Raw genomic sequence first — 57671 nt, forward strand, 5'->3', positions numbered from 1 at the left:
TCCTTTAACTCTGGTTGGGGTTTTGGGGCAAATAAGCCCTCATCCACCCCTAACTGGGGTAATACCTTAATCGCCTTAGTATAGCCGTGATCTCGCAGGATATCCGCCCCATCTTGATTCCCCACAATTGCCCCATCCGTGTTGCTGAGATTATACTTTTCCAGTAACGAAACGGGGAATTTATTGGTATAGGGTAAATTCCACCAAGTAAAGAAACAATTTTTCGCCTTCAGCCCCAACACCTTATTCAGGGTAATCAATTCAGCATAACCGATAGATTTTGTCCCTTGTTCCACTTGAATAATTTGGGGTTTAAATGATTTGAGAATCCCGACAATTTCCGGCTTAAAGCTCAAAATCCCCTGATTATTTGCGCTAAAATTCCCCACCGGAACAAGTTTAAAATTGCCTTCTGTTTTGGCTTCCGGTTCAATAATTTTATTCTGCACTCCACCCGGTCGCCAACGCTTCGGCACAATGACCATCACCTCTAGACTGGGGTCTAAACTAGCCAAAACTCGTAATTTTTCACAGTTTAAATCAACAATGTAGGTATGACTTGCAACTAAAATTCTCATCGCCAAAAGGGGTAAAATTCCAGAAAAAATAACTCAAAAATGCTCCGACTGTGAGCTAACCAAAAAGCACCCTTTAATCTGTTAGGAGGACATAGGGATTCATTTACTGACCAATCACTTCAGGATTAAGCGGTGTTTCCTTGGGGGGAGAAATTACCCAAGGGTCTTGGCGGGAGTAAATTTGTCCCTTGTCCCAAATCGACTTAATGCGAGTTTTAACCGCATCCAAAAAACCGAGAGTGTAAAAAATCCCTCGACTAACAATTTTTAGCGGTGAACCACTTTTATTACAGGGGGGATTTCCTAAGACATGACAATCAAATAATTTGGCATATAACCGCAATTGTTGCCCGAGGGTTAAATTCTTTTGTGCCATCAAAAAGTGATTGTGGTAGAATGTGATTTGATATTTTAGCGATCGCGTGGCAATATCATGACAGCCTCCCGTTTCCTCCCCCAAATGGACTAAATGCGCCTCCGGGTCGTACCAAATCTGATAGCCTGTTCTGCGTAAACGGAGACAAAAATCCGACTCTTCCCGCACCGCAGACCCGCGAAAACGCTCATCAAACCATACCCCATGCTGGGTGAAAATCTCCCGACGATAGGACATATTGCATCCCCGCGCCGAAATCACCCGTTGCGCCTTCGTCGTGTGGACTAAATCAATGTGATACCAAGCAATACCGGGGTCCATCGCTTCCGGGGGTAAATCTTCAATGGTCAACTCCCCCCCAGAATCCCCCAACTTCATGCGGTCAAACACCCGCCCCGCCACAGCCCCCACTTCCGGCCTTGTATAATTGCGCACATGGGCTGTTAAATAGCCCTTTTCCATGCGGATATCATCATCAATAAATACCACAATCTCCCCCGTGCAGCGTCTGACGGCATAATTGCGCGCCCCCGGCAAACTCGCCCAAGTCAGACGAAACCATTGGATTTTCCCCCCATCGGCCCAGGATTGGAGGAAATCCTGCACCTCTGGGGTATGGGTTGGGGTTTGGTCTACCACCAAGATTTCAAAATTTGGATAATCTTGTTGCAGAACATCCTGTAGGGTGTCAATTAACGGGGTTTCCCGGTTATAAGTTGGGATGACAACTGAAACTTTAGGAGAGTTCATAGGAATTTGATCTGGTTTCTTAACCAAGATTCTAACCTAATGAAGAGCCAGACATACAAACTTAATAAAATTATCGTAACAACGAGGGTTAAACTTAAACCCCCTAGGGTTGTTAAATTAATCTGACTGCGCCAAAAGCGAAACCAAACAAAAAATAAGGGTTGATGGATTAGATAAATTTGATAAGACTGTTGACCTAAGATAGAGAAAAGTTTCATAACTGGATTCATCAATGGCTTTTGTCCCAAGGTTTTACATAACCAATAACTACCTAAGAAGAAAAAGGGGCTAAATGTGATATTAAAACCCAACATATAGAAAACTTCCCTACCTAGGGCAGCTTGCCATCCATAAAGGGTAATTCCTACACCCAATAGAATAAGAGTTAAACACCAATCCATCGCCCTAAATTTTTGTTGCCGACTATAGATAAATCCCCAATATATTCCTAAGCAAGCCTCGAAGAGATAGCTGCCAATAAAATGGTGTTGCCAGAAAAAACCATGCCAGTAAGACTGAGTTGGCACAATCCACCAACACAAGACTTTTACCACAAGTCCCGCAAGTAGCCCAAACCCTAAAATCCGTTCAAAGCGATATTGAGTAAGTGTAAACAACAGAGGAACAATTAGATAAAATTGAAGAATCACTGAAAAAAACCAAAATCCCGGGTTAATCTGTTGATATAACCTATATCCGGGGAATCCTAGGATAATCCTCAAAAAATCTAAGCCAGATTGTAGTTTTATTTCTCCCCAAATAAAAGTTATGATCAGCGTAACAACAATAGATAGCCAGTAGGTGATATATAAACGGGTTAGTCGTTTTTTTAACCAACTAATCCAGTTTATGTTATCTTTATTAATCATTTTAACTAAGGATAAACTCACATTTACCCCAGCTAAAACAAAAAATAAATCAACGGCCGCAAACCCAATCCTAGCGCCGTTTCTATCGAGCAACGAGACTAAATGGGTTCGTTCAGGATAGTTTTGAAAAAAATGGAATAAGCAAATTCCTAAAATGGCTAATCCTTTTGCTTGGTCAACCCATTCAATTCTCTGGTTAGACTCATGATGTTTGAGCATCTTTCAAAAATCTCTCTTTTTTTCGTTTTTCAGCTTGTAAAAGTAATTCAAGTTCCTGTTCCTGTAATGCTTTTAACCTCGCTCTTTCTTCTTTGTCAATAATGGGAGCTTTGATCACAATTCCTGCAAAAAACCAATAATAAACGCAGACTGGATCTGTATCTAAAGGATACCAGTAGGGAAAGATTGTGATAATTAGTATAAATACCCAAAGACTAGAGCCAAAACTTCGGATAACAGGATCTTTACAGGCTCGATAGGATTTGAATGTGACCCAAGCTAGAGTAAAGAGGAAAAACATATAGGCAAAAAGTCCAATCCAACCCATTTCATAGAGTATTTTAGGATGATAGGTTTCGACTAATTCAGCATGACCAAAAACGCGAGTTGAATTAGTTGCTTTACCCATCCCGCGACCGAGAAAACCTCGCTGTTGCGTAATAGCCCAATGAAATTGTTCTTCAATAAATTCGTGAGGGGGAGAAGCTTCAGCACGGCCTTGAAAGCTTTCAATCCGTTCTTCGACGAGTTCAGGATTCAGTGTTATGGCAATACTTAAAACAATGGCTAACCCGACTCCAATTGGTAAGAATTTTTTAATTTGTGCTACTTGTCCTGTCAAAATTAATAAAATAACGGTAACAACGGGTACTAATGCAAGAGCAATTCTTTGACCAGAAATAACCGAATTAACAAACACTAAAGCCATTGAGAGCAGACCAATTATTTTCCAAATAACTGAGGGATCGGAAAAAGCTGTTGTGAAGGAAATGGCACTATTAGAAATTAAAAACCATGCCCAGTGCCAAGGGGATGGGAGAGTACCGGGTAGGCGAATTTGCGCTTGCTGAGGACTATAAGTTAATGAGCCTCCAATTAAACATTTAGCATCAATACTAGCCTTGAATAAATCTGCGCCTACTGCATTCCGTGTCCCTTCACAAATGCCTAAATAAAGCATCATATATTGCACGACTCCTAAACCACAACAAACAATAGCTAAGATGACATGAAGACGACCAACCCAGAGTAGTTCTTTTTTATTTGTTACTAAATAGTAGGTGCAGAAAATAAGCGGCACATAACCGAGTAAAACTTTAATGCCTAAAATTCCTTGGGCAAAGGGAATCCCATCTCGACAAACCATCCCTTGTCCCCCTCTGGGTAAACTATGACAGGGAGGGCTGAACTGCATAGAACCATTGACTACTAATAAGGTTAAAATAGAACAAACAAACACAAATAATAAAGGTTTAACTAATTCTTTGGAGACAAAAATAGATTTTTTTTCTTTTCTCGATGCCTGAATTAACCCTAATAAAGCAGGCATATAGAAGGCATCTTTGGCTAGTGCAAATATGGCATTTCCTCCCATAATTTGATACTGAACTGTGCCACTAAAGGGGGTATAAATCACAAAAAACCACAGGGCAGCACGGGGATAGACGTAGCAAACATAAAGGGTGGGAATTCCTGCCCCCATCACTAATCCTAGCTTTGGCTCAAGAATAAATGATAAGGGAACGCCAAAAATGATAAAACAAGCTACACTAATGCCAATGGTTTTCATTAGTTTGTCTTTGGCTTGTTTGGCTTTACGTTTTTGGGCGGCTTTTTCTTTGGGATCGAGAATAATTTGACTGGCTGGCTTTTTGCCTTTCTTTTGCTGGGGCTTTTTCTTCTTTTTGGCTTTCTGTTTGGGCATAGTCCAGAAGGAGGGAATAATTCTTTCCCAGTATAGCCTTGTCTTTTTCGGTTGGTGTTTGGTCGTTCACAGTTCGTACATTTGCTGGAGGTAGCGAAACTGACTGAGGGCTTCTGGGGCGTTGTCGGCAAGTTGGGCAAATTCGAGGAAACGGACTAATTCTTTTTTTAGTAGGTTGCGCTCTACTTCCCAGGTGTCTCGTTCGAGTTGGGGGGGGAGTACAATCATGTCGAAGAGGGTGGCTTGTTGTTTGCTGGGGTGAGGCCGTAAAATGCGCCCGCGACGTTGGATGAATTGGCGGGGATTGCCTGTGCTGGCGAGGATGACGGCGTGTTGGATGGCGGGGATGTCTACGCCTTCGTCGAGGCAACGAATGGCGACTAAGCCCTGAAGTTCGCCTTGTTCAAATTGTTGACGGATTTTTTCTCGTTCGGTGAGGGGGGTTTCTGCGGTGTAGGTGTTGACGCGATAGCCGAGTTGGTGGCCGAGGAGACGGGTGACGGCGGCGATTTGACGGCGATCGCATTGAGAAATTCCCTGTACTGAACCATCTCCACAATAAAATAGGGTGTGGCTGGTGTGCAAACGATTGGCCATTAAGGTCTGTAAGGCTTTTAGTTTATTACTGGCGGCCCCAATTAAGCGCGATCGCTGCATCAACAAAGAAGTCAACCGTTGTGAATTGTTCCGAGACTCCCCCTCCCCTAATACCCAGCCAATCCGCTTGGTTAACTTCGCATAGGCCCAAGCCTCCCCTTCCGTCAGTTCCACAAATAGCGGATAGTAATGGTAACGGACTAAAGCCCCCTGTTGAATGGCATCGGCAAGGCTGAATTCCGGCTCAAGAACCCCCCCAAAGTAACTAAAAAGGCATTCTGTCCCAAAATCATCAAAATAGCGTTCTGGCGTGGCAGAGAGGGCAAGGCGTAAACCAATGGTGCGGGGGAGACTGTCCTCAATTTGGGGAGAACCGAGATGATGGGCTTCATCCCCCACGATGAGGGTTTTGGGGGGGAAATACTTGACCTGAGACTGGAATCCGGGGCTGATTAGGGTGGCGTTGGTAGTCAGGAGGGTTAAAAAGGGTTGAGTCCCCACGCGGATATTGTACAGTTGGTTGGCCAGTTGGTTTTGCCACTGATGAACGGTTTCAAAAGCCAGAATCGGCTGTAGGTTGAACTTTTCCCCTTCTTTCGCCCATTGGGTGACGAGGTGACGGTAGGGACAAAGGACGATTAAAACTTGTAGCTGGATTTGTTGATAGAGTTCCGTGGCAATGGCTAAAGCGGTGATGGTTTTGCCGCTTCCGGTGGCCATTTTTAGGGTTCCCCGACCTCGATTCTCAAACCAAGAGGCGATCGCCTGCCGTTGATAATCCCGTAACACCAAATCCCTCGGCATCCGAGGAACCCCCAGCCCCCCCGTCTGTCCCCCCACCTCATAGGCCGCGCTTTTCTCTCTCACCCCCGCCGGAAAACGATACCGTTGGGCAAGGGCTTCCCAATCAATCTCACACAGGAACCCAGAAGACTTTTCTTCCGGGAAGTTGGGTAGAGGGGAGACTCGATAGCTCATGGTGATGAACAGTCAACAAATAGTGATCCATCCCGAGTTTACCTGATTCCTTTTTTGGTGAAATTTACTATAATTAAAGAAACCTTAACATTCATAATTCCCAAACGAGAGCCACCGTGTTTACAACCCTTAGCCCCACCCGTCCAGCCCTGCCTAATGACCTATTCAGTGCCATCAACGACCTGAAACGGGAGTTAAACGCCGTGATCTTGGCGCACTATTACCAAGATGCCGATATTCAAGACATTGCCGATTATTTAGGGGATTCCTTGGGACTCTCCCGACAGGCCGCCCAAACCAATGCGGAGGTTATTGTCTTTGCGGGGGTTCACTTCATGGCAGAAACAGCCAAAATCCTCAATCCCGATAAACTGGTGTTACTCCCTGACCTCAATGCAGGTTGTTCCTTAGCCGATAGTTGCCCCGCGCCAGAATTTGCCCAATTTAAAGCTCAATACCCCGATCATTTAGTGATCTCATATATCAACTGTTCCGCCGAGATTAAAGCCCTCAGTGATATTATTTGCACCAGTTCCAACGCGGTGAAAATTGTCCAGCAAATCCCCCGAGATCAACCCATTATCTTTGCACCAGACCGAAATTTAGGCCGTTATGTGATGGAACAAACGGGGCGGGAGATGGTGCTATGGCAGGGCAGTTGTATTGTCCATGAGACATTTTCCGAGAAAAAAATGGTGCAGTTGAAGATGGAACACCCCCAAGCAGAAATCATTGCGCACCCGGAATGTGAACCGCCGGTCCTGCGCCATGCCGATTATATCGGCTCAACGACGGCACTTTTGAACTATTGCCAAGAGAGTGGAGCAGATACCTTTATTGTGGCCACAGAACCGGGGATTATTCACCAAATGGAGAAACACGCCCCCCAGAAAACCTTTATTCCGGTGCCTGGGATGAATAACTGTGCTTGTAATGAATGCCCCCACATGAGGCTGAATACCCTAGAAAAACTCTATTGGGCGATGAAAAATCGTGAACCGGAGCTTATTTTACCTGAATCTACTCGGGTGGCAGCCTTGCGTCCCATTCAACGAATGTTAGAGATGAGTCAATAGGGGCGTAGTTCACCGCAACCATTGCGGATCTAACCCCGGTGTGAGGCGTTCTGGGGGGATTAATTCGGCACTGTCGGGGTTTTCAATTAAATCCGGGAGGGTGAGCAACCACAAATTCCCCGAGGCAATGGCTCGATCTTGATTTCTCCGGTTTTGCTCTTGGGGCTCCCGTTCTGAGGAAACTTGATCAAACAATAAATTACGACCATCGGGCGAAATACTAATCTTAGCGTTGGGATCATTCGCTAAGGCCACTAAGGGAATATCTGTCGAAGTCTCTAAATCAATCAGGGTGAGAAAAATTTGTTCTTGAGTTTGGTTAGAGTCGAGGGGTTCCGTGCGAATACAATACAAAAGCTCTTGCTGACGCGGTTCAAAGGCACAATCTAAAATCTGGCCGCGGGTGGAGAGAATTTCCTGTTCCGTTTGATTCGGCCCCAAAGCCACCAAAGACTGGGTTAAATCCCGATTATCCCGCACCAACAACAAGCGGGGGGAGGACTCCTGAGAAAACCCCAAAACCCGGATATAGTCCGGGAAAAACCGCCACGCTTCGCCGTCGGGAGTCACGGAAATGAGGTTTACCCCTTGACGTTGTGCGATCGCCACCATGCGACCATCAGGAGACACCCGAAAGGAACTCCCCTGCATCCCCAAAGGTCGGGGATTCTCCCCATCAGGCACCACCCACAACCCCTGATCCGAAGGATTGCGACGATTGATCCGCTCAATCACCATCGTCTCCCCTTGGGTCGCCAGATCAAAGTTAAGATTTTGGTAATCCGCCGCGTCTAAAATACGGGTCAAACGACCGTAGGCTGAAACATTTCCCCCTTCCTGATAATTCAACCCCGTCGTCACTTTATAGACCTGTTGCGCCGCTACCCCTTGATCCGTTGCCCGATCATAGGCGGAAAAAGTGATGAACTTCCCACTGGGGTGGGGGCGAAAATTGGTCACAATCAGATCCGGCGGCGTGAGGATAAACTTGCGCGCTTGGGTCACATTGTAGAGAACTAAGCGCCCCCGTTCATTCCCCTCCACCCCTAAATAAGCAAAGGCTAAATCTCGAGTTCTGACCTGAGCCGTAAAGGATCTTAACTCCTGAGCCGTCCGATTGGGGTCTAGGGGACGCTCCAAGGCCCCGTTAAGCTCGATTTTGTACTCTGTACCGTAGAGAGGGAGATCCGTCAGGGTATAGGCGAATCGGCGCCCCTGATGGCTCATTTTCCCCGGCAACTCCGGGGTAATGGTCAGATTTTTCCGCACTGTTTCCCAGTCCATTGGGCGATTAAAGGTCAATGTAAAGGCCTCATCTTCTAACCCTAGGATGCGATTCTCCCAGCTAAACTCAACCACCCGAGGACTGTTCCGACTCCCCACCACTAAAATCACACCCAACAACACCGTAAACAAACCAATCACCCCCCAGGCCGCTCGGTCAAGGGGAGTTAGAGAACGTTGGGACAAAAAGCCAAGCTTAAACTTCATCGATAGTGGGCGCGCCAAAACTCATACCAATTTAATTGGAGTGGTGTTTAAAAGGGGGATTTTCGGGAGTCGGGAGTCAGGAATCGGTGTAGGGGCGCAATGCTTGCGCCCTAGGGAGTCGGGAGTCGGGAGTCGGGAATCGGGAGTCGGGAGTCGGGAGTCGGGAATCGGGAGTCGGGAGTCGGGAGTCGGGAAACTCTCCCCCCCTGTTCCCTGTTCCCTGTTCCCTGTTCCCTGAAGAGAGGGAATAATTATCAATTCTCCCCTGCTCCCCCTCTCCCCCTGTTCCCCGTTCCCTAGTCCAAAGAGAGAAACCCTGAACCCCTTTAACTCGCCACAGTAACCGGATTTTGACTAGCCGCCGCCGCTTCTTGTTCGGCTCGTAAACGGCTTTCTTCCGCCAAAAATTGCTCCAGTTGAGATTCAATATTGCGTTTCACTTCCTCACGATACTCTAAGAAATGCTCAATTTGCGCGCAAACCCCCAAATAACTAGCCACTCCACCCCGATTGTGAATGAACATCTGCACTAAATACACCCAGAACAGAAAACGGGTTTTACGCACAATCCCTTGTCTCCAACAAAGAATCAACAGGGCATTTAAAGACCGTAAATCCAGAGGTTTTTTCGCTTTAGGTTTCCCCTTCATCTTACGACGACGTTCGGCATGACAAGGCGCGGTGCCTAAAATGCGATAGTGGCGATAGGTTCGATTTAAGAACTGAATGGGATCATACAGTTCCATAAAGCCATTCACATACTCCCGGGCAATTTCTTCCAGAGGACGAGTCGGCACAAAATTCATTAAGGTAGTTTGGTTAATATTCCCTACCGCACTCAATAAACGACCCTCCCGTTCTAAGCGATGCCAGAGTGCTGTATCCGGTAGGGCTTGTAACATACTATAAATCGCCGTGGGAATGGTGGTTTTTTCCACAAAGTCCACAATGCGCTGACCTGCGCCGCTTTTCTCCCCGTCAAAGCCGATAATAAATCCAGCCATGACCCGTAAGCCAGAACTAATGATCTTGTGGACAGACTCACTCAGGGGATCTCGGGTATTCTGAAACTTCTTGGTGACTTCTAAGCTATTCTCATCAGGGGTTTCAATCCCGAGGAACACAGCCCCAAAACCCGCGGCCGTCATCAAGTCCATCAGTTCTTGATCATTGGCTAAATCCACGGAGGCTTCAGTGTCAAAGGAGAAGGGATAACCCCGTTCTTCCATCCAGGGTCCTAATTCCCGTAGTAGACGCTTCACATTGCGCTTGTTGCCAATGAAATTATCATCCACCATGAAAATTCCCCGCCGCCAACCTAATTCATAGAGACGGTCGAGTTCTGCAATTAATTGTTCCGGTTCTTTGGTGCGAGGTTTGCGACCGTATAACACAATGATGTCGCAGAATTCACACTGGAAGGGACAACCGCGAGAGAATTGGATGGCCATTTCTGAATAGGCGTCAAAATCCAAGAGGTCAAAGCGGGGAATGGGGGTCAAGGTCACGGAGGGTTTTTCTGTGGCGCGGAATTTGCCGCTTTCTTCGCCCCGTTCCACGGCTTCGACAAACAGGGGTAGGGTAATTTCACCCTCATCTAGCACTAAATAATCGGCGCCGACGGCTTCGATTTCGTGGGAGAGTGCGGTGGCATAGGGGCCTCCGACGGCTACTTTTTTCCCCCGTCGTTTGGCTTCTTGAACTTGGACGAGGAGATCATCTTTTTGGACAATCATCCCGGATAACAGGACTAATTCCGCCCAATCCCAATCCGCTTCGGTTATTTCTCCTACGTTGCGATCGCGCAAACGAAATTCCCACGTTTGGGGTAAAATCGCCGCCACCGTCGCCAGTCCAAGGGGCGGTAGCATCGCCTTCCGACCCACCAACTCTAGGGTTTTTTCAAAAGACCAGAAACTTTTCGGGAACAGAGGATAAATCAGTAGAACGCGCATAGAACTTCCTTGCCTCACACAGTTATGGGTGATCTTAACGTATTCTTGCCGCTACCTTGATATCTCTATCAATGGATAGATACCCCCCAGTCTCCCTCCGCCCCCGCTCAAAAATTGTTCCCTTCCTCTCTTTATATTTCTGTAACACGATTGTAGTATATTTACTAGGGGACAAAAAAACATCTAAACCCTTTCATGAGGCTTTATCAAGCCGGAACGGAGGCCGATGTCGCCCCTAATTCATCACAGCGCCTTGCTCGACAAAATACTGTCGCATTTCCTCTGTTAGCCCAACGAGGTGGCTAACTTGAGCCGCTTTTAAAATGGCGCTGTGCCATGTAGTGTTACTAATATTCGCTTCGGCTAGATTTGCTTGAGTGAAATTCGCCCCCACCAAATTGGCTAAAGCTAAACTGGCGCGGTGTAAGTCTGCACCTGTTAAGTCACTATCACTCAAATAAGCCCCACTTAAATCCGCCCCGCTTAAATTAGCCCCCCGTAAGTCGGCCTCACTCATGTCAATATCATTTAACTCGGCCCCCCGTAAGTTAATTCCCCTCAATTGCGCCCCACTTAAATCTACGCCATTGAGTTGGGTGGCTAAGAAGTTCCCCCCAGCAAAATCTGTTAGGGGATTGAGTGCCACTAACTCCGCTAATGGCAGAATGTGATCGGTGTTAGCGCTTAAGATGGTTTGGCGGTAATGGTCTAATTTATTTAGGGCTTCGGGGGTGGGGGTATCTGCCCAGTGTTCTGCTAGGAAACGAGCTAGCACCCGCTCTAAAATGGCGTGTTTGTTGGGGCTAATATCGTGTCGCCAGAGGTTTTCCGCATCGGTGAGGGTGATTTGACTGGGGGCGGGGGTAAAACGAAGGGTAAGGGCTGGGATATTGGGAGGAAAATGGCCTAGGGGGTAGGGCTGGCTGGTGCCTTGGAGGATGGCGTAATAGGGTTGACTGGAGCAGATCCACTGAAGGGGAGAACTGTTTTCAACAAAGGTTATGGAGAGGGCAACGGATAGCTTTTCTTCGCCCTGTTGGAGAGCTAGTGGGGAGGGGGCTGGGCTAGGGGGGGTGCGATCGCCTTCTAGAACTACAATCCCGCCTTTAATGCCAAATCTGACCCGACCATTGAGTAACTCTGTCCACTGTTGACCAAAGGTTAGTTTAACTCCTAATTCCCTTTTAGTGGGCGATTCCCCAGTGGTGGCTAGGGGGAGGAGTGCTAAATTAACCGCGTCGGGATAGGGATTGTGGAACTCTAAGGCGGGAAGATTCGACATAGGAATTGCTTCGGATCAAAATGTAGAGCAACGCTGTTACCATAGCATATCCGGGGGAGTGGGGAATAGGGAATAGGCAAGAGTGATTAGTGAGTCAGGAATCGGGATATAGAGGGCATTGATAATAGATGATTGATAATTGATGATTATTGCCGTTTGCCTATTGACGAGCTTTCGCCCTACGTTCGGCTATTTTTTTGTCATACAGAATCCATTCTTTCACGCTCATCCTTTGCACCTGATCCAGTCGATCCATTGCCCATATATTATATTGAAAATCTAGCTCACAGCCTAACCACCTACGCCCTAATTGTTCTGCTGTAACTAACGTTGTGCCAGACCCGGAAAATGGGTCAACTACCGTGTCTCCTGCTTGGGATGAAGCTAGAATAAATTTTCTTAATAAAGCTTCCGGCTTTTGGGTAGGATGAGGGGTTGATTCATTCATCCCATTACAAGTAGTGGGAATTTCAATAACATCTTTAGGTTTTGCTCCTTTCGGATGAGGTTGCCAAACATCTTGACCCTTTTTTTCTTGATGATATTGACTGGTTTTTGCTTGAGGGTGAGAGGGATATTTTAAAGTATGCGTTCCATAGAGGATGCGAATATCATCAATATTTAAACGAACCTTTGGGGTTTTGCGGAAATGCAAGATACTTTCATGGGATCTTCCCCAATCATGACCTAAATTAGCTTTATTTTTATAGTGCCAGACCAGCCATCGGCATGATTTAAAAAATTTCATGCTGGGATGTTTGAGATCCGCTAATATCTCGGAAAAACCACAGACATACAAAGTCCCCTGTTTTTTTAAAATTCGTGCGGCTTGTTCAATCCATTTTAAAGACCAGTCAATATATTGTTCTTGACTGGCAAAATTATCCCAGTGGGCTTTTTTTAGATTGTAGGGAGGATCGGCAAAAATTAAGTCAATGGATTCCGACTCTAGAGAGGATAACCAATCAATAGCATCTCCCTGATAGAGTTTGCCGTGGGGATGATCAAAGTGGAGACGATAGTTTTGAGGACTGGCATGAATAGATAGTCTTTGACCAACTATCTCAGAAGCAATCATGTCCCTCCCTCTAAGCTTATCAGGTCTAACAGGATGGGAATGGTCGCCAGAAGACAAACTGAGCGATCGCGAATCCTTGTTAGAAGGAGTAAGAGAATCCGTCATTTTTGTGGATAATGAGTTAACAATCGCGCCTAGGCGGGTTCGTGACTATTAACGCTATATCTTAACAATTCACAACTAACAATGTCTCAAAATTGGCATCTTGTAAACCAATAATTTCCCCCCCTAAATGTAACACTTGCTCAAGGGCGGCCAAGGCGGTGGCGGTGATTTCTTCCCCCGGCATTAAGAGGGGAATTCCGGGAGGATAACAACAGATGGACTCGCCACAGATGCGGCCAATGGTTTGGGCGATGGGGAGGGCTATTTTGGGACGAAAGAAGGCCTCCCTTGGGGTGAGACGGGGGGGAGGAAGGGGTGAGGGTAAAATCAGGGGAGGGGAGGGGTCTTGGGGGGGGAAGGTGGCGCTTAAATACTCTAGACCGGAGATTAAGGCCTCAATATCTTGGGGGGTGTTGCCGAAGGTGAGGATGAAGGTGAGGGATTTTTCTAGGGGTAATTCTGGGATAACGCCAAGCTGTTGGAGGATTTCGTCGGCTTCAAAGCCAGTGAGGGCGAGGTGTTGGAGGAAGACGGTTAAACGGGTGCGATCGCGCCATTGATAGCCCGGACGTGGCACAGTTGGCCAGTCTACACGATTCAGACTGGGTAACGTGGCAATAGCGGCCTCGGCTTGGGCGGCTAAGGCTAAGGTTTCAGTTAACAACGCTTCCCCCTCGGTAGCCATCTGATAGGTGGCACTCTCTAAGGAGGCCAAGAGTAGGGAATTGGGACTGGTAGACTGAACTAATCTTAGGGCATGATTTAAACGGGCGCGGTCAAGGCGGGGGCCTTGGACATGAACCATGGAGGCCTGACTCAAGGCCCCTAAGACCTTGTGGGTGGATTGCACCGTGAGATCCGCCCCAAGGGATAAGGCGGAGGGGGGTAAGTCGGGATGGAAGGCAAAATGAGCGCCGTGGGCTTCGTCTACCAGGAGGGGAACACCGTAATGATGGGTGATGTTGGCGATCGCTTCCAAATCCCCCCCAATGCCCTGATAGGTCGGATAGACCACCAAAACAGCTTTTATATCGGAATACTCCCCTAACGCCCCCTCCACGGCTTCAGGAGTGACCCCATAGGCAACATCTCGCCCGGGGTCATACTCCGGCTGAATGAACACAGGCATTGCTCCCGAAAGGATTAAACCGTGGAGGGCAGACTGATGCACATTGCGGGGAAGCAGCAGGCGTTCCCCTTCCCCACAAGTGGCTAAAATCGCCGCTAAAATGCCCCCAGTAGACCCATTGACCAAAAAAAACGTTTCCTGTGCGCCAAAGGTCTGGGCGGCTAGGTGTTGGGTTTTGGCGATCGCCCCCGTCGTCCCAAACAAATTCCCCACCTCGGGCAACTCCGGAAAATCCGCCCGTCCCACCTCCTCCCCCAACCACTCCCGCCAAGGCGCACCCATCCCCCGCCCCAATTTATGACCGGGCGCATAAAAGGGCGCGTGGGGATGTTGGCCGAGGTGTTTCAGTTGCCGAATTAGGGGAAAATCCATTTGATTTGGGGCTTGGGGAAAAAGTGTTAATCAGCCTTACGACCTAATAACCAATAGGTAGTCATCATACCCCGACCTTTGACATCAATTTCCCCACGTTCCGCGAACAAATACCGATCTTTTAAACGTTCATAGGTTTCTTTGGTCACTTGAATTTGACCCGGTTGGCCTTGGGATTCCATGCGAGAGGCCACATTAACCGTATCTCCCCATAAATCATAAATAAATTTCTTAATCCCAATCACCCCCGCCACCACAGGCCCCGTATTAATGCCAATTCTGAGACTTAAATGCTCACCATTCTCCAGTTGAAAACTACCGATGGCGTTCTGAATATCCAGCGCAAAATCAACCACAGATTCGGCGTGATCTTCCCGGGGAATGGGTAAACCTCCCACCGCCATATAAGCATCCCCAATGGTTTTAATTTTTTCTAAACCATGCCAGTCAGCTAATTTATCAAACAAAGAGAAGACTTGATTCAGCAAATTAACAATTTCCGTCGCCGACATTTTCGCTGAGAGGGGAGTAAAGCCCACTAAATCTGCAAAAATAATCGTCACAGATTCAAACTGATCCGCAATCGAGCCGGAATCTCGTTTGAGTTTATCGGCGATACGATGGGGCAGAATATTTAATAGTAATCGCTCGGATTGTTGTTGGGCTAAACGCAAGGCCGCCTCAGCCCGTTTGCGCTCGGTCACATCAATCAGGACAGCAAGGGATTGTTTCACCCGTCCACTGGCATGATGTTCAATAATTTCTGACAGTAAAATATCTACAATATCGCCGTTTTTCTTGCGCAGTTGATAGGGGACATCTTTGGCGTTACCTGTTTTTAAAAAACTGGGAATTCCTGCTTCTAGGGCGTAACGGCGGGCGGTGCTGGTCATGAAATCAACAAACATTTTGCCGATGACTTCTTCCCGTTGGTAGCCCATGAAGTCTAACCAATAGTCACTAACACTAATAATGCGTAGATTCGCATCACAGGAATGGAGGAGGGCGGGGGTGTTATTGTAAAGGGTGCGATATTGACTTTCGCTTTCTTGTAAGGCTTCCTCTGCGTCGTGTTTGGCTTGGGAAATGGCAATGAGTTCCCCGACAAATTTGAGTAATTGTTGATCGTCGTCGGTCCAGGTTTTGGGTCGCTGGACATTGGCTAAGGCGACGGCTCCACTCACTCCACCGTAGACCATGGGGACAATGAGAACAGAATTTAAGTCAGCTTGTTCTAAGGCTTGTTGTTCGAGGGCGGCGTTGAGGGGGAGATGATGGCGATCGCCAATGACTAACAAATCTTGATTGATTAGCAGAGATTCTAGCAAAACAAACAATCCGGTTAAACGGAAATCTTCAGCTTCAAAGGGGGTAATGTCCGGGCCGATATATTGGGCAGAAAGGCTGTATTGACTGGTGGTGCCATCGTAGCGGAAGAGCAAACTCCGATCGGCTTGGGTAAAGGTGGCGATCGCATCTAACGTAAATTCAATAGCTACTTTTAACCCTTGGTCAATAAACGCCCGGGCAATATTACTCAATAAATTATCCGTCGCCGCCCGTTGTTGCAGGCGTTCCTCCGCCCGTTTCCGTTCCAACTCCGCCCCAGCACGAGCGGCAAAGATTTCTAAAATTAACTCCTGTTCCCGTTGACGTTGCAGAGGTTTCACGTCCAAAATCGCCAAGTTGCCAATCACTAGCCCTTCCTTGGTTTTTAAGGGAATGCCTAAATAACTCTGAGCTTGCAGATTCACCAAATCCAAATCATTGGGGAATTCTTCCTGTAGATTCTCCGGGTGATAGGCAATATAGCCCTCCATCACTAACTGACAAGGGGTGTCCATTAAGTCATACTCAAAATCTTCGCCAAAATCCTCCCCGAGCCAAAAGGCCAAGGTTTTCCCCCGGGTGCGTTCAGGATTGACCACTTGGGTAATCATGGCATAACGCACCTGCATCAGTTGAGCGAGGGAACGCGCACAGGAGCGGAAAAACTCGTTTCCTGTGGTGACGGCCGTCCCTTGGGCAATCAGTTGTAGGGCTTGTTCTCGTTGTTTCTGAGCGGTAATATCAACGCCAAACGATTGAAACTCAATAAAGTGGCCGTTTTGGTCAAAAATGGGCTGATCCGTCCAGCTAAACCAGTGGGATTGACCGCTTCCCGAACGCATTTGATTGGTGTGGGTATCCGGACCCAGATGAGTTAATAAGGACTCTAAATAGGGGCTAAACTCCTGACGACTGGTTTCGTCAAGGAAGTCCACAAATTTACTGCCAATTAATTGGTCTGGGTCAGCATTTTGATAGTTGGCATAGGATTGATTGACAAAGGTCAGAGTCGTGTCTGGTTTCCAGCGACACACTAGGACATCTTTTTGCGCTTCCACCATCTCCCGATAGCGTTGTTCACTTTGTTGGAGGGCGGCCTCAGTGGCTTTGCGATCGCTCACATCCCGCGCCACTACAATCACAATATCCTCACTCAGGGGAGATATGGTCGCCGACAGCCAGAGGTCTTGAGACAGAGATAAAGATCCCGAGGTCAGGGGCAAGGGGTCTAAAGGGTCATTTTCTGGGTTAGTTTGTTCTAGGTGATACTCAATAGTAGCCGCTTCCTGTTCATCTAACACCCGATGCAGGGTGTCTAGCATTAAATCGGCGATTTCCTTGGGGAAAATATCCCGCACGGTTTTCCCCGGCAACCAATCGGGGGGATGGGTTAAACTTTGGCTTTTCGTCGGTGCAACCTTCAAACAGACCCCTGCCCGGTCATACAATAACACCTGATCCGTCATAGCCGCGAAAATGCCCCGTAACTCGGCTTCGGTTTGTTTTTGTTGAATCACCTGCCCCAACTGGGCGGCCACCCCCTTCACCAACTGACACAAGCGCTCATCCTGTTCTCGCGCTTCCACCATAAAAAAGATCAGGGCCGCTAAGACTTGATTCTGAGAATTCAAAATCGGCACCCCAAAGGCTGCCCTTAAGCCCCCCTCTTTCGCTAGCTCCAAGCGCAAAAAAGTATCATTTTCCAACTGAGAAACATCCGTCACCCATTGGGACTGTTGAGATTGCCAAATCTGCCCCGGAATTTCATCCTCGGGCAATAATAACAGGGCTTGACTATACTCTTGTAACCGTCCTAACGCCGCCCCTAACTCTTCTGGCAAGTGACGACGAACCCAAGTACAGCGACATTCTAAAGCCGTATGATCGGCACTTTCTACCCAAGCTTCCCCATAAATCCAGCCTGTTTTTTCGCACACTTGATTCAGGGCAATTTCTAAGGCTTTCTCAAAGGAAGGTGCATCACTAATGGCTTGACTAATGGTTAATAAGAGCTTAACTTCTTCTTCCGCTTGTTGACGCTGTAACTCCAACTCATGGGACTTGATAATTTTGCCCAAACTTTGCGCCATCAACTCCACAATTTCAATTTCTTGTCGGGAGTAAACGCGCTCCTCGGGGGCAGAAAAGGCGAGGGTGGCATAAATCGCCCCATTGACCCAGATGGGTGTCGCTAAGTAAAAATAGGGGGGGTTTTCCTCGGGATTCTCTCCCTCTGTTGGGTTTTTTTGGCTGGATTGGAGAATGGTGGTTTTTTGGTCAACGACTAAGGCACAGGAGGACTGACTCAGGGAAGATAAAATGGGGTCGGGTGGAAATTCCCCCTCCCGTTCGCGAAGCGTCTCGGAACGAGAATGGTAATGAGAGATCATCTCACAGTTTTGACGACCTACCCGACTAATCACTCCGGTGGTCAGCCCCAGAATATTACAACCTGTGGCTAAATAATCTTGACACAGCACCTCGAAGGATTCATAGCTTTGAGAATTAATCCGTTGCAGTTCTTTTAAGCTTTGACTAAAGCGTTCTAACTCCTGATTTTGGCTCAGAATTTGCTGGGAGAGATGGCGCACCCGTAATTGATTCTCAATCCGGGCGATGACTTCTTCTTGTTGAAATGGCTTAGTGATGTAATCCACTCCCCCAGCCGCAAAGGCTTTCACTTTGTCTAAGCTGTCATTTAAGGCACTGAGGAAAATCACCGGAACATCTTGGGTTTTAGGGTCAGCTTTTAAGCGTTGACAGACCTCATAACCGTCCATCTCCGGCATCATAATATCCAACAAAATCACATCGGGGGGTTTAGCCTGGGCGCCTAAAATAGCGAGTTTTCCGTTAAGTGCGGGACGGACTCGATAACCCGAACGACTTAACATATCAACTAACAGCCGCAAATTAGCCGCCGTGTCGTCAACAACCAGAATATTTCCTTTTGGGGAATCAGTGGAGGAATCTGTCATGTTGGGCTAACTCGCACGTTACTGCTGGCACACTAGGGTTAGGAGATGCACAAAACAGGGCCTGGGTAGATTGTTGTAGGTTTTCATGCCATTGACTACAACTCTGCTAAGACTGAACAAGACAGTATGTTTCTCCGTTCAGGGGGACTGGCAGCATTTCCGTCTCGTTCTCATAGTAACTTACCGTTTCCCTAATTTTGTGGGTGCGTTCGCGAAGCGTCTCGGAACGAGAATCGCCGAATAGTGCCTCCTCCAAGACGAAGGAATCCAGTGGCTAGTCCACCCGTAAACTGTATTCTAGAGGAGGGGGTGGCCAGTCTCTCCCCCAGAGGAACACCATTTCTTAAGCTTTCTGGGGAGGGAATATAAGACAAACTGGTAAAATTTCGGTTTTGCTAAATGCTCTTCCCGTTGAATCAGGAAGCCCCATCCTCGCCAATGGCAGGGTGGGGCAGTTCACGACTAAATTCCTCAAACATTCAAGGAAAATTCTAATATGTCCGCAAAAAAACGGATCGTTTACCAAGAATTTGGTTCTACTCGTGAGAATACGCCGCCAAGCACCCCAAACACAGAACGGCCTGATTTACCAGCCCACCAGCAAACCTTATTCATTCAAGCCTCCCGCAAGGGACGCAAAGGAAAAACGGTGACGGTGATCAGTGGGTTTCGGTGTGAAGCTAACACTCTAGCGGATCTGCTGAAAGAACTCAAGACCCAGTGCGGCACAGGTGGCACGGTGAAGGAGAACACCTTAGAAATCCAAGGGGATCATAAACAGAAACTCCTCGCCTTGTTAACCCAAAAGGGATATCGTGCCAAAATTAGTGGCGGTTAATCGTTATCCCTAAAACCGGGCAGTTTCTCGCTGTTAGAAGTCAAGGGAACAGGGAACGGGAAGGAACAGGGGAAATTCCGGTTTTTGCCCTCCAGTCTATTTAATTTGGTATAAACCGCTAAAAGTCCTAGTAACACTGCTTAGAGGTTTATTCAGCAAACCCCATCTAATTCCCTTTCACTGACTTTCAATTTTGAGAAAAACGCCGTTTGAGAATATAAGGAATTTGTTTGAGGGTTAATTGCAGTAATTTAAAATTGCTTAGGGTTTTGAGTAAGGTTTTTAAAACCCCCTGTTCTTTAAGCGGTTGTATGATACTATAATAATCTTTCTCTTGTTCAACTTCTTTTAAATACTGGTCGATTATTTTTTTTAGGGCAGGATTAGATTGAACTGAATCTTGTTCTAGTAAGTAACGGTTGACGGCACAAAATTGATTTAATATTTTGACTTTGCGGAAGGTTGACGCTGAACCGGGACGTGAGCGGCGATAATAATAGTAAGCTTCTGGAATTATCATAAACCGCGCTCCTTTTAATAAACACAAGGTATAAAGAAGAAAGTCTTCTATCGGGGTTACTGTTGCCTCATAAGCTAAGGAATTTTCTAGCAAAAAAGAGCGTTTTATTAATGGCTTGGTTAGACCTAAATGAGGACTAATTTTGCCGGGTTTTCGATTGAGATCAATAAAGGTTAGGACATCGATCTCTCTGGTTTGACTAAATTCGTCCTTGGCTACGGAAAACAAAGTCGCATTAGGATCATATTTTTCGTCTTGGATAAAATATAAATTATCGGCGACGAGATCCGCGTTTTCTCTTTGGGCAACTTGCCATAATTTCTCAATCCGTTCTGGTGCATACCAGTCATCGGAATCTAAGGGAACAATCCATTCTCCCTGGGCGGCTTGAATCCCTTGGTTTCGACAATATCCTGCCCCTCGGTTGACCTCATTTTTGATTATTTTTAAGCGCGAATCTGGATATTTTTCCACTAAGGTTAATGTTTGGTCGGTTGAAGCATCATTAATCAAGATGATTTCAATATTTTGCTCAGTTTGATTGAGAGCCGATTCTAAACATTGAGTAATATATTGTTCTGTATTATAAGCTGGGATAATAATTGAAACCTTGGGATTCATTATGAATAAAGTTAGATTTTAGTGTTCAAGATGGGGGAATTAAAATTTTTAAATATTCTTGGGTGGCTCTGGTTTGGCTAAATTGTTCTAACCAAGCTGGATCAATGGTCGGACTGTTTTGGCTAAGAGTTTGTAAGATAGCTTGGGCCATTGTTTTACTATCTCCAATGGGTACGAGATCACCATATTCACCTTGGGCGAGAATTTCAGCCGCACCGCTTTTACAGTTGGTGGAAACAACGGGGGTGTTAACAGTCATGGCTTCAATTAGGACAGTCGGTAGACCTTCCCAGCGCGACGATAACACAAAGACGGCGGCGCGTGCCATATAGGGGTAGGGGTTGTCAACATAGCCTAATAGGGCGGCATCTTGGCTTAAATTGAGGTCTTTAATGAGGGTTTCGAGGCGATCGCGCTCAGGTCCCCATCCTAGGATAACTAACCGTGCTGCTTGGGTTTGACGCACTTGAGCAAAGGCTTCAATCAGGGTGGGAAAATCTTTCTGGGTTTCCAGTTTCCCTACCCCTAAAATAACAGGAGGTTCTCCGGGTTGAAACCAAGGATGATCGAGGGGTTCTTGAGCTTTTTGCTGCAATTCTGGGGTGATCACGGGGTTGTAAATGGTTTGGATGCGATCGCCCTTTAAACCTGTATTCTGGGCTAAATCCTCGGCTGCTCCCTTGGACACGGCAACGATACCATCTGCCCAAGGATAAAAATAACGCACAAACCAAGGTAATAAGAACTTTTTAGAGGGGCTTGTATGTTGAATGGCTTGGGAAAAAGTATTATGTTCAGAAACAATAATTTTCGTGGAAATTCCCCCTAAATGTTTCGCCCAGATGGCTATTTCGTTGCTATAGTGGAGGGCGGAAAGCAGGGCTTTGGGTTGTTCGGTTTTGAGATATTTTCTTAAAGTAAAAACAATCTGCCAAGCGGAGGCAGAATCTAAGTTAATCAATCTCAGTTTTGAGGGGATTTTTTCTAAATGGGGTCCCCATGCTTGCCCTAAAACAAGGTCTACGTTTAACCCTTCATCCAGTAAGCCTTGAGCTAGATTCAACATGACTCGTTCTGCTCCCCCTCCCCCCAAATAACGCAAGAATAAGGCGACATCAGGTTGCTCTAACTTCATGGATTATCCCTCCCGCTTCAGACCCTTTTTAGGATTATAGTTTTGATTGGAGGGGAGAGGCAAAAAATCTTAAGTGTCTTCTGATAAAATAGAAGAAACCAAGCGAGATACTCTGATGACATCCCCCCCAGAACGAGCAACACCAGAACGAGAGCCTACTTTGGGCGATGTGCTTGAGCAATTGGCAGCCCTTTCGAGTCAAGTCAATGATCTCTCGACAGATGTTAAGCAGTTTGATCAAAAATTTAGTAATTATCAACAAGCGACCCAGTGGGTGGTTCAATTAGCGTTTACGTTAATTGCTAGTGCGACGATTACTGTTATTTTAACTTCAATTATGCGTTAGCTGGAAAAAGGAACTTGTCCCAAGGTTGCCCGGCTGGGAGGGTGAGAAATTGTACAAAATTTTGTGAACAATCCTGTTAAAAATACTGACCCAAGGGAGAGTTTAAGATAGCGGGGAGGAGTTGATCAGACTGCCACAGCAGGGCTAAACGGGCGAGGTGGTAGCTGAGAAGGAAAAGACCTAACAGGGGAAAAAGGAGGCGTTTATGACGCTGCAAGGGGCCGCTGAGTGAGATTTTGAGGGGGTGTCCTGTAATGAGTTCGGCGCTGAAGTAGAGCAAGGCTAGGACGAGAAAAAGGAAGAGGAAAACCCCTAGAATGTGGTAGGAGAGGGATTGGGAAAGGTGGCCTTGGGCGATCGCCATTAAAGAACGAGTGAGGCCACATCCGGGGCAGGGGATGCCTGTGAACTCCCGTAGAGGACAAGCAAAGGGAGAAGAAAGATCCCCGGTAGAAAAGAAATAAGCCCCAAGGATAGGGGAAGAGACGACGGAGAGTTTCAGGAGGCGATCGCGTTTTTCCGTTGAACTTAAAGAGGAAGGCTCAAAATGGAAAGAAATCACCGTTTTAGTCGGTTAAAGAACACCCCCATTCTAACAAGCCTTCGTTAACCCCCCAGGAGGGGATGGGGTTTCTCGGAGGAAGATCATGAAAATGCTATAGTTGGGACTTTACGGCCAAGTCATTTAAGCTGGAACTATGGGTCATTCAATTACAGTTAATACGGACAACTTCACCAGCGAAGTGGTAGAACAATCCCACCAAAAACCCGTACTGGTGGATTTTTTCGCGACGTGGTGCGGGCCTTGCCAAGTGTTAAAACCGCTATTGGAAAAGTTGGTACAAGAATACGACTTTATCTTAGCAAAAGTCGATATTGACCAGAATCCTGAGTTGGCGAGTCAGTTTGGGGTGGAAGGAGTGCCGGATGTGCGAGTGGTGCAACAAGGGCGAGTCTTTTCGGGCTTTGTGGGGGCGGCCTCGGAGGGGAAAATTCGCGAGTTGTTGGCTCAGTTGAATCTCAAGTCTAGCCTAGAGTTGGGGCTAAAAGCCGCTAAAGAGGCGATCGCCCAAGGCAATGCACCCCTAGCGAAACAACAGTATGATCAGCTTTTCGAGCAGTTTCCTGATCGTGCTTTAGTGGCCATCGAGGCGGCTAAATTTCTCCTGCAAGTGAATCAACCCGAAGCCGCCCAAAAAATGTTAAATACCATTGATTCATCAGATCGGGATTATGCCCAGCAAGTCCAGTCTGTGCGCTTGTTGATTGAGTTGACCACAGCCGCCCAAGAGGGGGGAACCGGGGAACTGGATCAAAAGTTTGCCCAAGCGGCTCAGAATGCCCTCTCTGGGGACTATGAGAAGGCTTTACAAGGGTTTCTGGAGATTGTGGAGTGCGATCGCCAATACCGCAACGACGGAGCGAAAAAAGCCCTCTTATCCCTCTTCTCCCTCCTCGGCAATCAACACCCCCTAACCCAAAAATACCAACAAGAATTAACCCTGCTCCTATTCTAAAGAGATTCTGTAGAAAGTTTTTTTCAGAGCAGATTTCCTCTAAGATCATCTAGTTTTCTCCTAAAAGTCGAGAAATATCTAGTTTTCTCCTAAAAAATGATGCCATCGGAACAACCCACCGGGAAAGACCCCACCCATCGCCCCCGTTACACAGACGAGGCACTTCAGGCCTTAACCCGAGAAATTGAGCATCTACGGCAAGATATTAGTGGACAACTCAATCAGGATGTCCGATGGCTACAGAGCGAGAAATCCCGACTCATTCAAGAAATAGAGGATCTCCGCGCTCAATACCACCACTGGCAAAGTCAACGTCAAGAAGCCCTTTCCCATGAACAACTAGCCCAGCAACAACTCTGGGCGAAACAATTTGCTCAACTCCTCACCAGTGAGCTAAAAGAACGGCTCAAAGCCAATCCCGCCGCCCTTGCTGCCTCCTCGGCCAAGGGGGATCCCTACGCCAATCTAACCCATCTCGACAGCACCCTAAGCCAAACCTTCCACACCCTCCAACAGGACTTAAACAGCTATCAAAGCAACCTCTCCCAACAACTCAGTCGGATGCACAGCATGGAGTCTCAGGGGGAAGTGATTCTACAGGCCTTTATTCACCAAACCTTTCAGGCCATCCAAGAAGACTTAAACAGCTATCAAAGCACCATCTCCCAGCAACTCAACCGGATGCAGCACCTAGAACGGCAAGGAGAAGCCATTGTACAGGGTTTAGTCGAGCAATTGGGAGGATTACCCCTAAAACCCTCTCCCGCCCCTTCTAGCCCCCAAAAAGCCCCCCTCTCTCCCTCCACTCCCGGCGCTTCGATTCCCAGCACTCCCCCCCCTGCGCAACAAATCCGGATCGGGATTTTCTTTGCGCTCCTCTCCTGTCTCGCCTTTGGGCTACAAAATATTATTACCCGCACGATTTTGTTTAAAAGTACCGTGTTAGGGGTTTGGGAAGTGGGGGGGATTATTAGCCCTAGTCTGGGCAACTCTATCTTGATTCTCTGGTTACGGATGATGGTGGTAGTGCCGTTGGTGGGGGCAATTGGCACGAATATTTATCAAATTGGCGCTCAACCTTTTTGGCAGGATTTGGGGCAATTGTTTAGCGGCAAGAAAAACCGTCTGTGGCGGAATGTTCTCGGGAGTGCCTTCTTTTTGTTTGTCTCTCAAACCCTTGCTTATATTGCCTTTGGGAATTTAGAAACCGGGGTTGTTACGACCTTGATTCTAACCTACCCCATTATTACTATTTTTTTGTCTCGGGTCTTTTTTGGCGATCGCCTAACCTCGTTCACCATTGGCATGAGCCTAGTGGTATTTTTAGGGGTGATCATCATTGCCTTTCCTTTTGGTGCAACAATTAACCTATCCTACACGGGAGTATTCACCGCCCTAGGTTCTGGCCTCACCCTTGCCTTCTGTGTCATTTTTACCAAGCTTTGCTTTAAAGACATTAATCCCGCTCCTTTCACCTTGATTCAGTTTTTCCTCATTCTGATTTTTTCCGGTTTAGGGAGTCTCTTTTTCTGGCAAATCGTCCCCGACATTGGCTTTGATGGGGCTTTGTTACCCCATTTACTCATTGCGGCAATTCTCCTAGGCCTCACCACCTTGGGCAGTTATTTATTCCAGAATTTCGGCATCCACTGGGCTGGTGCCGCCCTCTTTTCTGTCATTGCCAACACCGGACCCGTTCTCACCTCCATCCTCGCTTTCCTGTTGATTGGAGAGGGTTTGAATTGGCAGGAAATAGGCGGCATTTGTTTGATTACTGGGGGGGTAGTGGCTTTAGCGTTTAAACGTTTGCGGGAAAGCTGATTTGGGGGAATGGGGAGTCGGGAGTTGGGAATCGGGAGTCGGCACTTTCCTAGGTCACGCTACGCGTTTGCTGCGCAGCGTCTCGTAGAGAACGACTTTGCTCAGTGACCGGAGTCGGTGTAGGGGCGCAATGCTTGCGCCCTAGGGAATCGGGAGTTGGCAATAGTCAAGAGTAGTGGCTATTCACTAGCCACTATTCCCCTGCTCCCCTGCTCCCCCTCTCCTGTTCCCACATATCAATTGAAGAGGGTCATCAATCAGCGTATTCTGGAAAGAAGGAAGACTGAGAACACCGAAAAAGCTAGATGACACCCCAAGACACTCCCTCCCCAGAAAAACGCGATATTGAGGCATTGCGGCAGCAACTGACCTCTGGGAAGACCCAAAAACAGTACAGCGCGATCGCCCAACTTGCCCAGGCCGGAGATACTGGACTGACCTACTTAATGGACTATTGGCGCGAACAACCCCAAATCACCCCCAGCCCCCTCCTCGGCAAGATTCATCAAACCCTCTACGCCGCCAAAACCCCCGCCACCGAGAATTTTTTGCGTAACTATCTGCCTAGTGGTTTAGTCCCCCTTAAATCCGATCGTCAAGTAGACTATCAGCCCTTAGCCCAACACCTGATAGCCCAAGAATTTCTAGAAGGCGATCGCCTCAGCCTGCAAAAACTCTGTGAAGCCGCCGGAGAAGCCGCCCAAAACCGCAAATGGTTGTACTTCTCCGAAGTTGATAAAATCCCCGTCACCGACTTTCACACCGTCAACACCCTCTGGTTAACCTACTCAGAAGGCAAATTTGGCTACTCCATCCAACGAGAATTATGGTTAGCCCAAGGGAAAGACTTCTCCAAACTCTGGGATAAAATCGGCTGGCGCAAAGACAACAACTGGACCCGCTACCCCAACGAATTTATCTGGGATCTCAGCGCCCCCAAAGGTCACTTACCCCTCTCCAATCAATTACGGGGCGTTCGTACCTTTGAAGCCATCCTCAGACATCCCGCTTGGGCAAGCTAATCCTCCTTATTTGAGTGATTTTCCGCCACAAACCGGGAAAACTAAAAATAACCACAAAGAACGCCCTTTTTAAGTTCTAATCAGCCGTGATGGTAACAGCTAATTTGAGATGCGGGAGTAGTGCAGTGAACGTAAATACTCGGCTTTTTTGCCGTTTAGATGGTCTAACCTCTCATAGGCGAGAACAACAGCGTTTAGAACGCTTACGTCAATTGGGATTATTGACCAGCGACATTGTTCCTATCTTTGATGAAGCCACCCAAACGGCCGCCCGCTTCCTCACCGCCCCTATCAGTACCCTGAATTTATTGGTGAAAGAGCAACTCTGGCTCAAATCCACCGTAGGGTTATCCCATGTCGGCTTAATGAGTGACTTAGCCAACTCTCGCCGCCTCCCCTTAATCGAATCCTTTTGTCAATATATCATCGACACACACCAGCCTCTGGTGATTGAGGATACCGCTCAAGATAGCCTCTTTGCCCGTAGTATCCTCTTTCAACACTACGGCATTCATAGTTATCTGGGCGTGCCATTAATCACCCAAGACGGCGAATGTATCGGCACTCTAACCATTATGGATCTCCAGCCCCGGTCTTTTGCCGAGCGCGAGATTGAGTTTTTACATCTAACCGCCCGTTGGTGCATGAGTGAGTACGAACGCAGCCAAATAATGCCCCTCAGTCCTCCTCAAGCTGGAGAAGACCTCCCAGAAACGAACCAAGGCAGTGCAGGCTGGACAACCGAAGAATATAGTTCAGATATTTTAGCAATAACCGAAGGAGTGTTAGCAGAAACCCCCAATTTGTCGTTAAATACTGTAGACACTCTGAAAGTCAAGTTATTAGCCACCTTAACCGAAGAATTGCGCAATCCTCTCACCTCAATTATGGGCATGGCGAGGGTATTAGAACAGGGCGTTTATGGCAGCCTGACCCCCAAACAACGGGAGTATATTGAGATTATCTACCGCAGTGGTCAAAATTTATTAGCCCTCGTTGAGGAAATTCTAGGTCTGGAAGTGTTAGACGAGAAAAATCGTCAACTCCAGTTAAGCGCAGTCGATATCGAGATGATCTGTCAACAGGCTGTCTCCAACCTGCAATCCTTCACCGAACAACAACAGCAACAGATTCACCTCACCGTAGAACCGGGGAATCGCATTTGGTTACTGGATAAAGAGAAAGTTAAACAGGGGATTTATTACCTGATCTTTAGTTTACTGAGTGCCGCCCAACCGGGTAGCCAAATTGAAATTCATGTTTCCCGTCTCACTGGGAAAACCTTCGCCGCCCCCCATCTCCAGATAGCCCTCTGGACTTCCCATCCTTGGTTAGATCCTGAACCCACGCTACAGGATAACAACCTGAACGGCACCAGTCTTAGTCAAGAGTTAACCAGTGCGTCGCTGTTAAGCCATAATAGTGTCCCCATGCTGAGGGCAGCCATTACCCCAGAAGAACATCCCCAAGAACTTGACTTAGCCTCACGAGAGGGGTTGGGGTTACTACTCTGTTGTAGCTTGATTGAGTTACATGGGGGCAGTATTACCGTACAGGGTACCCCAGAATTAGGTTATCGTTATCTGCTCAAACTGCCCCAATTGGAACAAAAAACCGAAAACTAGCCGCCGAGGGGTCAAGATTGGCGGGCGCTCACCCCACACTGAAGGAGGATTCCTGTTAGACTGGAGTTTTGAGTAATGTAAAGCAAATTTATTTTTAAAGCTATGTCCGTTCTGGCCGCGATCGCAGTCTTGGTTGTTTTAATCATCGTCCACGAGTTGGGTCACTTTGCATCAGCCCGTTTACAAAATATTCACGTTAATCGTTTTTCCATTGGTTTTGGCCCCGCCTTACTCAAATATCGGGGTAAAGTCACAGAATACACCGTCTGTGCTATTCCCCTAGGCGGCTTTGTTGGCTTCCCCGACGACGACCCCGACAGCGACGTCCCCCCCGACGACCCCAACCTCCTCCGCAATCGTCCCATCCTAGACCGTGCCATTGTCATCAGTGCTGGGGTGATTGCGAACTTAATTTTTGCCTATTTCCTCCTCGTCACCCAAGTAGCAACCTTTGGCCTACCGGACTTTGACTATAAACCCGGAGTCGTCGTCCCGGAAGTCCTGACCACAGAAGTGACAGCCGCCCAGACCGCAGGCATGAAGGCCGGGGATATTATCCTAAAAGTCGAAAACGAAACCCTCAACGCCTCTCAAGAAGCTGTCCGTTTATTAATGAATCGGATTCAAACCTCCCCAGAACAACCTCTTAATTTAACCATTCAACGGGGAGAAGAAACCTTAGCCTTAACCGTTACCCCCCATCGGTCAGACGATGGCAAAGGAAAAATCGGCGTTGTCCTATCCCCCAACGGTCAAATCACCCACCGTCACCCCAACAGTATTGGGGAAGCCTTTGCCGTTGGTGGCAATGAATTCCAACGTCTGACTAACTTAATTTTAGGCGGGTTTATGCAGTTGGTGAGCAACTTTGGCGAAACCGCAGGTCAAGTGGCCAGTCCGGTTAAAATTGTGGAAATTGGCGCAAATTTAGCCAGTTCTGACGCGGGGAGTTTATTCCAATTTGGCGCACTGATTAGCATTAATTTGGCTATTATTAATATTTTGCCCTTACCTGCTTTAGATGGCGGACAACTGGCCTTTTTATTAATTGAAGGACTCTTAGGGAAACCCTTACCCGCCCGGATTCAGGACGGCATCATGCAAACCGGATTTGTCTTGTTATTAGGCTTGGGCGTGTTTTTAATTATTCGTGACACCGCCAATTTAGCCGTCGTCCAACAATTGTTTCATTGAACCTCCCCTCGCTGAAAGCGAGGGATTCCCATATAGACTCTTATCTAGACCGAAGTCCCCGACAGAACGCCATGACTGGGCTGTTTGACCACGGGCGCACCGACCGCAGTTAATCCACGCTGTTTTACTATCATTGAAGCAGGAACATCCCGATCCACGGTGTAGCCACATTCAGAGCAAGAGTGAACCCTTTGAGAGAGTTCTTTCTGACCTGTATGGGTTCCACATTCAGGACAAACTTGAGAGGTATAGTCTGGATTGACCTTGGCAAAATATGTATCCGTTTGAGAGCAAACATATTGCAAGATAGTAAAGAATTGACCTAAACCTATATCTAGAGACTGCTTACAGAATAGTCCTCTACTCCAAGCTGTGAAGTTAATATCTTCAACAAATACCATCCCGACTCCATCACAGAGTTGATGGGCTAACTTGAAATGGTAATCCTTTCTTCTGTTGGCTACGGCTTCATGTAATAGAGCGATCCGATGCTGTAGCTTCTGCCATTTATTAGAACCTTTGTTTTTATTCCTAAGCCTTCTTTGTAGTAATTTAATCTTACGCAGTGCTTTATCTAAAAACTTCGGTCTAGGAAGAATCAAACCGTCGGAAGTTGCCAGCATACTTTGAATCCCAACATCAATCCCCAAAGCGTGACCATGAGGTATTGGGGTTGGGATATTAACATCAAGCTCAATTGCTAAGTTGACATAGTAACCCGATGCTTTCTTGATTACTTGAACTTGTTTGATCTTAAAACCCTCTGGAATATCCCGTGACTTGACAAACTTAACTTCCCCCAATAGAGGCATCTTTAGCTTGTTACCATTGACTTCAATTCTGCTACTAACTAAATTAAAAGACTTCATGTTCCTTTTGAAGCGAGGAAAACCTAGTCCCTTGCTTTTCATGTCGTTAAACGCCCGATCCAATTTCCGCAATGTTTGCTGCATCGCTTGGGCATTACCAGACTTAAGGAAATCGTTAGTCTTTTTAGCTTGGGTTAAATTGGCAGATTGAGTAGGGTAGTTAGGATATTCAAAGGGAGCAACAATATATTCAGAACGAATAGAGCAAGCGTTGACCTGACAACTACGACTGTTATACCAAAGCTTTCTTTGAGCCAAAGCATAGTTCCAAACAGATTGGCAGACAGTTAAATTTAATTCGATCTTCTCTGTCTGCTCTTTGGTTGGAATTATCTTATAGTTGTAAGTAAGGTTAAGCATTCAATTCTTGCTCATTGTGACTAAGATTATAGCACAATTTTACAATTCGGGGGATACTGTTGTAATATGTCGTAATTCATCCCGTCGATAAAATCGAGGGTCTTCTTCCGACGATCAAGATAACAATGGGGGGCAAGGAGAACCAAAAATGCGAGAGCTAAAAATGCCGCCCCCCTTCCAAGACTAAGGTCTTCGCCGAACGACCCGATAGCCTGTTACCACTCGATGACCATTGGGGAGATTCAGCCATTGCCATTCTACATCGCGATCGCCTTCCAACTCAATGCCAAAAATCGAGGGGGGAATTGATGGATCCGTAGGAGGAGGTGCAGGAATAAAGCGGATACCCTCAGCAATTGCACTGACACTAGGACTCATAACCTGTCTTCTACCTTGTGATGGATTAACAGCGCCCCCCCATTTTACCCCAAACCCTTGACAATTTCTGCAAAACTTGATAAGCCTTACAGAACTTAACCGAATTAGGATTCTCGATACCAGGTTGTGATTCCCCCCGGTTTATCCACCAGAATCACCCCTTGGGTCTTCAACTCATCCCGAATGCGATCGCCCTCCGGATAATTCTTCGCCCGTCGTGCCGCCTGACGCTGGGCAATCAACGCCTCAATTTCCCCATCACTCAATCCCCCTCCCGTCGGAGTTTCCAGCCCCCCCCAATCCGCCTTAAACCCTAATACCCCCGCCAACGTCACCAGAATCCGCCATTGCACCTCTAACCGTTGGGGACTCACCTCCGTTTTCCCCTCATGAGTCAACAAATTCCGTTCCTTGCGTAACTCCTTCGCCAACTCAAACAAAATCGCCAATCCCCCCGCAAAATTAAAATCCTCATCCACCACATCACTAAATCGCTCAATCCAAACCTCCGCCACTGGGACATTCCCTCCCCGATAGGCAATATCTTCCCCATTCACCCGCCAGCCCAACTGTTCCCCATACTGATAGCCAAACAGCAAGCCATCCTGTAACGTTTGCCAGCCATTCGTAGCCGCCTGTAACGCCTCATCCGTAAAATCCAACGGCTTGCGATAGTCCGCCTGCAAAACAAACAACCGCACCGCCATTGGATGCACCGGACGCGCCAACAAATCCCGAATCGTCGTGAAATTCCCCAACGACTTAGACATCTTCTCCCCCCCCACCTTGACCATGCCATTGTGTAGCCAATAGCGCGCCAAAGGTTTCCCCGTCACAGCCTCCGACTGGGCGATTTCATTCTCATGATGAGGGAACTTCAAATCCTCCCCCCCCACATGGAGATCAATCGTTTCCCCCATCCCCTCACGCACCATTGCCGAACATTCAATATGCCACCCCGGACGACCCGCCCCCCAGGGAGACTCCCAAGCCGGTTCACTGGGTTTTGCCCCCTTCCACAAAGCAAAATCAAAGGGATCTCGTTTTTTCGACACCTCCGGGTCTTCCGTCTCCACCCGGCCACTGGCCCCCGCTTGTAAATCCTCTAACTTGCGACCCGACAACTTCCCATAATCCTCAAACCGCCGCACCGCATAATAAACATCCCCCCGGGAAGCATAGGCGAACCCCTTTTGTTCCAACTCCGTAATCAGGCGCTGAATCCCATTTAGGGTATGAGTCGCCCGAGGGTAACTATCCGCCCGACCCACCTGTAAAGCCTCCATATCCTCAAAATAAGCCTCAATGAAGCGTTCCGATATCTCCTCCATCGAAACCCCCTCATTCTTCGCCCGATTGAGGATTTTATCGTCAATGTCTGTAAAATTCTGGACATACTGCACCTGATAACCCCGCCACTGCAAGTAACGACGCACCACATCCCAAATTAAACAAGTTCGCCCATGACCTAAATGGCAGTAATCATAAACCGTAATCCCACAGCAATACATCCGCACTATACCTCGTTCGATGGGTTCAAATACTTCCATTTGGCGGGTTAAGCTGTTGTAAACACGAATAGTCATGGGACGTTTTCAGAATCCAGTGAAGTCCAAGGGCAAGCTCTTGAATTATATAGCAGTCGGGGGAATTCCCGATATCCTCTCCTACAACTGATTACGGTTTCCGATTCCCTGTTCCCCACTCCCAGACTCAATTCACGGTGCAACAATCACACAATTTCGCCCGGCCGCCTTCGCCCGATACAGCGCCGCATCGGCCGCTTGAATGACCGCCGTGGCCGTTGTGCCGTGTTGGGGGAACGTAGCCACACCGAAAGAAGCACTGAGGGAATGAAAAAATTGCCCTTGATAGCTCAGTTGTAGGTCATTAATAGTGAGACGAATGGTTTCAGCCCGCGCTTGAGCCGTTTCTAGGGAAGATTCCGGCAAAATCAGCGTCATTTCCTCCCCTCCATAACGACAGGCAATATCGGAGCCTCGGACACTATTTTTTAGAACTTCTGCCACAGTTTTTAAAACAAAATCCCCAGCGTCGTGACCGTAATTGTCGTTAAACTGCTTGAAATGGTCAATATCGAGCATAATCACCCCGATGGGATTTTGATGTCGTTGAGCGCGCAACATCTCCTGATTAAAGGCTTCTTCGAGATAACGACGATTAAATAATCCCGTGAGGGGATCCCGGATACTTTGGTGTTGTAGGGTTTCCCGTAAGTTCAAGTTCGCCAGCGCTAAACTCAATTGTTCCGCCACCGTGCGCGCTAATTGTTGCTTGGCTTCCGGGAGAGAATTAGAGGATTCTGCACCCAGATAAAATAACCCCAACGTTTCCCCCTGGGCCACCATAGGAATACACAACGTCATCCCCAATCCCTCTCGATGAACAATGTGGGAACACAGAGGGCCAGAGCGTTTCACATCCACTGGATAGGGGCGACCTCGGCGCAGTCCCCAACAGTCTTTAGGGGGAAATTCCGTCAGGGAGTGATGATGTTCTCCCCACTGGGCGATAGTCTCCACACGGTTACGGGAAGCACAGGTCAGGAATAAATGACCCGAACAGTTGGGAAACAGAGGTTTAACTAAATAGGCGATCGCCTGACTCGCCTCTTCCACACTGGTACAAGCTTGGAGAAAATCACTCATCTCACTCAAAATCAACATCTCTTGATTCCGCTCTTTGAGATCCGCCAACCGTTGATTTAACTCCTCATTCATCTCTTGCAGGGTTCTTTCCGATTGCTTAATTTGAGTGATATTGCGGAAGGTGACAGTAAAACCGTCCCCCAGTTTAACGGCAATGTTTTCAAACCAGCAGTCAATGCCATCATGTTGATAATGAAATTGATGCTGGAAGGGTTGCCCAGATTCCACCACCTGCACATAGGCATCAAATAAACCGTCGGTTTTATTCCCCGGCATTTCTACCAATAATTTTCGACCGATTAATTGCTCCGCAGAACGCCCCACCAATTCACAAGCCATCGGATTACTTAATAACCAAATAAAATCTACAATCTGTCCCGATTCATCGCGCAAAGCTTGGAAAGCCATAATCCCATCGAGAGAACTATTGAGGATTCCCGCTAATTGTGCCTCAGAGATTTGTAGGGCTTTCTGGATTTCTACCAGTTGGGTGATATCCGTCACCAGTTTGATACAGCCGTTATATTGACGGTGACTGTCTAACAGGGGGGTGGAGGAAACCACAGCCCAGAGTGTTGTTCCATCTTGGCGGCGGAACTTCAGGCGGTGTTGATCACTCATCCCCTCATGGCGCTGCTGGAGATAGTTTTCCACCAAAGGCTGATCCTCGGAATCAATGAAGCTTAAAAAAGGCTGTCCGATCATCTGCTGTAGGCTGTAGCCCAACATGGTCGCCATTTGTCCATTGACAAAGCTAGTGTGATCGGTGGCATCCAACACCCAAACTCCCTCTAAGGTGGTTTCAATAATCGTCCGATACTGGGCTTCACTTTGTTGAAGTGCTAGTTGTGCCTGTTTGCGTTCGGTGATGTCGTAGTTAATCCCCGTCATCCGCACAGGTTCCCCTTGGCTATTGTATTGAATTAAGGCGGTGGATTGAATCCACAATTTCACCCCATCCGGGCGTTGGACACGGAATTCCATATCAAAGGACTGTTCGCCATTGAGGGCATCTTGGAGGGCGGTGGCAATGGGGAGACGATCATCGGGATGGACTAAATCTGCCCAATCTTCATAGACCACTTCACGACCTAAGTTTTCTAGCCCAAACAGTTCATACATCCGATCATCCCAAATGACACGAGGACTAAAATCCCAGTCCCAAGTGCCAATTTTCCCCGCTTGTAGGGCAAGGGAGAGACGGGTGGAGAGATTCTGAAGTTGGGCTTTGGTTTCTTGACGATCTGTAATATCTCGGACGGCGGCATAGATTAAATCGCCCATGGGTACAGAACACCACTCTAACCAACGATAGGATCCATCTTGGCAACGGTAACGATTAGCGAAGTTTAGGATTTTCTCTTGTTGGTCTAAATGACTGAGCGCGTCTAGGGTGGTTTGGCGGTCGTCGGGGTGTACATAGTCCATAAATTGCGCCCCCAGTAATTCGGACAGGGGATAACCGAGGGTTTTTTCCCATTGAGGATTGAGGCGGATAAAATAGCCCTCTAGATTGGCGATACAAAATAAATCGGCTGTGACGGAGAAAAAATGATCAAGTTCTTCGGTTTTACTTTGCAGGGCAATTTCTGCCTGTTTGCGATCCGTAATATCTTTCATGAAGCAACGATGACCGACGATTTCCCCCTGATGGTTGTAGTCGGCCATCATGATCACTTGTTTATAAAACACGGAGCCATCGGGACGAATCCCCCGGGCTTCTGCTTCGACTTTGCCCGTTTCTAGCATGATTTGATATTGGGCTTCTAAGTGGGGCAGATCATCTGGGTGAACGGTGTTTGTCCAAAGTTGACCGATCAGGTCTTCCGGTGCGTAGCCACAAATCTGGGCATAGGCTGGGTTAACTTGTTGGTAATGACCCGACCGATCGAGTTGGGAAACGCCGACTAGGGCATTTTGCAGGGCTTGGTTTTGTCGGGAGAGTTGGTCATTGGCTTGACCGAGTTCTAAGGTGCGCTGGGCGACTTCGGTTTCTAAGTCTCGCTTGGCTTGTTGTAATTCGGCAATCAGGGCGGCTTGATTGATGGCAATGCCTACTTGAATGGCAATTTGTTGTAGGGCTTCTATTTCTAGGGTTTCCCAAGGTCGGGGACTGCGACAATGATGGGCGATTAATAGACCCCAGAGTTCAGAGCCTTTAAAGAGGGGAATGGCTAATTTAGCTTGGACTTGGAGACGCTCTAGAAACTGCCGATAACAGGGCATGAGGTCGGCGCTGGTTAGGTCGGCGATCGCAGAAAACTGATGATCGTCATAAAAGCCCGTGCTGGGTCTAAAACAGGAATCTTGAATATTACACCCGACTAATGACCATTGAGGATCGGCGACCTTCTCCACTGTAACGGTGGCCGAGTCCAGTTGATAGATTAAAACACGGTCACACCCTAACAAACTCTGTACTTCATCCGTTGTCGTCTGGAGAATCTCCTGCAAGTCCACCGCCTGACGAATCCGCAACGCCACCGTTGCAATCAAATGATCCCACTCCAAGCAAGCTTGATGGGTTATCCGCAGTTGCTGACAGTCCGACACTTCCACAGTCTCTGAGGAAGAATTAAAGTCCAATGGCTTTGAATGATTCATTTGTCCCTCCCACAACCCCATTCACACTTCATGGGAAGGACGGAAAACCCCTAAGCCATCATGCCCCCCAATCTTCCCCAATTCCGATTCCCCATTCCCCGGCTTGGGTGGATCTCTCATCGACCCAAAATCGTCTTTACATTCTAACATTTTCCTCGCCGTTGACACTCCCAGACCTTGGGGCTTGCTGAATAAGTCCGAGAGTTGGGAAGATTTCAATGTTACACGGTCACTCCTGAAAAAACCGGATACTATGGTCAATTGAGGAGAGAGTGATTGTTTAAACTGGGTCAAGATTGGCTAGAGTTAAGTCAGTACCACTCAATAAACCCAAGCACCCAGCCAACACCCTAGCGTAAGAGTGCAAGGGCGACCCCAACCCGGTTGAGGACTGATAATGATTAGACCTCTCCTACAACCTCCTTTTAGAAACGGTTTAATAGGTGTTTGAGCCTAATTATCGGAAATCTAAGAGTGATTATTGATAATTGATTATTAATAATTGATTATGGATGCCGAACAACGCCAGAAAATAACCGGATACTTTGTTCTTGAAGCCAAAGAACATCTAGAGGTGATTGAACAAAGTTTACAAGACCTCCAAAGTACCGTAGATGACCCGGAAATGATTCAGGAGGTCTATCGGGGCGCGCACTCCATCAAAGGGGGAGCGGCCATGCTGGACTTGGAAAGCATTCGTCTGACAGCCAATCGATTAGAAGACTATTTTAAGTTTCTCAAAAACAATCCTCGCCCTGTTGATGAGGGCTTAACCCATTTGTTATCCCCCATTTATCAGGGATTGTGCCGGATGATTGATCAAGTTGAGAAAACAATCACCCTGCCGGAAGAATTTGCCGCCCCGGTGATGGCCGAAATAGAACCTCTATTTGCCCAAGTGACTCAGTATTTGGAGAGTTCCCCCCAAACCTCTCCTCGGGGAAGTTCCCCCTTACCCCGCGCCGTCTACGAAGAGGATATCCTGCCTTATTTGGAGGCGATCGCATCCCTACGCAGCGCCACAGACGATACCGCCCACCGTCACCAAATCCAAAGTTTCTGTCACAACCTCAGAAAACTGGGAGAAACTCATTCCTGTCCCCCTTGGGTCAACCTCGTTGAAACCAGTCAACAGGCCATTCTGACCCCCCAAAGTGCCTACAGCGAAACCCTAGATTGTATGGTGCGCGACCTGCACCAAGCGGCCCAATATTGGGTTAAAGGCCAGGTCGATCACATTTACCCCAGTTCTCAACTCCAAACCCTGACGACCCCGCCTATGTCCTCTCCTGCCGAAGAAAACCCTGATCTAGAGGCTCTTGACCTAGACAGTCTAGCTGACCTAGATGATTTCTTTAGTGACACCTCTCCCACCCCCACCCTCACCGACCACCCCCAGATGAGTCCAGAAGAACCCGAAGATTTAGGCTTCTTGGACGAGGGAGAATTTGCCGACCTATTCGGAGATGCTGGCAGTGATGATTTAGAAAGTTTAGTCCTAGATGAAGACCTCAGCCCAGAGGGTATTGATGATTTAGAAGCCCTGCTTCATGATAGTTCCCCCAGTCAAGATTTCCCCTCCTTCCAAGTCACACCCGATGACAGCAGTAGTTCGGCCCATCTCACGGGTCTGGAGTCCATTGAAGCCCTAGAACGGAGTCTAGAGATGGATTTAGAGAGTACCTTAACCGGAGAGGATGCCCTCGATAACCTTGATGATCTCTTTGGGGAAGAAGTAGAACTGACCCCCTCAGATCAGGACAATTTAGACCTAGCCGATGATCTTTTTGGCACAGACACCGACCTGTTAGGAGACAGTGAACAATTTCTTGAACCTGACCTGACCTTAGCAGAAGGACAGGAGCTTGATTCCTTAACCGACTTATTTGGGGAAGGGTTTGCCTTTGGGGAATCAACCCCCAGCGTCCCCACAACTCCAGAACCTGAACCCCCTTTATCTACCCCTGCACCATCGCCAGTGACTCTAGGGGAAGATGAAGATTTTAGTGATCTACTCGATATTTCCTCAGAATCAACCGCCCCTGAACGGAGTCTAACGGGGGAGAGGGAAGCGGCGGAAATCGAAGGCTTAGAATTGCTGGAGTCTGAGGAGGAGGACATAGAACTAGATGCCTTTAGTACCCTCATCCAAAGCACCGATCCCGGTTTTGATTTCAGTGATGCGAACATTCCCAGCGCTCAAGCCGTTGATGAGGAATTTAACGCCATCCTGAGCGGGGAAGACACGATGATTCAGGATATGGATGAGCTAGAAGCCTTCTTTAGCGGGAAAAATGCTCAAATTGGTATGACACCCAACTATCCCCCCACTCCTGAGCCGGCTAACCCGGTTTCTGAGCCAGAACAGAATGAGGAACTATTCGCTGAATTGGACGATGTAGAGCATGATCTAGAGGATCTGTTTGGGGATGCCCAAGACCTCGGACTGTCTGGAATGCCCGAGTCAGGTAATCATGGAAGGATCCGCGAATTGGGTCGAATGGGTGGGGATGAGAGTTTAGACCTTGATGATTTATTTGCCTCGGCTGAGTTAGGGGCAGAAGCGGGCTTAGAGGATGTGAGTGGTGAGGTGAAAGGGGTGGATGATCTTGAAGCCCTACTCAGTGGTATGCCCGAAGAATCCCCGGTGGAAGGGGTGGATGATCTTGAAGCCTTACTCAGTGGTATGCCCGAAGAATCCCCGGTGGAAGGGGTGGATGATCTCGAAGCCTTACTCAGTGGTATGCCCGAAGAATCCCCGGTGGAAGGGGTGGATGATCTCGAAGCCTTACTCAGTGGTATGCCCGAAGAATCCCCGGTGGAAGGGGTGGATGATCTCGAAGCCCTACTCAGTGGTATGCCCGAAGAATCTGTGATCGTTCCCCAACCTCAACAGCAATCTAAAGCCCCGGAAGCGACTCCCTCTACTGCTTCTAATGGTGAAATTAGCTACTATGAACCCCTAGAAGAGTTAGCCGACCTGTTGGAACAACCTCCCAGCGCGTTGGCGAAGCGTCTCGGAACGAAAAAGGATTTGCCGTTAGCCACAACATTGGCAGAATTGGAAACTCTGCTGGAACAGTCGCCTCACCCTCTAGAAGCTGCACCCCCGCCGCCAACGACCCGACCAACCTCAGAATCCCGTCCTGAAACGGATGATTTTAGTGATTTAGAAGAACTGTTAATTCAAACTCAACAACAGGCGGGGCCGCCGGGAGATGTCAAACGACGGACTCCGGCAACGCGACGCGCTAAGTCCTCGAAGGTAGAAGCCACCTTAAAGGTTCCGGTGCGCCAAATGGATAACCTCAATAACTTGATTGGGGAGTTGGTGGTGAATCGGAATAGTTTGGAGGGGGATGAGGAACGTCTGCGCCAGTTTTTGGAAAACTTGATGCACCAAGTCCAAAACTTGAGCGATGTGGGGGGACGAATGCAGGATCTCTATGAACGCTCGCTGTTAGAGGATGCTTTGTTGCGCAGTCGTCGGGAATACCGCGCCCAACATAAGCATGAGGTGGTGATTCCGGGGGCGGCCCCCATTACGGTGGAACATGAGAATGATTACGACTCCTTGGAAATGGATAGTTTCACCAAGTTTCACGAATTGGCTCAGGAGATGATTGAGTTAATCGTCCGGGTACGGGAGTCGGCTTCGGATATTCAGTTTTTGGTGGATGATATTGACCAAGTGGCGCGAACGTTGCGACAGGTGACTTCTCAGTTACAGGAGGGCTTAACCAAGTCGCGGATGGTGTCGTTTGGTAATACGGCGAACCGTCTACCCTTGGCGGTGCGGCGGATTGCGCCCCAGTTGGGCAAGGAAGCGACGTTACAACTGGAGGGTCAGGAAACGTTAATCGATAAGATGATTTTGGAGCATTTATCGGATCCTTTGACCCATTTGGTGAATAATGCGTTGACTCACGGGATTGAGTCGCCCGAGGAACGACGACGGGCGGGGAAACCTCCGTCGGGACTGGTGAAGGTGAGCGCGCTGCAACAAGGGAATCAGACGGTGATTGCGGTGAGTGATGATGGGGCGGGGATTAATAGCGATCGCGTCAAAGCTAAAGCTATCCAAAAAGGCTTGATTACCCCCGGCCAAGCTCAACAGCTTTCGGAGTTGGATGTTTATGATCTACTGTTCCATCCGGGGTTTAGTACGAAGGATCAGGCGGATAATTTCGCCGGACGGGGGGTTGGTTTGGATGTGGTGCGTACCAGTATTAATGAGATTCGAGGCAGTGTAAGCATTGATTCTAAACCGGGACGGGGGACGACGTTCACCATTCGTTTACCCCTGACGTTGAGTATTTGTAAGGCGCTGTGTTGTATTAGTGAAAATGCTTCCATTGCCTTCCCCTTGGATGGGGTGGAAGATATGCTAGACCTGCCCCAAAATAATATTCAACGCAATGCTAAGGGGCAGTTGTCGATTAAGTGGCGAGATACGACGCTGCAATATATGCACCTTTCGGAATTGTTGTCTTTTAACCGCCGTTTGGGACGGGCGAATCTCTACGCGGGGCGACGGGATGACAATATGATTTCGGTGGTGATTCTGCGCAGTACGAGTAATTATGTGGCTGTAGGGGTGGATCAGGTGTTGGGGGAACAGGAGATTGTAATTAAACAACTCTTGGGCCCGATTCCCAAACCGGCGGGGATTGCGGGGGCGACGGTACAGGGGGATGGCCGCATTATGGCGATCGCGGATGTGCTGGAATTAATCGAAATTGCCGAGGGTCGCATTCGCAAGGATATGAGTGCGGGAATGTGGCAAACTCCGCCCGCCATCCGAGCGCAGGAAGAAAGCCAAATTCAACGGGAGCCGGTGGTGTTGATTGTAGACGACTCGATCACGGTTCGGGAGTTGTTGTCCTTGACTTTTGCGAAGGCCGGGTATCGGGTGGAACAGGCGAGAGATGGTCAAGATGCTTGGGAAAAACTGCGTTCGGGTCTTCCCTGCGATATTGTGTTCTGTGACATCGAAATGCCGAGGGTAGACGGGTTAGAACTGTTAAGCCGTCTGCAAAAAGATGAGGTTTTGGCGGAGTTACCTATTGCCATGTTGACCTCTCGGGGGGCTGAACGTCACCGGAAAATGGCGGCGGAGTTGGGGGCCTGTGGCTATTTCACGAAGCCCTATTTAGAGGAGGTGCTGTTAGATGCGGCGCAACGGATGATGACGGGGGATGTGTTGTTGGCCGGAAGTTCCCGTAAACCGCGCATTAAGGAAACTCCTACTCTTGTTCAAATGCCTATGGAGACTGCCGGGGTAGCACGGGGAACGACCCTGCCAGCAACTCCCAATCCCCATGACAGCCATCCTCCGACGGTGTTAATTGTGGATGATTCGGTGACGGTGCGATCGCTTTTATCCATCACGTTTGAAAAGGCTGGGTATGAGGTGGAACAAGCGCGGGATGGCAAGGAAGCCTGGGATAAACTCCAAGGCGGTATCCGGCCGGATTTAGCCCTGTTAGACATTGAAATGCCCCGCATGGATGGTTTAGAACTGTTGGGCAAAATCCAAGGCGACAGCGAATTAGGGGCTATTCCTGTGGCCATGTTGACCTCCCGGGGTGCCGAACGCCATCGTAAGGTAGCGGCGGAACGGGGGGCGAGTGGGTATTTCACCAAGCCCTATGTAGAACAGGAATTATTACAGGCCGCCGAACGGATTCGGGCGGGGGAGGTGTTGTTACCCAATAGTATCCGCACCCCCGGCCGCACAACGGGGGGAAGCACTGCCCCACCGGAAGCCCCTGTTACGCCTCCTCCTCCCCCAGAGACGGAAGAACCCAGTTTTAGCTTAGAGGAATTGTTCCCACCGGAAGAGGTCCCACGTCCTCCTAGTCCTGGTCCGGTGAAGGTGCAACATTCGGGGCAGCCGAGGGTTTTGATTATTGATGATTCGGTAACGGTGCGATCGCTTTTATCCATGACTTTTGAGAAAGCAGGCTATGAAGTCGAACAAGCGCGGGATGGTCAAGATGCCTTGAAAAAACTCAAAGCGGGGTTAAATCCTGATATTACATTCTGTGACATTGAGATGCCGAAAATGGACGGGTTAAAGTTACTGTCGGAACTGAAAAATGACCCCGAATTATCGAAAGTTCCCGTAGCCATGTTAACCTCACGGGGGGCGCGCAAACACCGCCAAATCGCGGCGGAACGGGGAGCCAGAGGGTATTTTACCAAGCCCTATGTCGATGACATTTTACTGGATGCCGCCCAGCGCATGATTAACGGGGAGATCTTGTTAGAACTTGAACCCTAAGAACCAAAAGTAGGCTTTTTGGGATAATCGTTTATAGGGTCATACCCAATCAAATAGACTTGAGGGCAAAAGCCTGAATTTCCCCTGTTCCCTCGTGATACGTTTTGCTAATCACCATAAAGTCGGGAGAGCCAAACTATGATAGCCAAGGCAAAAATTCACCTTAAATCAACAATTTCGCCCCTAGAAAATGGCGATAAACTCACTCGTTTTGAATTTGAGCGTAGATATAATGCTATGCCCAATCTCAAAAAAGCCGAACTCATTGAGGGGATTGTTTATAAGGCTTCTCCGTTAAGAATTACCAATCATGGCAACCCTCACGCTCGTATCATCACTTGGTTGGGTTACTATTGGTCAAGTACACCCGGAATTGAATTAGGGGATAATTGCACGGTGCGCCTTGATGCTGACAGAGATTGAATAGACATCTCCTATAGATTCGCCTCGATTCTGGCTGAAGATGATGAGTCAACAATCCCTTGAGGGATTCTTTCTGCCCGAAGCTTGTGTTATAGTGTGTCCGTGTTTTCGGTTCTGGTGGGGAGCAGCCATTGCTACGCAACGCTTCGCGAACAGAGGTAAGGGGGAAAGTCCGGTGCAAATCCGGCACTGTCCCGCAGCTGTGAAGAGAGCAAGCACTCTCTGAGTCAGAATGCCCGCCGAATTGTCTCCTTTGGAGATGCGCGAACTTGTTCTATTTCGTCTGCGAGGTACGGATGATAATATCTAAAAACTTTTCTGAATTGATCTGGAAAGGTCTGTTTCACCAAACCCCTGGAGAACCGACTGGCAAAACGGTTTTAGGGAGGGAACAAATCCCCTCAAAGCTTTCTGGTGTTCCCTAATTTCACCTCATCCTTCATCAAGAGTTAATTACCAATTTTTGCACCGGAGTTCAGCGCAGAAATGCGCTCATTTCTTGTGACTCTTTTAGGTCTTAAAATGTGACGATTATGAACTTCAAAAACCAGAATAAAATCCAGATTCTCTCCCCAAATTATCCGGTAGAGACAGGTCAAATTTTACGGGGGGATAGCTATGCACTCTAGTCATGATTTATGGCACAGAAACTCACCTTACTGGCAGGATGCTTTTGTTCAACAAAACCTCATTTTTTTAGCATATAACGCCCATTGTGGCTATCTATCTCAGGGGCGAGGTTTTCTAGTTTGTGAGATAACCCAGAGGATACCCAGAACACTAAATTGGCAACTTGAACAGGTGAAGTTTAATCAAACGTTTATTGCTCAAGATGAGGCAGCGTGCTACTTTCAGGCGCTGAATCTGGAGGGTGAGGCGATTCCTTCTCTCATTCAGGCGATTGCTAAGCAACGTTTCACGAACGCAACTTATAACCCCACCCGCGAAATCATTGTTGTAATTCAGGGAAATGGTACAGTTGTTGTTCATTCTCTACAATCCAAAATCCCCTTATCCACAGTCTACAACCAAGTAAAGCGCCGTTGGTCAGAATTCCACCTCGAAAATCCTACTTTAGGAAATTGACGCAAAATCAACTATGCTCAACAATTACTTACACCGTTCTGGAAAAATTCCCACCTCTATTCATCCCTTGATCAAATCTCAAACCTCCCATCCCCCAAAAACATCAGATAACCTTAAAAAATCTGATTTTGTCTTAACCCCATACATCAAAAGCAGCAATCTAAGGGCAACTTATCAAATTGTTAATACCATTGTCCCCTACGTTCTTTTATGGATGTTAGCCATCAAAACCGCTTCTATTTCTTTATGGTTTCTCCCACCAATTATTACCCTACTCATTCTCTTCTCCCTACGCTGTTTTTCCCTAATGCACGATTGCGGACATTATTCTCTGTTTCGCTCAAAACGGATGAACCGCATTATGGGATTTCTGCTCGGTGTAATCAACGCTATGCCCCAATATGGTTGGTCCAGAGATCATGCTTACCATCACAAAACTAATGGCGACTGGGAGCGTTATCGAGGGGTTGCCGATTTCCTATCTACTGAGGAATTTTCCCAGCTTAATTCGTTCAATCAAAAACTCTATGAAATCCTACGGAATCCCTTTATGGCGATTCCGGGCGGCTTTTTTTACTTAGTGATTAAACCCAGACTTATTTTGATTCTGGGAGTTTACGATTTCGTCCGTTATCTAGTCACAGAGATTCAAAAAGATTCAGAGTTTAACCTAGGGTCAACAATATCCGCCCATTCCTCCAAACACTGGCAGTCAGCTACAGAGTTTTGGGATCTCCTGTTTAACAATATTTGTGTAATTTGTGGCTGGATTTTTCTCAGTCATTTATGGGGGGTTGGGCTATTTTGGAGTATTTACTCCATCACCCTGGGTTGTTCTGCGACTATTTTTATTTGGATCTTCTTTGTACAACACATTTTTGAGGGATCTTATGCCCACAAAACAGCAGGCTGGGATTATGTTTTAGGAGCAGTTAAGGGAAGCAGTTATTTAGAATTGCCAGCCCTTTTGAGGTGGTTTACCGCCGATATTGGCTACCACAATATTCATCATCTCTCCTCTAGAATTCCTAATTACCATCTCGCCGCTTGTCATGCGGAAAATCGTCATTTACTCTCCGAGGTGAAGACATTGCACATCAGAGACTTATTCGACTGTTGCCAGTTCTTGCTGTGGGATGGGGAGTCAAACCGCCTAATAAGTATTGCCTCCTTTCGTGAGCAAACCTAAACCCTAGGGAATCTAGATTCGTCTGCCCCAATCGTCCAGAAACCTTAAAAATGACCCAAGATTAATCAAATTCAGCCATGTTTAACCTTGTACTAATTACCCTTGCTGTTCTGTTATTTGCCCTGTTTTTCGGATTAGCCATCTACCTTTTCTTTCCTCGGAAATATCAATCCACTGATTCCGTCGCTAACTCCTATGATGATTGGACTAATGACGGTATCCTTGAATTTTATTGGGGAGAACATATCCACCTCGGTCACTATGGCTCCCCCCCTCAACGCAAGGATTTCCTCAAAGCCAAGGAGGATTTTGTTCATGAAATGGTGCGCTGGGGGGGATTAGAGGGGCTTCCGGCTGGTACGACGGTTTTAGATGTGGGATGTGGGATTGGGGGGAGTAGTCGCATTCTGGCGCAAGATTACGGCTTTGCTGTGACAGGTGTTACGATTAGTCCTCAGCAGGTCAAACGCGCTCAGGAACTCACTCCTCCGGGTCTGATGGCTCAGTTTCAGGTGGATGATGCTTTAGCGCTCTCTTTCCCCGACGGGAGTTTTGATGTGGTGTGGTCTATTGAAGCGGGGCCTCATATGTCGGATAAGGCTTTATTTGCTCAAGAGTTATTGCGAGTGTTGAAACCGGGGGGAATTTTGGTGGTGGCGGACTGGAATCAACGAGATGACCGCCAAAAGCCTTTGAATTTCTGGGAAAAGCCTGTCATGCAGCAACTTTTAGACCAATGGGCCCATCCTGCTTTTGCCAGTATTGAAGGGTTTGCTGAAGACCTAGCGGCCACGGGATTGGTGGCAGGTGAAGTCACCACGACGGACTGGACACCCCAAACTCTACCCTCTTGGCTTGATTCGATTTGGCAAGGGGTAGCACGGCCAGAGGGGATTATTCGCTTTGGGGTGACGGGATTGTTGAAGTCTTTGCGGGAAGTTCCCACGTTGTTGTTAATGCGGTTAGCGTTTGGGGCGGGTTTGTGTCGATTCGGGATGTTCCGGGCGGTGCGGGAATAGGGGGAGAGGGGGAGCGGGGGAGCAGGGGAGAATTGATAATTATTCCCGATTCCCGATTCCCGATTCCCGATTCCCGATTCCCGATTCCCGATTCCCTCGTTAAAAACTAAACCGTTTCTGGGACAGCCAGGCCAAAAACGCGCCTAGGGTTTCTGCGAGGGTGGTGATTAAACGATAAACGGCGACGGTGGCTAGGATGACGCTGGGACTCCATTGGGGCTGTAGGAGGGAGAGCATGGTGGCTTCAAAAATCCCAATCCCACCGGGGGCGCCAGGGATAACTAAACCCAGCAGCCAAGCTAGACAAAAACTGCTGATGAGCAGAGGGAGTTGGTCTGGGGTGAGGGGGTGAAAGACGAACAGGGTGAGGAGAAAACCACTACTCCGGAGGAGGAGAAAAATGAGTTCTCCGGCAAGGGGTTTGAGGGGGTAGTGAGTGATGGTGGGGAGGGAATATCCGGCTTGGGGGACTCCTTTGAGACGGCCTTTGATTTGGGAGGCTGCCCGCAGAAGGGGGTTAAGAAAGCGGGGGTGAATGGCAATGAGAAGCCCTGTGAGAATGGGGAGTTGGAGGGCAAGGTAAAGGTTGGGACGGAGGAGGAGGGTCAACAGGAGGGCGGCTGCGACCATGAGTAGGGGTTCTAGGAGGACGCTAAGGGTGGCAATGGCTAGGGGGACATTTTGCCGTTGGGCTGCCACGACACGACCGTAAAAATGCCACACATTGCCGGGGAGGTATTTGGCTAAATTGGTCAGGAGATAGACCCGGATGCTCCATTGCGCTGTGACGGGATATTGTAGGGTTTTGAGAATCCACCCCCACACCCAACCGGACCAAATATGAGCGAGGAGGGTTAGGAAGAGGGCGATCGCCAATTTTAACCCACTCCCTCTCTCTACTTCTAAGGTGAGAACTTCTGACCAGTGGGTACTCAGGGTTTGCAACAGGAAAAACCCCACCCCCCCCATAACCAGCCAGCGCAGGTAAGGTTTAAGACGAGGATAGAGGGATTGAGTCAGCCATTTCATTGAAAACTTTGGGCCTGAAACCCCGCCCTTTCGACTTTGCTCAGGACAAGCCTTTTAGGGCGGCTTGAATTTAAATCTTAGCCCTTTCACAAAATATGTGCTAGAATGCGGCACTTGGAAAGAGCCTATTCTTACCCTACACCTGAACAAGAGTCGCTATTGTAGCGCACTTTGGGCTGTGTAAGATTGGTTGTCCAAATTAATTGTCCCAATTGTGGATCTCACCATGACCGTGATATTAACGCGAGTGAAACGATTTTGGGGTTAAGCTGCCTGGGTCGGAAGAGGTTATCGGGGATGTCCCTAAAAAGATATCTAGAGCCTCCCGTAGAAGCAGGAAAGCCTCATAGTGATATGGGGAAGCCCGCACCGTACCCCTAGGGTCGGTGTCGGGAGGATGTCACGAATTTCCGTCCGTTCACGGCGGTGAGGGTATCAAGAAAAGATGGAACAAGACGCTTGTTAAGAAAAAACTTATGTATTTATTGATTCCGGCGGCGGGTATGGGGCGACGAATGGGCAGTAGTCGCAATAAACTATTACTGTCCTTGTTAGGGCAACCGTTGCTGGCTTGGACGTTGAAGGCAGCCGAAGCGTCTCAATCGATTACTTGGATTGGGATTATGGGACAGCTTTATGATTTTGATGAGTTTAAGGCGATCGCAGAATCCCTAAAACTCACCAAACCTCTCCAGTTCATTCAAGGAGGAGAAACCCGCCAAGATTCGGTTTATAACGGTTTACAAGGCCTTCCTGAACGAGCAGATCGGGTCTTAATTCACGACGGAGCGAGATGTTTAGCCAGCCCAGAATTATTTGATCGCTGTGCGGCGGAATTACTCCATTGTCAAGGTTTAATTGCCGCGATTCCCGTTAAGGATACGATTAAGGTCGTCAATGAACAGCATCTGATCACCGACACCCCCAATCGCCAATATCTCTGGGCTGCCCAAACCCCCCAAGGATTTGAGGTGGAGTTATTGAAACGCTGTCACCAATACGGCCGGGAACAAGGCTGGCAAGTAACCGATGATGCGGCTTTGTTGGAGAAGTGCGAGATCCCGGTGAAGATTGTGGAAGGGGAGGAAACGAACTTAAAGGTTACGACTCCGGTAGATTTGGCGATCGCGGAGTTTATCCTCCGTCAACGGTTGATGCTTTCGTGTTCGTGAAACGTTGCGTAGCAAACGACTCCACCCCTTGCCGCCGGGTAGTTCAGGAGACATTTCCATGATAAATCGAGGCAATCCAAGCTTTTAACCACTCATTGGTTGAGAAGTAATCGCGATCGCGGTCTACAATATCCGCCAGTTCCTCTAGTTGGGCTTCACTTTGGGGGATGAGAGTCCCTTCACACATAGCATTAAACTCTTCGGCCGTTAAAGGCGATCGCAAAGAAGAATAGCGCCGATAATCGTCAATCCGATCCCGTAACTGAGTTGGACTCATCGCCGCCTTCTCTAAACATATCTCAATCATCTTCGCTAAAGTCATCACCGGAGCCGCAGGGGTTGCCGTCTCTTTCTCCGCGTCCGCCTCTGGATTAGCCACCTCAAGTAATGCCTCAACCATAGAAGGAGGGGGAGGTGCAGACAGAGAGGGAGGAGAAAACTCCTTAGCCTCCACCCCCGGCTGTGCCTGATACCAGTGTTCTGGAGGTAAGCCCTCAATAAACTCCTGAAGCGTCACCGCGAGATCCTGCATTTGTCGCGTTGCGGCCAATAACAACCCCCGAGAAAACTGAGGAGATCCCTTAAGAGGGGAAGGCTGATGAACGGAGACACGAGAAGGAGAGGAGGGAGAAACCTCCGGGGAGAGTGCGATCTCCGGTTGTTTCCCCGTGTCCAAATAGCGGATTAATTCCCAATAACTCCAGCCCAAAAACTGCGCCAACTTCCGCAACTTCTGGGGATCGGGTTCCGCCTTAAAATCCTGCGTAAGCCAGGCTTTCAGGGTTTTTCCTGACCCTAACCCCAACCGTTCGGCAAAGCGAGCATAACTCTCCCCCACCTGCCATTGTGACTCCAATAATTCCTGAAGACGTTGTTGATAGCCAAACGGAAAGGAAGTAGAAGCATCTGGATTTGCCATAGAGCCAAGTCGAAAAAAATCTTTCACCGGGATGTAGGGGGATAGATGGGTTATGAGTTAATCAAACATATAACAAGGCCTTCGTAATTGTACCTCACTCCATGCCTCCCTATTATCCCCCCTCAATCACCCACACACCAACTGAACCTGCTCCTTCCATCCTTGAACCTTCCTCAGACACAATTTTAAATTCTTTTAAGATTTTGTATGCTGTTATACCAAAATTGGGAATCCTAAAAATGAGAAGACATTCACAATCAGTAACATTCTGAATCAGAATGAAGGAGGGAGCGGGATATGGGCAGATCGGCAAAACTGAGAAAACAGCGCAAAGCAGAACTGGACGAAACCTTAGCCGTGCAAGTATTTGGGAGTGTCGTTTATCCGGGACATCTTTTGTCTCCCTTAGCCATTTCCTTAGCGCGGGGAGCGTCAACAGAGATCATGAAGCGTTAATCAAAATCAGCCCAAAAAAAGGGGGGGAAAGAAGAAAGTGTTAACAAATCACGCTTTCTCTTTCCCCTGAGTCTTGACAGTGGATCACGACCCCTTGAGAACCCATACAATAAGTGCTACAACAGACCTGAAATGTCGCCACCTTAACCGCCCATACGGCTCATAGCGGGTCGATTTCCGCCAGCATCAGGTAAAGGGGCAAAGTACATCGTTAATCCCGTAAGGGCAAACAACAAAACAGTTGTCCAGAGTGGAAAACGATCCTTTTTGGGATCAGTAGGTTGGTGCATTTTATGACTCCTCGTTTCATGGGGACCTAAGTCCTTTGAAGTACCCCAACTTGCCTCGCTGAAGTTGGGGCTTCCAACAACAACTCAACTCAAGCCAACTCAACTCAAACACGGTTTTATTCGTCTTGCGAAGCCTCTTAGTCGATTGCTACGCAACGTTTCACGAACAGGTGGTTTGCAATCACCAGCAATGATAGCAAAAGATAAGAGAAAATGGAGATTTTGCCGTTTACTGGTTCGTCGGGCATTCATCCCTAACAATTACGAGGATCAGGAAATTCTGCCCGACATTAGTTTAAATCCCTTGGATCGCCTAAAATGCAATCTACTCCCAATTCAAAGATCGTCTATGTCTACTGCTATTGTTGAAATCCTGTCTTCAGAAGAAATCCGCCGGACAATTACCCGTTTATCCTCAGAAATTATTGAACGGATTGGGGATCTTTCTAAGCTCGTTTTAATAGGTATTTATACTAGAGGAGTTCCCCTTGCTGAACTGATAGCCGCCCAAATTGAGATATTAGAACAAGAAACCGTCCTGACTGGAGCGTTAGATATTACCTTTTATCGAGACGATCTAGATCAGATTGGCATGAGAACCCCAGCCAAGAGTCAGATTCCCTTTGATTTAACTGGAAAAATCGTGGTTTTGGTGGATGATGTGATCTATAAAGGGCGAACCATTCGTGCGGCATTAAATGCAGTGATTGAATATGGTAGACCAGAAGTGATTTATTTAGCGGTTTTAGTAGATCGGGGTCATCGGCAATTGCCCATTCATCCTGATTTTACCGGGAAGCACTTACCCACTTCCTCGGATGAAAATGTCAAGGTTTATTTCCAGACAATTGATGGCAGAGATGCGGTAGAATTAACTCGTGGCTCTTGATTCACAATTCTGATCAAAACATTTGATCTAAAACCCCGTCTTTCTAGGACGGCTTTTCTTGTTCCTGAATAGAGCGTTTAACAAAAATGTTGCGGAATTCCCCTTCCTCGCTTGCAGGGAGGGGATGGATAGCAACCCAGTAATAAACTGAGCGACAGCGAATCCTTAGATAAAATCCTTAGATAATCTGTTACACTGTTATCGGCAACACTGGTTCTCGATAATGTATAAGGCTTACAAGTATCGTATCTATCCTACTGACGAGCAAAAAGTATCCCTGGCTAAGGCGTTCAGATGCTGTCGTTGGTATTGGAATTTTGCCTTAGACTTGTGCCAAAAAAACTATATCGAGACGGGGAAAGGATTGTCTCGTGGATACATTCAAAGCCTGTTACCTAAACTAAAAAAGGAATATCCTTGGCTAACAGATGCCTACTCCCAATCCTTACAAGTGGTTGCACTTAATCTTTCTACTGCCTACAAAAACTTTTTTGAGAAACGGGCGCAGTTACCCCGTTTCAAGTCAAAGCATGGTCGGCAGTCTTTAAGTAGGGATAAATAATCAAAAAGGCTTGCCTTTTTCCGACTCCCCTTCCTGTTCCCCGTTCTCTGTTTTCCACCCAGAGCAGAGTTATATTGCTACGCAACGCGTCACGAAGTGAACAGCAAGCCCTAAGTATTTAAAAAATACCTTAAAAGTTGCCAACTCCTAGAGTTCTATTGCCAGAATAGGGACAAGCCCTGATACTTGAGGAGTCATGCCAGCGCTAGACCGTAAACTATTCCGAGATTTAGGACGATTGTGGGGACAAGCCCTAGCCATTGCGCTAGTCGTTGCTTGTGGGATTGCCTGCTTTGTCATGGCTCAAAGTGCTTATAACTCCCTCCAACTCACCCAACAGACCTATTACGATCGTTACCATTTCGCCGAAGTTTTCGCCAGTGTTAAACGCGCCCCCAACTCCCTAGAAGCCCGGATTCAGGATATACCCGGAGTCGCCCAAACAGAAACGCGGATTGTGGTGGATGTTAACTTAAACTTACCCGATCGTGTAGAACCCGCCACCGGACGGTTAATTTCCATTCCTCCCCAACAACATCCCCGTTTAAATGATATTCATATCAGTCAAGGTCGCTATATTGCCCCTAATCGAGGGGATGAAATCTTAATTAGTGAAGCTTTTGCCGAAGCCAATGATTTGGCCATTGGGGATAAAATCGGGGCGGTGATTAACGGGCGCTGGCAACAGTTGCAAATTGTCGGAATTGCTCTCTCCCCTGAATATATCTACGAAGTACGAGGAGGGGCGGACATTTATCCTGATAGTAAAAGTTTTGGTCTGTTGTGGATCAGTCGGGATGCTTTGGGTAGTGCCTTCAATATGGATGGGGCTTTTAATAATATTACCCTGACCCTCAGCCCACAAGCGCGGGAAGTGGAGGTGGTTAACCAACTGGATCATATTCTAGATGGCTATGGGAGTTTGGGGGCTTATGGACGTTCGGATCAGTTATCCCATCGCATTATTTCCGATGAGATCACCAGCTTGGAAGTCACGGCTACGATGTTACCAACGATCTTTTTGGCCATTGCTGCTTTTTTGCTCAATATCGTCCTTTCCCGTTTGGTTGGAACTCAACGGGAACAAATCGGGGTGCTTAAGGCCTTTGGCTACGGTTTTATGAGTATTGGGGCGCACTATCTCAAGTTTGTCCTCGCGATTATTCTGGGCGGATCTATCTTGGGGACTTTAGGGGGATTATGGTTAGGGAAAGGTTTAACGGAACTCTATACCGAGTATTTTCGCTTTCCCCTTCTCACCTATCACGCTGATTCTCGTCTGATTTTGGGTGCTATTGCCATTAGTGCGATCGCCGCTATTCTGGGAGGAGTGATCCCTGTCCATCGTGCGGCTGTGCTGCCTCCTGCCGTCGCTATGCGCCCGGAACCCCCCACGGAGTATAAACCCACCATCATTGAGAAACTAGGCTTACAGGGGCTATTTTCCCCCAGTGGGCGCATTATTTTGCGCAACTTGGAACGGAAACCTATACAAGCGGCGCTCTCTATCCTTGGGGTAGCGGTAGCGGTGGCTATTCTCATGACGGGGAGTTACTTAAGCGATGCCTTGAACTACTTGATGGATGTACAGTTCCGTCAGGTGCAACGGGAGGACATGACCATTGTTTTTACGGAACCTCGCCCAGCGCGCACTCGCCACGAAATCGCCCAATGGCAAGGGGTGTTACAGTCAGAAACCTTTCGTTCCGTGCCAGCGCGTCTCCGTCATGAGCATTATCAGTATCGTTTAGGCCTGACTGGCATTGATCCTCAAGGACAATTTCGCCGTTTATTAGATGACCAACTAAGACCCGTTCGTTTACCGAGTCAGGGGGTTGTTATGACCCAAAAGTTAGGGGAAATTCTACATCTCAAAATTGGTGATATTTTGACGGTGGAAGTATTAGAAGGAAGTCGTCCTGTGCGAGAGGTTCCGGTGGTGGGTTTTGTGGAGGAAATGGTAGGGGTTAATGCCTATATGGATATTACAGCGTTAAATGAATTTATGCAGGAAGGGGCAACGGTTTCCGGAGCTTATTTATCTGTTGATGCAAAGTTTCTTAAACCTCTTTATGAACAATTGAAACAAATGCCGGGAGTGGCGGGGATTTCTACGCGAGAATCAATGTTAAATAGTTTTGAGAAGATTAGCGGACAAAATCTCAAGGTGTTTACTGGGGTTTTAGTGGTGTTTGCTGTAATTATTACCTTTAGCGTAGTTTATAATTCGGCGCGCATTGCCCTGTCTGAACGCAGTCGAGAGTTAGCAAGTTTACGCATTATCGGGTTTTCTCGTCAGGAGGTGGCGTTTATTTTGTTAGGAGAACAGGCTATTTTAATTGTGGCGGCGATTCCTGTCGGAATGGTTTTTGGTTATGGTCTTTCGGCTTTAATGTCGATGGCTTATAACACGGAAATGTATCGCGTTCCGTTAGTCATTCAACAATCTACTTATATTTTTACCTCGATTACTGTATTATTCGCGGCCGCTATTTCTGGGTTTCTCATTCGTAAGCAATTGAACGGGTTAAATTTAGTTGAAGTCTTGAAAACAAGGGAGTAATGGATTTTGGCAAATAGGGAATAGGTAATAGGTAATAGACATCTCCCCTGCTCCCCTGCTCCCTGTTCACTAATCACTATTCACTAATCACTATCACCTAAAGATCATGAGTCAATCCTTAACTAATCCAACGACATTCCAAGAAGAAACGAGCAGCACCCAAGGGAAAAAACGCTTAAAGCATCTCACCCGAAATATCTTATATCTTGTGGGAGGTGTGGGACTCATGGGGGCGGTGTGGGTGGCGTTGCGCCCCTCTCCGGTGTTGGTAGATATGGCCACTGTGGAACGAGACGCTTTACAAGTAACGGTGAATGCAGAAGGGAAAACGCGGATACAATCCCGTTATACCGTGTCCGCCTCAGTGGGGGGGAATTTGCGCCGGGTGCAACTCGATGAAGGCGATCGCATTCAACAAGGCCAAGTGATCGCCCGGATTGATCCCCTCCCCCTCACCGCCCAAGTCAGATCCACCCAAGCCCGTTTACAGGAACTTCAAGCCCAACGGGAAGGGGTGGCTACCCTGCGGCCGAAACAAGAATCACTGGCTCAGGTGCGATCGCAAATCAGCGGCCTAGAAGCCCAAAAACAAGCCGCCCAAGCCCGGGTAGAACAAGCGAAGGCTAATTTAGACCAAGCCACCCGAGATCGTCAGCGTATCGCCGGATTAGTGACCAGTGGAGCCTTACCCCGACAACAGTTAGAAGAAGCACAACTCACGGAAAACACTCGTCGCCAAGATGTCACCGTAGCGGAACGAGAACGCGATCGCGTGACTACCGATATCGCCGCCCAACAAGCAGAACTCGCCCGTTTACAAGCCGAACAACAAGATCCAGACTATCAACTGCGGGTCTATGATGCCCAAATTGCCAGCGTACAAGCGGAACTCACCCGCTTAACGGACGATGCCATTCAAACCATCATTAAATCCCCCGTATCCGGTCAAGTGTTGCGTGTCTTGGAAAAAAGCGATCGCCACATTGCCGCCGGAACCCCGATTGTGGAGTTAGGCAACACCGGACAATTAGAACTGGTGATTGATGTCCTCTCCAGTGATGCTGTGCGCATTCAACCGGGCAACAAAATCATCCTAGAACATTGGGGCGGAGAACAACCCCTGACCGCCCAAGTCCGTTATCTCGAACCCTCCGCCTTTACCAAAGTGTCGGCGTTAGGCGTAGAAGAACAGCGCGTGAATGTGATTGCAGACCTTCTGAATCCTCCCCCCAGTTTAGGCGATGGCTACCGCGTCGATGCCAAAATTGTCGTCTGGGAAGATCAAGACGTTCTCACCCTCCCCATCAGCGCCCTATTCCGTTGTCAACAGCAAGCATGGTGTACTTTTGTGGTTGAAGAGGGGAAAGCCTTAAAAACCCCCGTAGACGTGGGGCAACGGGGGGAATTTGCCGCCGTCATTCGAGAGGGGGTATCGGAGGGAGATCAGGTCATTCTGCACCCCTCCGCACAGATTCAACATGAAACTCTAGTCGCACCCCGTTAAGAGGGGGAGTCGGGAGTCGGGAGTCGGGAATCGGTGTAGGGGCGCAATGCTTGCGCCCTAGGGAGTCGGGAGTCGGGAATCGGGAGTCGGGAGTCCGGGAACTCTCCCCCCCTGTTCCCTGTTCCCTGTTCCCTAAAATAAAAGAGTTTTGGCTATTCACTACCCACTATTCCCCTGCTCCCCCTCTCCCCTGCTCCCCCTCTCCCCCTCTCCCCTGCTCCTGCAAATTACCACTCTAGATGATCGGGCTTGACCTTCTCGGTGTTGACATCAATATGGGTAATTTCGCCACTTCTCATGTGAATCACCCGGTCGGCCATCGCGGCAATGCCTGCATTGTGGGTGATAATGGCGGTAGTTGTTCCCAGTTCCCGGTTGATGCGGTCAATCACTTGTAACACTAACTTTCCGGTGCGGTAGTCCAGCGCTCCCGTGGGTTCGTCACAGAGTAAGACTTGTGGCCGTTTGGCAATCGCTCGGGCGATCGCAACTCGTTGTTGTTCCCCCCCCGAAAGTTGAGCGGGAAAGTGATCCACCCGATGTTCTAACCCCACCAATCCTAACGCCGCTTTGGGGTGAAGGGGGTGGGGGGCAATTTCCGTCACGAGGGCGACATTTTCCCGAGCCGTTAAACTGGGGATCAGATTGTAAAATTGGAAGACGAAACCCACACACTCCCGGCGAAAGCGGGTTAGGGCGGTCTCATTGGCTGAGGTTAAATCGCGTTCGCGAAAACGGACTCTTCCCGAGGAGGGAATATCCAACCCCCCCAAAATATTCAACAGGGTAGACTTCCCACTCCCCGAAGGCCCCAATAACACAACTAACTCCCCCTCGCGGAGGTCTAAATTTACCCCTTTTAGGGCTTCTACCGTGACTTCTCCCATGCGATAGGTTTTGGAAACATGGGTCATCTCAAAGACGACCGTTTTGGCAGGAGTAGCTAGACTCATAAGCTTAAACGAGAGGGATGCAAAATTTGGTGACATCCTCCCGACACCGACCCTACGGGTACGGTGCGGGCTTCCCCATATCACTATGAGGCTTTCCTGCTTCTACGGGAGGCTCTAGATGTCTTTTTAGGGACATCCCCGATAACCTCTTCCTCCACAGGCAGCTTGACCCCCAGTCCGTTCGCGAAGCGTTCCGCAGGAAGGGCTGCAAGTCCACGCTGCTCGACTATCATCGCCGCAGCAACGTCCCTATCCGTTACAAACCCACATAGTTGAGGTTTAAAACGAATATTAGCTTATTGACATGAACCTATTGTACAATATCTAGGGATAAATCGTCACTCGCTAGTAAATGATTGTTTGTTAATTTTCGGGGCATCGAACCCCTCAATTAACCGTCTTTCATCCCGACACTGACATTCGTACAGTGCGGGGCTTGCCGACGATGAGCTAAGGTACAACAAGGAACTAGACCATCACCCACCAGCAGGACAAACCGAACCGTGACCGAATCCTTTGAACCCTTTGATTCTGACTTAGACCCCAGCCCGGAATCCCCTCAAGGCTCTGGATTGATGGGGTTTACTGTTCGCGTTTTGTTCCTGCTGTTGGCGGGAGGGCTTGCTGCTATTGTAGGGATTATTTTTGCGATCGCCAACCCTCAACCCCCCACTTCCAAACCTGTCCTACTCCGTTGGTGGGAGGGAGTCACCCGTTGGGGAGAACCCCGTCGTCTGCCCAGCGACACCTTCCTAGAGGATAGCGAGCGCCCCCCCACCCCGGAACAAATTCAAGGGGAAATCATGACCTTATCTCAACAGTGGAATCGAATTCGCGATCGCATCATCCAACTCGAAACCCAACTGGGCATTTCCCCCAACCTCAACCAAACCCTCCCCGAACGGTTACAAGCCCTCCAAGACAAAGCCCAAACCCTTCCCCCTC

At 48.2% G+C, this 57671-nt stretch carries 43 protein-coding genes, 2 pseudogenes and 1 riboswitch (2 of these 46 cut by a window edge); of the genes and pseudogenes, 22 read left to right on the forward strand and 23 right to left on the reverse strand.

Annotated elements, in window-relative coordinates:
- From hpsO to SPI9445_RS0111615, 5 genes are all read right to left on the reverse strand, one after another.
- Positions 1-578, reverse strand: partial view of a hormogonium polysaccharide biosynthesis glycosyltransferase HpsO gene (gene hpsO, locus SPI9445_RS0111595; protein ID WP_017304915.1) — the 5' portion only. It extends 598 nt beyond the left edge of the window; the window shows 578 of its 1176 coding nt (coding positions 1-578); it begins with the start codon at positions 576-578; the stop codon falls past the left edge of the window.
- Between the two features lie 103 nt (positions 579-681).
- A complete protein-coding gene (hpsN, locus tag SPI9445_RS0111600; RefSeq protein ID WP_017304916.1) occupies positions 682-1704 on the reverse strand; it encodes a hormogonium polysaccharide biosynthesis glycosyltransferase HpsN in 1023 nt (340 codons plus the stop codon).
- Positions 1701-2792, reverse strand: a complete 1092-nt coding sequence (locus SPI9445_RS0111605) for an acyltransferase family protein (protein ID WP_017304917.1) — start codon at positions 2790-2792, stop codon at positions 1701-1703. Before SPI9445_RS0111605 ends, hpsN begins: the two co-directional genes overlap by 4 nt.
- Complete coding sequence (gene hpsL, locus SPI9445_RS0111610; protein WP_017304918.1) at positions 2776-4497, reverse strand: hormogonium polysaccharide biosynthesis protein HpsL; 1722 nt, start codon at positions 4495-4497, stop codon at positions 2776-2778. Before hpsL ends, SPI9445_RS0111605 begins: the two co-directional genes overlap by 17 nt.
- 66 nt (positions 4498-4563) lie before the next feature.
- Positions 4564-6072, reverse strand: coding sequence for a DNA phosphorothioation system restriction enzyme (locus tag SPI9445_RS0111615; RefSeq protein WP_017304919.1), 1509 nt, complete (start codon positions 6070-6072; stop codon positions 4564-4566).
- A 116-nt stretch (positions 6073-6188) separates the two neighbouring features.
- Between SPI9445_RS0111615 and nadA the strand changes: the two genes are divergently transcribed.
- Positions 6189-7148 carry a quinolinate synthase NadA gene (gene nadA / locus SPI9445_RS0111620; RefSeq protein WP_017304920.1) on the forward strand — a complete coding sequence of 320 codons (960 nt, stop codon included), beginning with the start codon at positions 6189-6191 and terminating at the stop codon, positions 7146-7148.
- A 9-nt stretch (positions 7149-7157) separates the two neighbouring features.
- On the opposite strand, the gene SPI9445_RS0111625 is transcribed toward nadA, so the two are convergent.
- The gene (locus tag SPI9445_RS0111625; protein ID WP_017304921.1) at positions 7158-8639 is read right to left on the reverse strand and encodes a TolB-like translocation protein; all 1482 of its coding nucleotides are present in this window, start codon (positions 8637-8639) and stop codon (positions 7158-7160) included.
- Between the two features lie 40 nt (positions 8640-8679).
- Here SPI9445_RS0111625 and SPI9445_RS28485 point away from each other — a divergent pair, with 40 nt between their 5' ends.
- Entirely contained in the window at positions 8680-8877 is a 198-nt protein-coding gene (locus tag SPI9445_RS28485) for an AraC family transcriptional regulator (RefSeq protein ID WP_237747955.1), read from the forward strand.
- A gap of 88 nt (positions 8878-8965) precedes the next feature.
- Here the strand turns inward: SPI9445_RS28485 and SPI9445_RS0111630 are convergent, their stop codons facing one another.
- The 3 genes from SPI9445_RS0111630 to SPI9445_RS0111640 all read right to left on the reverse strand — a co-directional run bounded on the left by SPI9445_RS0111630 (position 8966) and on the right by SPI9445_RS0111640 (position 12954).
- On the reverse strand, positions 8966-10594 hold the full coding sequence (locus SPI9445_RS0111630; RefSeq protein WP_017304922.1) for a B12-binding domain-containing radical SAM protein: 1629 nt from the start codon (positions 10592-10594) through the stop codon (positions 8966-8968).
- A 235-nt stretch (positions 10595-10829) separates the two neighbouring features.
- Complete coding sequence (locus SPI9445_RS0111635) at positions 10830-11876, reverse strand: pentapeptide repeat-containing protein (RefSeq protein ID WP_017304923.1); 1047 nt, start codon at positions 11874-11876, stop codon at positions 10830-10832.
- Between the two features lie 160 nt (positions 11877-12036).
- Positions 12037-12954, reverse strand: coding sequence for a DNA-methyltransferase (locus SPI9445_RS0111640; RefSeq protein ID WP_017304924.1), 918 nt, complete (start codon positions 12952-12954; stop codon positions 12037-12039).
- Here SPI9445_RS0111640 and SPI9445_RS30520 point away from each other — a divergent pair.
- Entirely contained in the window at positions 12953-13111 is a 159-nt protein-coding gene (locus tag SPI9445_RS30520; protein ID WP_164674512.1) for a hypothetical protein, read from the forward strand. The two genes, SPI9445_RS0111640 and SPI9445_RS30520, sit on opposite strands and share 2 nt — an antisense overlap.
- 9 nt (positions 13112-13120) lie before the next feature.
- Here the strand turns inward: SPI9445_RS30520 and SPI9445_RS0111645 are convergent, their stop codons facing one another.
- Both SPI9445_RS0111645 and SPI9445_RS29595 read right to left on the reverse strand, forming a co-directional pair.
- Positions 13121-14560, reverse strand: a complete 1440-nt coding sequence (locus SPI9445_RS0111645) for an aminotransferase class I/II-fold pyridoxal phosphate-dependent enzyme (protein WP_017304925.1) — start codon at positions 14558-14560, stop codon at positions 13121-13123.
- Between the two features lie 26 nt (positions 14561-14586).
- On the reverse strand, positions 14587-18867 hold the full coding sequence (locus SPI9445_RS29595) for an adenylate/guanylate cyclase domain-containing protein (protein WP_017304926.1): 4281 nt from the start codon (positions 18865-18867) through the stop codon (positions 14587-14589).
- A 496-nt stretch (positions 18868-19363) separates the two neighbouring features.
- Between SPI9445_RS29595 and SPI9445_RS0111655 the strand changes: the two genes are divergently transcribed.
- Positions 19364-19705, forward strand: a complete 342-nt coding sequence (locus tag SPI9445_RS0111655) for a translation initiation factor (RefSeq protein ID WP_017304927.1) — start codon at positions 19364-19366, stop codon at positions 19703-19705.
- A 187-nt stretch (positions 19706-19892) separates the two neighbouring features.
- On the opposite strand, the gene SPI9445_RS0111660 is transcribed toward SPI9445_RS0111655, so the two are convergent.
- Entirely contained in the window at positions 19893-20846 is a 954-nt protein-coding gene (locus tag SPI9445_RS0111660) for a glycosyltransferase family 2 protein (protein ID WP_017304928.1), read from the reverse strand.
- A gap of 25 nt (positions 20847-20871) precedes the next feature.
- Complete coding sequence (locus SPI9445_RS0111665) at positions 20872-21981, reverse strand: glycosyltransferase (RefSeq protein ID WP_017304929.1); 1110 nt, start codon at positions 21979-21981, stop codon at positions 20872-20874.
- A 115-nt stretch (positions 21982-22096) separates the two neighbouring features.
- On the opposite strand from SPI9445_RS0111665, the gene SPI9445_RS0111670 reads away from it, so the two are divergent.
- Complete coding sequence (locus tag SPI9445_RS0111670; protein ID WP_017304930.1) at positions 22097-22327, forward strand: ssr2422 family thylakoid membrane protein; 231 nt, start codon at positions 22097-22099, stop codon at positions 22325-22327.
- A gap of 76 nt (positions 22328-22403) precedes the next feature.
- On the opposite strand, the gene SPI9445_RS25255 is transcribed toward SPI9445_RS0111670, so the two are convergent.
- Positions 22404-22889, reverse strand: a complete 486-nt coding sequence (locus tag SPI9445_RS25255) for a DUF2752 domain-containing protein (RefSeq protein WP_017304931.1) — start codon at positions 22887-22889, stop codon at positions 22404-22406.
- Between the two features lie 136 nt (positions 22890-23025).
- Between SPI9445_RS25255 and SPI9445_RS25260 the strand changes: the two genes are divergently transcribed.
- From SPI9445_RS25260 to rseP, 5 genes are all read left to right on the forward strand, one after another.
- Complete coding sequence (locus SPI9445_RS25260) at positions 23026-23844, forward strand: tetratricopeptide repeat protein (RefSeq protein WP_017304932.1); 819 nt, start codon at positions 23026-23028, stop codon at positions 23842-23844.
- Between the two features lie 96 nt (positions 23845-23940).
- Positions 23941-25665 (forward strand): EamA family transporter, encoded by a 1725-nt coding sequence (locus tag SPI9445_RS0111685; RefSeq protein WP_083883526.1) that lies wholly within the window; start codon positions 23941-23943, stop codon positions 25663-25665.
- A 305-nt stretch (positions 25666-25970) separates the two neighbouring features.
- Complete coding sequence (locus SPI9445_RS0111690) at positions 25971-26687, forward strand: GUN4 domain-containing protein (RefSeq protein ID WP_017304934.1); 717 nt, start codon at positions 25971-25973, stop codon at positions 26685-26687.
- A 125-nt stretch (positions 26688-26812) separates the two neighbouring features.
- Entirely contained in the window at positions 26813-28312 is a 1500-nt protein-coding gene (locus tag SPI9445_RS0111695) for a GAF domain-containing sensor histidine kinase (protein ID WP_017304935.1), read from the forward strand.
- 102 nt (positions 28313-28414) lie between these two features.
- Positions 28415-29506: an RIP metalloprotease RseP gene (gene rseP / locus SPI9445_RS0111700; RefSeq protein ID WP_017304936.1), complete on the forward strand. Its 1092-nt coding sequence runs from the start codon at positions 28415-28417 to the stop codon at positions 29504-29506.
- 44 nt (positions 29507-29550) lie between these two features.
- On the opposite strand, the gene SPI9445_RS0111705 is transcribed toward rseP, so the two are convergent.
- The 5 genes from SPI9445_RS0111705 to SPI9445_RS31650 form a co-directional block, all read right to left on the reverse strand.
- Positions 29551-30735, reverse strand: a complete 1185-nt coding sequence (locus SPI9445_RS0111705) for an RNA-guided endonuclease InsQ/TnpB family protein (RefSeq protein WP_017304937.1) — start codon at positions 30733-30735, stop codon at positions 29551-29553.
- Positions 30736-30918: 183 nt separating this feature from the next.
- The gene (locus SPI9445_RS0111710) at positions 30919-31113 is read right to left on the reverse strand and encodes a hypothetical protein (protein WP_017304938.1); all 195 of its coding nucleotides are present in this window, start codon (positions 31111-31113) and stop codon (positions 30919-30921) included.
- Positions 31114-31217: 104 nt separating this feature from the next.
- Complete coding sequence (cysS, locus tag SPI9445_RS0111715; protein ID WP_017304939.1) at positions 31218-32699, reverse strand: cysteine--tRNA ligase; 1482 nt, start codon at positions 32697-32699, stop codon at positions 31218-31220.
- Between the two features lie 132 nt (positions 32700-32831).
- Positions 32832-36386: a PAS domain S-box protein gene (locus SPI9445_RS28490; RefSeq protein WP_164674513.1), complete on the reverse strand. Its 3555-nt coding sequence runs from the start codon at positions 36384-36386 to the stop codon at positions 32832-32834.
- Between the two features lie 21 nt (positions 36387-36407).
- Positions 36408-36536, reverse strand: a complete 129-nt coding sequence (locus SPI9445_RS31650; protein ID WP_017304941.1) for a hypothetical protein — start codon at positions 36534-36536, stop codon at positions 36408-36410.
- Positions 36537-36894: 358 nt separating this feature from the next.
- On the opposite strand from SPI9445_RS31650, the gene SPI9445_RS31120 reads away from it, so the two are divergent.
- The 5 genes and pseudogenes from SPI9445_RS31120 (at position 36895) to SPI9445_RS0111750 (ending at position 46389) form a co-directional block, all read left to right on the forward strand.
- On the forward strand, positions 36895-42672 hold the full coding sequence (locus SPI9445_RS31120; protein ID WP_017304942.1) for a hybrid sensor histidine kinase/response regulator: 5778 nt from the start codon (positions 36895-36897) through the stop codon (positions 42670-42672).
- A 138-nt stretch (positions 42673-42810) separates the two neighbouring features.
- A pseudogene (locus SPI9445_RS0111735) lies at positions 42811-43092 on the forward strand (Uma2 family endonuclease); the annotation flags it as partial.
- Positions 43093-43187: 95 nt separating this feature from the next.
- A riboswitch (cobalamin riboswitch) is annotated at positions 43188-43353 on the forward strand.
- Positions 43354-43713: 360 nt separating this feature from the next.
- Complete coding sequence (locus tag SPI9445_RS30530; protein ID WP_026079728.1) at positions 43714-44181, forward strand: hypothetical protein; 468 nt, start codon at positions 43714-43716, stop codon at positions 44179-44181.
- Positions 44182-44194: 13 nt separating this feature from the next.
- Entirely contained in the window at positions 44195-45370 is a 1176-nt protein-coding gene (locus tag SPI9445_RS0111745; RefSeq protein ID WP_017304945.1) for a fatty acid desaturase, read from the forward strand.
- A gap of 77 nt (positions 45371-45447) precedes the next feature.
- Complete coding sequence (locus SPI9445_RS0111750) at positions 45448-46389, forward strand: methyltransferase domain-containing protein (RefSeq protein WP_017304946.1); 942 nt, start codon at positions 45448-45450, stop codon at positions 46387-46389.
- A gap of 99 nt (positions 46390-46488) precedes the next feature.
- Here the strand turns inward: SPI9445_RS0111750 and SPI9445_RS0111755 are convergent, their stop codons facing one another.
- Positions 46489-47418: a lysylphosphatidylglycerol synthase domain-containing protein gene (locus SPI9445_RS0111755; protein WP_017304947.1), complete on the reverse strand. Its 930-nt coding sequence runs from the start codon at positions 47416-47418 to the stop codon at positions 46489-46491.
- A 476-nt stretch (positions 47419-47894) separates the two neighbouring features.
- On the opposite strand from SPI9445_RS0111755, the gene ispD reads away from it, so the two are divergent.
- Positions 47895-48590, forward strand: coding sequence for a 2-C-methyl-D-erythritol 4-phosphate cytidylyltransferase (gene ispD, locus SPI9445_RS0111760; RefSeq protein WP_017304948.1), 696 nt, complete (start codon positions 47895-47897; stop codon positions 48588-48590).
- A gap of 43 nt (positions 48591-48633) precedes the next feature.
- Here ispD and SPI9445_RS0111765 read toward each other — a convergent pair whose 3' ends face one another.
- On the reverse strand, positions 48634-49509 hold the full coding sequence (locus SPI9445_RS0111765; protein ID WP_017304949.1) for an EF-hand domain-containing protein: 876 nt from the start codon (positions 49507-49509) through the stop codon (positions 48634-48636).
- Between the two features lie 297 nt (positions 49510-49806).
- Between SPI9445_RS0111765 and SPI9445_RS30535 the strand changes: the two genes are divergently transcribed.
- On the forward strand, positions 49807-49965 hold the full coding sequence (locus SPI9445_RS30535) for a hypothetical protein (RefSeq protein ID WP_017304950.1): 159 nt from the start codon (positions 49807-49809) through the stop codon (positions 49963-49965).
- A 143-nt stretch (positions 49966-50108) separates the two neighbouring features.
- Here the strand turns inward: SPI9445_RS30535 and SPI9445_RS30540 are convergent, their stop codons facing one another.
- Positions 50109-50255 (reverse strand): hypothetical protein, encoded by a 147-nt coding sequence (locus tag SPI9445_RS30540; RefSeq protein WP_164674515.1) that lies wholly within the window; start codon positions 50253-50255, stop codon positions 50109-50111.
- A 349-nt stretch (positions 50256-50604) separates the two neighbouring features.
- Between SPI9445_RS30540 and pyrR the strand changes: the two genes are divergently transcribed.
- The 4 genes and pseudogenes from pyrR (at position 50605) to SPI9445_RS0111790 (ending at position 55773) form a co-directional block, all read left to right on the forward strand.
- Complete coding sequence (gene pyrR, locus SPI9445_RS0111775) at positions 50605-51144, forward strand: bifunctional pyr operon transcriptional regulator/uracil phosphoribosyltransferase PyrR (RefSeq protein WP_017304951.1); 540 nt, start codon at positions 50605-50607, stop codon at positions 51142-51144.
- 223 nt (positions 51145-51367) lie between these two features.
- Positions 51368-51694 (forward strand): annotated as a pseudogene (locus SPI9445_RS0111780) (RNA-guided endonuclease InsQ/TnpB family protein); the annotation flags it as partial.
- 208 nt (positions 51695-51902) lie between these two features.
- Positions 51903-54269: an ABC transporter permease gene (locus tag SPI9445_RS0111785; RefSeq protein ID WP_017304953.1), complete on the forward strand. Its 2367-nt coding sequence runs from the start codon at positions 51903-51905 to the stop codon at positions 54267-54269.
- A 106-nt stretch (positions 54270-54375) separates the two neighbouring features.
- Positions 54376-55773 (forward strand): efflux RND transporter periplasmic adaptor subunit, encoded by a 1398-nt coding sequence (locus SPI9445_RS0111790; RefSeq protein ID WP_017304954.1) that lies wholly within the window; start codon positions 54376-54378, stop codon positions 55771-55773.
- Between the two features lie 227 nt (positions 55774-56000).
- On the opposite strand, the gene SPI9445_RS0111795 is transcribed toward SPI9445_RS0111790, so the two are convergent.
- Positions 56001-56726, reverse strand: coding sequence for an ABC transporter ATP-binding protein (locus SPI9445_RS0111795; RefSeq protein WP_017304955.1), 726 nt, complete (start codon positions 56724-56726; stop codon positions 56001-56003).
- A gap of 503 nt (positions 56727-57229) precedes the next feature.
- Here SPI9445_RS0111795 and SPI9445_RS0111805 point away from each other — a divergent pair.
- Positions 57230-57671, forward strand: the 5' portion of a protein-coding gene (locus SPI9445_RS0111805) for an OmpA family protein (RefSeq protein ID WP_017304957.1). The gene runs 395 nt beyond the window's last position; only the first 442 of its 837 coding nucleotides appear in the window; the start codon lies at positions 57230-57232; the stop codon falls past the right edge of the window.

Origin of the sequence: Spirulina subsalsa PCC 9445, from assembly GCF_000314005.1 — a bacterium.
In the GTDB taxonomy this organism is placed as follows: Bacteria; Cyanobacteriota; Cyanobacteriia; order Cyanobacteriales; family Spirulinaceae; genus Spirulina_A; species Spirulina_A subsalsa.

Excerpts from the sequence above, each read along its gene's own strand:
- hpsN (WP_017304916.1), bottom strand. The coding sequence starts at position 1,704 with ATGAACTCTCCTAAAGTTTCAGTTGTCATCCCAACTTATAACCGGGAA.
- SPI9445_RS0111605 (WP_017304917.1), bottom strand. The coding sequence starts at position 2,792 with ATGCTCAAACATCATGAGTCTAACCAGAGAATTGAATGGGTTGACCAA.
- hpsL (WP_017304918.1), bottom strand. The coding sequence starts at position 4,497 with ATGCCCAAACAGAAAGCCAAAAAGAAGAAAAAGCCCCAGCAAAAGAAA.
- SPI9445_RS0111615 (WP_017304919.1), bottom strand. The coding sequence starts at position 6,072 with ATGAGCTATCGAGTCTCCCCTCTACCCAACTTCCCGGAAGAAAAGTCT.
- SPI9445_RS0111625 (WP_017304921.1), bottom strand. The coding sequence starts at position 8,639 with ATGAAGTTTAAGCTTGGCTTTTTGTCCCAACGTTCTCTAACTCCCCTT.
- SPI9445_RS0111630 (WP_017304922.1), bottom strand. The coding sequence starts at position 10,594 with ATGCGCGTTCTACTGATTTATCCTCTGTTCCCGAAAAGTTTCTGGTCT.
- SPI9445_RS0111635 (WP_017304923.1), bottom strand. The coding sequence starts at position 11,876 with ATGTCGAATCTTCCCGCCTTAGAGTTCCACAATCCCTATCCCGACGCG.
- SPI9445_RS30520 (WP_164674512.1), top strand. The coding sequence starts at position 12,953 with ATGTCCCTCCCTCTAAGCTTATCAGGTCTAACAGGATGGGAATGGTCG.
- SPI9445_RS0111640 (WP_017304924.1), bottom strand. The coding sequence starts at position 12,954 with ATGATTGCTTCTGAGATAGTTGGTCAAAGACTATCTATTCATGCCAGT.
- SPI9445_RS0111645 (WP_017304925.1), bottom strand. The coding sequence starts at position 14,560 with ATGGATTTTCCCCTAATTCGGCAACTGAAACACCTCGGCCAACATCCC.
- SPI9445_RS29595 (WP_017304926.1), bottom strand. The coding sequence starts at position 18,867 with ATGACAGATTCCTCCACTGATTCCCCAAAAGGAAATATTCTGGTTGTT.
- SPI9445_RS0111655 (WP_017304927.1), top strand. The coding sequence starts at position 19,364 with ATGTCCGCAAAAAAACGGATCGTTTACCAAGAATTTGGTTCTACTCGT.
- SPI9445_RS0111660 (WP_017304928.1), bottom strand. The coding sequence starts at position 20,846 with ATGAATCCCAAGGTTTCAATTATTATCCCAGCTTATAATACAGAACAA.
- SPI9445_RS0111665 (WP_017304929.1), bottom strand. The coding sequence starts at position 21,981 with ATGAAGTTAGAGCAACCTGATGTCGCCTTATTCTTGCGTTATTTGGGG.
- SPI9445_RS0111670 (WP_017304930.1), top strand. The coding sequence starts at position 22,097 with ATGACATCCCCCCCAGAACGAGCAACACCAGAACGAGAGCCTACTTTG.
- SPI9445_RS25260 (WP_017304932.1), top strand. The coding sequence starts at position 23,026 with ATGGGTCATTCAATTACAGTTAATACGGACAACTTCACCAGCGAAGTG.
- SPI9445_RS0111685 (WP_083883526.1), top strand. The coding sequence starts at position 23,941 with ATGATGCCATCGGAACAACCCACCGGGAAAGACCCCACCCATCGCCCC.
- SPI9445_RS0111690 (WP_017304934.1), top strand. The coding sequence starts at position 25,971 with ATGACACCCCAAGACACTCCCTCCCCAGAAAAACGCGATATTGAGGCA.
- rseP (WP_017304936.1), top strand. The coding sequence starts at position 28,415 with ATGTCCGTTCTGGCCGCGATCGCAGTCTTGGTTGTTTTAATCATCGTC.
- SPI9445_RS0111705 (WP_017304937.1), bottom strand. The coding sequence starts at position 30,735 with ATGCTTAACCTTACTTACAACTATAAGATAATTCCAACCAAAGAGCAG.
- SPI9445_RS0111710 (WP_017304938.1), bottom strand. The coding sequence starts at position 31,113 with ATGAGTCCTAGTGTCAGTGCAATTGCTGAGGGTATCCGCTTTATTCCT.
- cysS (WP_017304939.1), bottom strand. The coding sequence starts at position 32,699 with ATGACTATTCGTGTTTACAACAGCTTAACCCGCCAAATGGAAGTATTT.
- SPI9445_RS28490 (WP_164674513.1), bottom strand. The coding sequence starts at position 36,386 with ATGAATCATTCAAAGCCATTGGACTTTAATTCTTCCTCAGAGACTGTG.
- SPI9445_RS31650 (WP_017304941.1), bottom strand. The coding sequence starts at position 36,536 with ATGTTAGAATGTAAAGACGATTTTGGGTCGATGAGAGATCCACCCAAG.
- SPI9445_RS31120 (WP_017304942.1), top strand. The coding sequence starts at position 36,895 with ATGGATGCCGAACAACGCCAGAAAATAACCGGATACTTTGTTCTTGAA.
- SPI9445_RS30530 (WP_026079728.1), top strand. The coding sequence starts at position 43,714 with ATGCACTCTAGTCATGATTTATGGCACAGAAACTCACCTTACTGGCAG.
- SPI9445_RS0111745 (WP_017304945.1), top strand. The coding sequence starts at position 44,195 with ATGCTCAACAATTACTTACACCGTTCTGGAAAAATTCCCACCTCTATT.
- SPI9445_RS0111750 (WP_017304946.1), top strand. The coding sequence starts at position 45,448 with ATGTTTAACCTTGTACTAATTACCCTTGCTGTTCTGTTATTTGCCCTG.
- SPI9445_RS0111755 (WP_017304947.1), bottom strand. The coding sequence starts at position 47,418 with ATGAAATGGCTGACTCAATCCCTCTATCCTCGTCTTAAACCTTACCTG.
- ispD (WP_017304948.1), top strand. The coding sequence starts at position 47,895 with ATGTATTTATTGATTCCGGCGGCGGGTATGGGGCGACGAATGGGCAGT.
- SPI9445_RS0111765 (WP_017304949.1), bottom strand. The coding sequence starts at position 49,509 with ATGGCAAATCCAGATGCTTCTACTTCCTTTCCGTTTGGCTATCAACAA.
- SPI9445_RS30535 (WP_017304950.1), top strand. The coding sequence starts at position 49,807 with ATGGGCAGATCGGCAAAACTGAGAAAACAGCGCAAAGCAGAACTGGAC.
- SPI9445_RS30540 (WP_164674515.1), bottom strand. The coding sequence starts at position 50,255 with ATGCACCAACCTACTGATCCCAAAAAGGATCGTTTTCCACTCTGGACA.
- pyrR (WP_017304951.1), top strand. The coding sequence starts at position 50,605 with ATGTCTACTGCTATTGTTGAAATCCTGTCTTCAGAAGAAATCCGCCGG.
- SPI9445_RS0111785 (WP_017304953.1), top strand. The coding sequence starts at position 51,903 with ATGCCAGCGCTAGACCGTAAACTATTCCGAGATTTAGGACGATTGTGG.
- SPI9445_RS0111790 (WP_017304954.1), top strand. The coding sequence starts at position 54,376 with ATGAGTCAATCCTTAACTAATCCAACGACATTCCAAGAAGAAACGAGC.
- SPI9445_RS0111795 (WP_017304955.1), bottom strand. The coding sequence starts at position 56,726 with ATGAGTCTAGCTACTCCTGCCAAAACGGTCGTCTTTGAGATGACCCAT.